Consider the following 57,671-nt stretch of genomic DNA (forward strand, 5'->3'; position numbering starts at 1 on the left):
CAACCGGTAACAGCGTGAGTATCACGGCGGAAAACCAAACCGACATCACGGCATTAAAAAACATCACGGTATCTTCGGGAGAAGCAATAGGGTTATTTGCCCACAAATCAGGGATGAAGGTTTTTGCCAATCAAGGGGATATCAACCTGCAAGCCCAAAATGCCAACCTGAATATGGCCGCAAAACAAGATATCCACATTGACAGTGTTGACGGCAAACTGACCATTACTGCCAGCAAAGAGCTAACCCTAATCTGTGGCGGCTCGTATATCAAAATCAGCAGTAAAGGCATAGAGCTAGGTACACCAGATAACGTTAAGCTTAAATGTAATGTGATGCAGAAGATGGGGCCGAAAAATATGGCCCGTAATCAATTAGCATTACCGTATATTATTGGTGATTATGCGGTTAAATTTATCTGTAAAGATGAGACCGGAAAAATCTATGCCAATGAGCGTTATATTGCTACGTTACCCGATGGTAGGAAGATACAAGGGCAAACCGATAAAAATGGATATACCCAATCATTTCATTCTACAAATGAAAATGAAACAATTACACTGGAATTAATTAGTAGGTAAGTTAATCAATATGCCAAATGAGAACACTCAAAAATGTAAAGTTTTTACAGCCCAAACAAGTAAACTTGAAAATGGAGAGGTTGCTGTTGAAGAAATTATATTAGAAAACGTACCGATACCTCTATTTGTGCTATTTGCTTATGGAGGAGGGGGTGCTGAGGAATTTTTAAGAGCTGCCGAATTTAAAAAACAACGATTAGAGTTTAAATACCCGGATGCGGAAGTGAGAATCATAAAAGGTTTTGAGCATCCACCACAATTTAAAGCTGAATGGACAAAACTATATAATGAATTAACTAACTCAGAAACAGCTTGTAAATATGCTTTGTGGCAAGTTCATTATTTTGGGCATGGTAAAGAGGAACATTTGATTTTTAGGAATGAGGCAACAATTTGTTTTGACGAAAATGATAATATGGAGCGTTTACCCTGGCACCCAAATGAGGGTATTTTTGTCTTACACTCTTGTCGGGGTGCCGCTTATGAAGATACGCTAAATAAAGAAAAAATAAATAATCAAATTTGTTTAGCGAAAACCATATCACAAAAACAAGAAACTCGTTGTTTAGGGCAAGTGACTTATGCTAGTTTTACTCGAATTGAGTTGCCTTCTTATTGTGGTAGTGATGTTTATTATGATGTACATGACGATGGTGTCATTTCAGAAATGTCAAAAAAAGAAGTTTATGATTCAATTAATGAACAAATAAAATATAAATCTAATCCTGTTAAAAATTGGGTTGATGATTTTAAACATAAACCGTCGGTGTTATGGGGTTATGCTTCTCTAGGATTGTGGGTTGGAGGTAGAATTGTAAAATTAAAAGACGACTATGAAAAGTATGTCAAAGAAAATAAGTTAGATTTACCAAGGTCATATCCAATTTATGAAGAAATACAAAAACTTGGAAATAAAAATCAAATTCTACCATGCCGAGTATTTAATAAGGGGAAGTTAGAAGATCGTATTGTCGAAGTAGATGTCTTTAATCAAAATGATTTGGAGTATAATTAATGAGTAGTTTGAATCAAATAGCAAAAATGGTATCGAAAAAGTTAATATCCATTGAAATTATTTTTTGTTTTGCTATTGGTCTAGCTTATTTTTATGCCGATAATTTACATCGTGAACTTATTCACCAGCAAGATTTATCTATGGACTTTACAATTTACCCTTCAACCATTCCTGAAAATCAATTATTACGTATAGACGAAGCTAAAAAGCTGTATGAATCAGCATTTGATGATGGCGTATATTACGGAGTAATTTATCCAGAAAAGTTAATAAAATTTCTAAAGCATGCCTGGCAATGGGATAAAAATGCCATGCCATATTACTATAAACTTCTTGGTTGGAAAGACTTTTATGATGAAAGAGGAAAAGAGGACGGTATTATGATGTCCTTTGATGAGTTTATGCGCAAATATCGGGATCAGATAGTTGATAGTGCAGGTAATCCATTAGTAGAGCCAATAGTGTTTAAAAATGTTGAAATGAGAGGTTATTTATGGGATAAGTTTGCTGATTTAAAATATCCTTATTTTGCTTATCGTAAGTCTTATAGTTATGCGCCTCGTTGGTTTGATGAACAAGGAATGATGCCACCAAGTACCGATGAGCAATTAGAAAAAAGTATTGAGTATTTAAACTATGCGATTGAAGGTGGCTATCATTGTTACGAAGCTTTGACTGCTCGAATATTATTTCAAGAAGGGGAACACTATAAAGATCAGAAATATGAACAGCTGAATAAATTAACCGAATACCGCAGTACATTAAAAGTAGAAGATTTAAAACAGGCAATAGATTATGCACAGCTAATGGCAGAGCATAGCTCAATTATAGGCATATTGCGCATGACTGAAGCGTATTTCTATGGATTAGGGCGGGAGCAAGATCCGGTTAAAGCCTATGCCTGGTCGCTGTTAAGTGATTATGCAAAACAAAAAATTATCGAGATAGGTAACAATTTCGCGTGGGATGCAGAGCAACTCCCACCGGTTTGGGAATATAACAAAGAAATCCAAAATCGTTTGGAACAAATGCTTACCTTAACCGAAAAACAAGCGGCATTAGACTATTTGGAAACACTGAAAACCAAAGTGGTCACTTGGAATTATAATAAATGGCGCAAACAAATAGATGATTTTCACCCTAAACCGTAATTTATTTGACTATATTGCAGTGAGTAAAATTTGAGGTTGAATAATAGAGATTAATCTGGATAGAGTGAGTTTTAGTGCAGGGAATAGCGTGTGAAGAATAGCAAATTGAAACGTTCAACGTTCAAAATAGTCATGTTAGCCATGAGTGTGATAATGGTTATTAGCCTTTATCAATTCTATTTTAATCAATCATCCGATAGACAAGTCAATTTTGGTTTTGTCGAATCCGAAAACTTACCTATGGACTTTACAATTTACCCTTCAACCATTCCTGAAAATCAATTATTACGCATAGATGAGGCTAAAAAGCTTTATCATTCAGCATTTGACGATCAAGTATTTCATGCGGTAGTTAGTCCGGACAACTTAGTCAAGTTTTTAAAACATGCCTGGCAATGGGATAAAAATGCCATGCCGTATTATTACTCTCTCCTTACTTGGCATAAATTCTTTGATGAAGATTATAAAGAAGAAGGGATGATCTCATTTATAGAATTTATGGATAAGTATCGGGATCAGTTAGTGGATAGTGCAGGTAAACCGTTAGTTGAACCAGCGGTGTTTAAAAGTTCTCAAATAAAATGGTATTTAATGGATCGGTTTGCCGATTTAAAATATCCCTATTTTGCCTACGAAAAAGGTTGGGGAATGGGTTTTTGTGGGTATGATGAACAAGGTATGGCACGCCCCTGTCCAGATGAGCGATTAGAAAAAAGTATTGAGTATTTTAATTACGCCATTGAAGGTGGCTATCATTGTTATGAAGATTTGATTGCGCGAATGTTATTTCAACAAGCAGCTCACTATAAAGATCAAAAATATGAACAGCTGAATAAATTAACCGAATACCGCAGTACATTAAAAGTAGAAGATTTAAAACAGGCAATAGATTATGCGCAGCTAATGGCAGAGCATAGCTCAATTATAGGCATATTGCGCATGACTGAAGCGTATTTCTATGGATTAGGACGGGAGCAAGATTTGATTAAAGCCTATGCCTGGTCGCTGTTAAGTGATTATGCAAAACAAAAAATTATCGAGATAGGCAATAATTTCGCGTGGGATGCAGAGCAACTACCACCGGTTTGGGAATATAACAAAGAAATCCAAAATCGTTTGGAGCAAATGCTTACCTTAACCGAAAAACAAGCGGCTTTAGACTATTTGGAAACACTGAAAACCAAAGTGGTCACTTGGAATTATAATAAATGGTGCGATCAGATAGATGATTTTCATCCTAAACCGTAATTTATTTGACTATATTGCAGTGAGTAAAATTTAAGGTTGAATAATAGAGATTAATCTGGATAGAGTGAGTTTTAGTGCAGGGAATAGCGTGTGAAGAATAGCAAATTGAAACGTTCAACGTTCAAAATAGTCATGTTAGCCATGAGCGTGATAATGGTTATTAGCCTTTATCAATTCTATTTTAATCAATCATCCGATAGACAAGTCGATTTTGGTTTTGTTGAATCCGAAAACTTACCTATGGACTTTACAATTTACCCTTCAACCATTCCTGAAAATCAATTATTACGTATAGACGAAGCTAAAAAGCTGTATGAATCAGCATTTGACGATCAAGTATTTTATGCGGTAGTTAGTCCGGACAACTTAGTCAAGTTTTTAAAACATGCCTGGCAATGGGATAAAAATGCCATGCCGTATTATTACTCTCTCCTTAATTGGCATAAATTCTATGATGAAGATTACAAAGAAGAAGGGATGATCTCATTTATAGAATTTATGGATAAGTATCGGGATCAGTTAGTGGATAGTGCAGGTAAACCGTTAGTTGAACCAGCGGTGTTTAAAAGTTCTCAAATAAAATGGTATTTAATGGATCGGTTTGCCGATTTAAAATATCCCTATTTCGCCTTTAAAAAAGGTTGGCAAATGGGTTTTTGTGGGTATGATGAACAAGGTATGGCACGCCCCTGTCCAGATGAGCGATTAGAAAAAAGTATTGAGTATTTTAATTACGCCATTGAAGGTGGCTATCATTGCTACGAAAATTTGATAGGCAGTATGTTATTTCAACAAGCAGCTCACTATAAAGATCAAAAATATGAACAGCTGAATAAATTAACCGAATACCGCAGCACATTAAAAGTAGAAGATTTAAAACAGGCAATAGATTATGCGCAGCTAATGGCAGCGCATAGCTCAATTATAGGCATATTGCGCATGACTGAAGCGTATTTCTATGGATTAGGGCGGGAGCAAGATTTGATTAAAGCCTATGCCTGGTCGCTGTTAAGTGATTATGCAAAACAAAAAATTATCGAGATAGACAATAATTTAGCGTGGCATGCTTATCAACTCCCACCGGTTTGGGAATATAACAAAGAAATCCAAAATCGTTTAGAACAAATGCTTACCCCAACCGAAAAACAAGCGGCTTTAGACTATTTGGAAACGCTGAAAACCAAAATTGTAACTTGGGATTACAATGAATGGCGAGATCAGATAGATGATTTTCACCCTAAACCCTAGTTTGATTAAAAATCTTGATAAACCTGCTTTAATCAATGATGAAAGCTAATTATGATTCATTGATGTTTAATCGGACAGAATTTGAAGATATAGCTAAATATAAAGACGATAAACAGCTAGGAACAGTGATTGTATCGCTTGATCATATGCCAAGTATTGAAAACACCGAAGATGTGAAAACAATCAATCGTATTGATTTAAGATTGCGTGATGCTGATTTATTACCAATAAGAAGTTATTTATAGTAAGCCAATATGAAAAAACAATTAACTATTGAGATGTATTTTAAACCTGAAGCCTATTTACCACTCTCTGTGTGTATTGCGCAAATTGAACAGATATTAAAAATCCAGCATTACTATCTTCATAAAAGTGAAAATTGGTACTTATGTGGTGTTTCTAAGAAAAAAGTCATCTATTTACCAGCTATTTGATAAAAATGGCGTAACTAAAGTTGGATTGGAAAAAATAACTCAAAAATATAAGAAAAATAAGAATTCTTTTAGTGGATCTATTTGGGATAAAAATACTGAAGAGGCAGCTCTATGTTATTTTATATATGAGAAACTTTTAGAGAAAAGATTTTTCCTTAAAATTGAATTAGATTTCAAAATAGATATTAGGATTACTAAATCTCAAACAGTCACTGAGTTCATTTTAGCCTTAGTTCAGAAATTTAATAGTGCCTATATTATAGTTAATGGAAATTATTTACCCCGAAAAGCTGTTTTTCCCGACAGACTATCAGCAGGCTGGATGATATATCTACCCAAGGCTCAATTAACGCACGAAATAGTACCCGAATCGTCGGATGTGGTAAGTGTCAAAAACGAGGAAGGACTGGTAACCGGAACGCTAGTGGTAACGTTGCCCCATTTTTTTGATAAAGAAAATGCAGATGATATTAAAGCGGTGAATCGGGTTGATATTCGGCTACGTGAGTTGGATCTATTGCCATTGTATACAGACATGTAAACTATTTTATGGAGGATTGGTATTTAAAAAAATACCATAATTACAATGAGAAAATTAATATTTAAAAGATTATGCATCGTTTTTTCAGTCTGTTTTTTATTGATAGGTTGTGTTATCACCCCTGTCATTATAACACCGAATGAATTACCAAAAGGAATTAGAGGTAAAAATTATTATGCGCCGATTAATGTTGAAGGAGGCTCTGGACCACTTTCATTTTGGACGAGAATTTATCCCGAAAACTCTGGATTAGAAATAATATTACGTGAAATAGAAGGTAGGGTTGAAAGACGTAATTATATAGCAGTGACAGGAATCCCAAAAATCACAGGTGATATTGAGGTTGTTATTGAAGGGGATATGACTCCGACTTACTGGAATATCACGCCTGGTCATTTTAAAAAAATTTATATTATTCATGTAGCAGATTCAGAAGAATAATATTTCATCAATGATATTTTTTAAATATTGTTGAATAGGGAACCACTTTAGGTATCATTTTTGTAATGATAATATTTGTTATCTGTTTCGATAAAATGCTGTTGTCATTTTTTCATCGGCAATAAGGTTGCGATAAAGAAAATAACAAAATAGTTAACATTATTTTGGTAAAGTTATTTTTTTGAGCAGATAGATATGACATTAACATTGAGTAGGTTTTTGAACCATAATTTTGCAGGAATGGTATTTAAAAAGATACCATAATAACAATGAGAAAATTAAAATTTAAAAGATTATGTATCGTTTTTTCAGTCTGTTTTTTATTGATAGGTTGTATCGTCGCCCCGAAAGTAATGATAACGCCTCATGAGCTACCGAAAGCTGTTATAGGTAAAAATTATTATACTACGATTAACATTCGAGGCGGTTCTGGACCAATTTTAGAAAGAGGATTTTTGAGGGAAATTTATCCAAAAAATTCTGGTTTAGAAATTATATTCCCTGAAATAAATGGTTATGTTGAATATAATTATTTAGCAGTGAAAGGCATTCCCAAAATAACAGGTGATATTAAAGTTGTTATTAAAGGAAAGATGTCTTCTGCTTTCTGGTATGTGCCAGCCTCTTATTTTGAAGAAAGTTACACTATTCAAGTCTCAGAGGCAGAAGAATAATATTTCATCGATTATGATAGTAAATGTGATTAGCATAACCTATATTAAACCGTTTGATATGCGGTACGGGTCGAATTGAGCCAATTTAAAAAAAAACGATTTAATTAAATCATTTTTTAATAAAAATAGTGTAATAAAAAATGTGGATTATGTATTTTTATGAAATGAAATTGATGGTATCTAAAAATTAAATTTAAGGTATTAATCGATAACTTAAACCCCATTTATTATGACTGTAAATCTTTTTTTGCCAATAAAAATCACATCGATATAAATAAAACTAGTAATAGTTAGCTAAATATGGTATAAAGCCTGCGCTACTTTCCAGATTATTTTTTAGCAAAATGATTATGGATTATAAGCACAAATTTTAAAATTTAATTAACGTTATAACACACACATATCATTACTCTTTTCCGGGGTGCCTTGTACTTTAAGTAATAAGGTCGGATAAAGCGGATATGTGGAGGCATAACCCCAACGTCAAAATGAGGAAATCATGACTACAGTATCAATGCGCGATATGTTACAAGCGGGTGTACACTTTGGACACCAAACTCGTTATTGGAACCCAAAAATGAAACCATTTATTTTTGGTGCACGCAACAAAGTTCACATCATCAATCTTGAAAAAACAGTTCCTTTATTTAATGAAGCTTTAGCTGAATTAAACAAGATTGCAGCGCGTAAAGGTAAAATTTTATTTGTTGGTACAAAACGTGCAGCTAGCGAAGCGATTAAGCAAGCGGCTGAAAGTTGTGGCCAATACTATGTTAATCACCGCTGGTTAGGTGGTATGTTGACTAACTGGAAAACAGTTCGTCAATCAATCAAACGTCTAAAAGATTTAGAAACACAAGCTAGTGATGGTACATTTGACAAATTAACCAAAAAAGAAGCACTAATGCGTGCTCGTGAAATGGCGAAATTAGAAAATAGCTTGGGTGGAATTAAAAACATGGGTGGCTTGCCCGATGTGATTTTTGTAATTGGTGCAGACCATGAACATATCGCAATCAAAGAAGCTAACAATCTAGGTATTCCAGTCATTGCTGTTGTTGATACTAACTCAGATCCAGATGGTATTGATTATATCGTTCCTGGTAATGATGATGCTATTCGTGCAATTCAATTATATGCAAATGCAGTTGCTGAAGCTGTTCGTTCTGGTCGTGAGCAAAACCAATCTCCAGTATCAGAAGAAAGCTTCGTTGAAGAAGTACCAGCAGCTGAGTAATAAACTCAAATATTTTCAGGGTCGATAATAAAATCAATCGACCCATTCTAATGAAAATCATCATAACGGTTAAATAGAGGATTAAAAAATGGCTGAAGTTACCGCTTCTATGGTAAAAGAACTGCGTGAAAGAACAGGCGCAGGCATGATGGAATGTAAAAAAGCATTAGTTGAAGCTAATGGCGATATCGATCTTGCTATCGATAATATGCGTAAATCAGGTCAAGCAAAAGCAGCTAAAAAAGCTGGTCGTGTTGCTGCTGAAGGTGTGATTATTTCTAAAATTTCTGCTGATAAAAAATCAGGTGTTATTCTAGAAATCAACTGTGAAACTGACTTTGTTGCTAAAGATGCAGGTTTTATCGCATTTAGTGAAAAAGTAGCAACTGCGGCATTAAATGATCACATTACTGATCTTGCTGCTTTACAAGCAAAATTTGAAGAAGAGCGTACTGCTTTAGTTGCTAAAATTGGTGAAAATATCGGTATTCGTCGTGTTCAAGAGATCACTGGTGATGTTGTTGGTAGTTACCAACACGGTGCACGTATCGGTGTATTAGTTGCGGCAAACAGTGGCTGTGATGAAGAATTAGTGAAACATATTGCAATGCACATCGCTGCAAGCAAACCAGAATATGTTGATCCAAGTGATGTTCCGGCTGATGTTGTTGAACATGAACGTAATATTCAAATCGATATTGCAATGCAGTCAGGTAAACCACGTGAAATCGCAGAAAAAATGGTTGAAGGTCGTATGCGTAAATTCACTGGTGAAGTATCACTTACTGGTCAACCATTTGTTATGGATCCAAGCAAAACTGTTGGTGATTTACTTGCAGAGAAAAAAGCGACAATTGCTACATTTATCCGCTTTGAAGTGGGTGAAGGCATCGAAAAAGTCGAAGTTGATTTTGCAGCTGAAGTTGCTGCGATGTCGAAACAATCTTAATTGTTTTATCTAAGCCGCCGTAAGGCGGTTTTGTTTATCTACAAAATATTTTAAAATAGTTACCCGCTAGTTATTCTAGCTAATTAGGTAATTAAATAACGAAATAGTGAGACTTCATATGGTAACCCCTTTCTATAAACGTATTCTTCTTAAACTCAGTGGCGAAGCACTACAAGGCGATGAAGGTTTTGGTATTGATCCAACCGTTCTTGACCGCATGGCGCAAGAAATCAAAGAACTTATCGAAATGAATGTTCAAGTTGCTGTTGTTATTGGGGGCGGTAATCTATTTCGTGGTGCAGGCCTTGCTAAAGCGGGTATGAATCGTGTCGTTGGTGATCACATGGGAATGTTAGCAACGGTGATGAATGGACTTGCCATGCGTGATGCGCTGCATCGAATTGAAGTTAATGCACGTTTAATGTCGGCAATTCCATTAAATGGTGTGTGTGATGACTACCGTTGGACTGAAGCAATTAGCTTACTTCGCCATGGTAAAGTCGTTATTCTTTCTGCCGGGACAGGTAACCCATTTTTTACAACTGATTCTGCCGCTTGCTTACGTGGTATCGAGATTGAAGCAGATGTTGTTTTAAAAGCAACCAAAGTTGATGGGGTATATTCAGCCGATCCTGTTAAAGATCCTAATGCAACACTATATAAAACATTAAATTATGAAAAAGTGTTAGATGATGAATTAAAAGTCATGGATTTAGCAGCGTTTACTTTAGCTCGTGATCATAACCTGCCTATTTGTGTATTTAATATGAATAAACCAGGAGCATTACGCCGAGTCATCTTAGGTGAACAAGAAGGAACATTAATTAATAATCAGGCTACAGTTAGCTGTTAGTCATCTTTATTTTAAATAAGGTTTTTATTATGTTAAACGAGATTCAAAAAGAAGCGCAAGCGCGCATGGAAAAAAGTATTGAGGCGTTTCAAAATCATATTTCTAAAGTTAGAACCGGGCGTGCTTCACCAAGCTTATTAGACGGAATTATGGTTGAATACTATGGTAGCCCAACACCACTACGTCAATTAGCTAATGTTGTTGCTGAAGATGCAAGAACGCTGGCTATTACGGTGTTTGATAAATCATTAACGCCAATGATTGAAAAAGCAATTTTAACTTCTGATTTAGGGCTTAACCCTGCTTCAGCCGGGACAGTTATTCGAGTACCTCTTCCACCGTTAACTGAAGAACGTCGCCGTGATTTAACTAAAATAGTTCGTAATGAAGCAGAACAAGGTCGTGTGTCAATTCGTAATATTCGTCGTGATGCCAACGATCAAATCAAAGCTTTGTTAAAAGATAAAGAAATCTCAGAAGATGATGAACGTAAATCACAAGATTTAATTCAAAAAGCAACAGATGCAGCTATCAAAAAATTAGATGCAGTGCTTGCAGATAAAGAAAAAGAGTTAATGGAATTTTAATCTCTTGTCTAAAAAGCCTAGTTGATAAAACTAGGCTTTTTGATTTTTTACCTATCAATTATCAATCATTTCATTATCGCTAAAAAATACAAAATATTAGTTTTATCCGTTAGCGAGTAGATCAAAAATAAAAAATCACTCAATAAACAGCTATCCTTCTATTTAAGCGGTATAAAGTCTAACTGAGTTTATCTATAGTTGATCAATACAAATAATGCGCTTGTGCACAATTAAAAGGTAAAAGATTCTATTTGTATTAGTGCATTATTTGCCACTAAAGTTAATCAAGTTTGTCAAAATCATGGTTTCCAAGTTGATTTAGTGAATCACGTATCATAACTTCAATTAATAGGTAATGTTAAATTGCGCATTGCTTAGCTTTTTCATACCAATCACTTCAATTTGATTTAATTGTTTAAGTTTATTAAATAGTTTATTAAATAGTTTATTAAATAGTTTAGTAAATAGTTTAGTAAATAGTTTAGTAAATAGTTTAGTAAATAGTTTAGTTTTTAATTATCAAAATTTAAGTATATAATGTTACGGAAATAACATTATAGGGCTATATATGTTATTTTTATAACATTACTAACATTTACTAAAGACTATTATTTACTAGACATTACTAAACACAATTAAAGGACATCATTATGGATTATGCAAAGTATATTGATCATACTTTACTGGCGATGAATGCCACAGAAGATCAAATACGTAAACTTTGTGAAGAAGCAAAGCAGTATCATTTCTATTCTGTATGTGTTAATTCAGGCTATGTGCCTTTAGTCGCTAGCTTGCTTAAAGGTAGCGATGTAAAGGTTTGTTCAGTCGTTGGCTTTCCTTTAGGTGCTATGCTGACTTCTGCTAAAGCATTTGAGACTGAAATGGCAGTCAAAGCTGGCGCAGAAGAGATCGATATGGTTATCAATGTCGGCTGGCTAAAAAGCAATGATTTAACGGCGGTTAAAGAAGATATTCAAGCAGTATTTAATGCTTGTGGTTCAGTGCCGTTAAAAGTTATTTTAGAAACTTGCTTATTAACTAAAGAAGAAATCGTTACAGTTTGTACAATTTGTAAAGAAATTGGCGTTGCTTTTGTTAAAACTTCAACCGGTTTTAGCTTATCAGGGGCAACAGTTGAAGATGTTAAATTGATGCGCGAAACAGTCGGTGATAAAATGGGTGTTAAAGCATCAGGTGGCATTAGAGATCGTCAAACTGCTGAAAAAATGGTTCAAGCTGGTGCAACACGGTTAGGCGCTAGTGCTGGTATTGCAATTGTATCAGGCGATAAAGCATCATCTAGCGGCTATTAATTTATCCTTTTATAAGCTACTGTATAGTAGCTTATTGCTATTTATGGAATGGCAATGGAAACGCAACCGCAAAAAAGAGTTAATGCACTTATTGAGCAATTAAAAACTACCGATAAAATTCATTTAAAGCAAGCAGCGCAAATGCTTGCTGTTTCTGAAATGACGATTCGTCGAGATCTTAGCAATCAATCATCATGTTTAGCTGTTTTAGGCGGTTATGTTGTTAACCAAGCACGCCATACCATATCGCAATATTTTGTTTCAGATCAAAAAGATAAACATGTAGATGAAAAGCGTTATATTGGCAAACTAGTTAGTCAATTTGTTGATGAGAACGATACTATTTTTTTTGATTGCGGTACAACCATGCAATTTATCATTGATGAAATTAGTGATGATATTGCCTTTACTGCAATCTGCTATTCACTCAATGCCTTTCTAGCGTTACAAAACAAACCAAAATGTAAAATCATTTTATGCGGTGGGCAGTATCAGCTTAATAATGCAATTTTTACCAATATTAGTTCCCATAATCCGCTCGATTTCATCTGTCCAAATAAAGCTTTTATTTCGGCAGCGGGTATTGATCTCACTCAAGGTGCAACTTGTTACCATTTTGATGAACTGAATATGAAGCATCAGGCGATGAAAAAATCTAATCAAAATATTTTAATTGCCGATCATACTAAGTTTAATCAAGTTAAACCGGCTTTTATTTGTAACCTTGATCAGTTTAATTTGGTGATGACCGATAGAGCACCGGATTTAGGCTACGTCGCTTACTTTGAAGAAAATAACATTGGTTTAATTTATTAATTATGAAAAATATCGCAATTTTAGGTTCAACAGGATCGATCGGCTGTAGCACGTTAGCCGTCATTCGGCAAAATCCAACTTTATATAAAGCTTATGTGCTAGTAGGTGGCGCTAATGTTGCAAAAATGACAGAGCAGTGTCAGGAGTTTAAACCAAAATATGTTGCTATGGCGAGCAAACAAGCAGCGCAGCAGCTTAAAGCAAATTTAGCTAACCTAAAATTGAATATAGAAGTACTGAGTGGTGAGCAAGCTATGTGTGATTTAGCACAGCTTCCCGAAGTTAACCAGGTTATGGCTGCAATTGTTGGTGCTGCGGGATTAAGGCCGACTCTTGCTGCAATTAAAAAAGGTAAACGCATTTTACTCGCTAATAAAGAGTCATTAGTCACTTGTGGGCATTTATTTATGCAAGCGGTGAAACAATATGGCGCCGAGCTACTGCCGGTCGATAGTGAACATAATGCGATCTTTCAAAGTTTACCTACCGCAGTGCAGCATGATCTAGGGTTTGCTAATCTGACTGATCATGGTATCGCCAAAATTGTGTTAACCGGATCTGGCGGACCTTTTCGTGAGCTACCGTTAAATCAATTAACTTCAGTCACACCTGCGCAAGCGACTTTACATCCTAACTGGTCAATGGGTAGAAAGATTTCAGTTGATTCGGCAACGATGATGAATAAAGGCTTGGAATATATTGAAGCTCGTTGGTTGTTTAATGCTAGTTTTGAGCAAATGGAGATTATTGTACATCCTCAATCGATTATTCACTCAATGGTTCGTTATCTAGATGGCAGTATTATTGCAGAATTAGGCGTACCAGATATGTGTACGCCAATTGCTTATTCAATGTCTTATCCATTACGTATTTCATCCGGTGTACCTGCTTTAGATTTTACTCAAATCTCATCATTAACCTTCAATCAACCCGATTTTATTCGCTATCCATGCTTAAAATTAGCCATTGAGGCTTGTGGTGAAGGGCAAGCGGCAACAACAGCGCTTAACGCTGCCAATGAAGTGGCGGTTGAAGCATTTTTACAGCATAAAATTGGTTTTATGGATATTGCCAAACAGGTTGCAACCACGTTAGATCAACTTAATTTTCCGGAACCTGCCACTATTGATGATGTGTTCATTATTGATGCATGGGCTAGAGCACAATGTAGCAAACAGATAGTTTAAATGGCATTAAAGCGTTTTATACACTCGGCATGGCGTGCCCATGGCAACGACATTTGAAGGAATATCTCGATCCACAATACTGCCAGCTGCAATAACCGTATTATCGCCGATAGTCACATTGGGTAGTACAATTACGTTACCACCAATCCAAACGTTATTACCGATCGTAATCGGTTTGGCAAACTCAAGCCCACTGTTGCGTATTTGGCTATCAAGTGGGTGACCTGAGGTATAAAAACCGCAATTGGGTGCGACAAGGACATTATCTCCGAATGTAATTTTGGCCGCATCAAGCATGATGCAGTTAAAATTAGCAAAAAAATTCTCTCCAATTTCAATATTGTAGCCATAATCACATTGAAAACCGGGCATAATTGTAAATAGCTTTCCTGTTTTTCCTAACAGGGTTTGAAATAATCGTTGTCGCTGCTCTTCAACCAGTGGTGATAGTTGATTAATTTGAAAGCAGAGATCTTGCGCATAAAGCCGTTCTTTATCCAGTAAATTGATACAGGGATCGTATAACAAACCGGCGAGCATCTTTTCTTTTTCTGTCATTAAATTATGCCATTTGTTTAGCGGTTAAGGCTGGATTGTCGCCAATAAATGATTGTAAAAATGCGCTATCGGGTAGCGCCGTCAACGCCCCTTTTTTGGTTGTTGCTAATGCACCACAGGCACTGGCGATAGTCATCATGCTTTCTAGCATTAATTTATCTTCGGGCATTCCTGATGAAGCTATGCTACTTAACAATCCTGACACAAAAGCATCCCCAGCCCCCGTTGTATCAATACTATTGACATGATAGGAATCAAAAGAAAATCGTTTACCTTGCCATATAACAATACTGCCATCTTTTCCTTTAGTTATTAACTTAAGCGGAGCATTATAATGCTGTGTTAATTTATTTAAGGCATGATGCCAATCATCACTTTCTGTTAACCAAAATAGCTCTTCATCAGACAGTTTAAGGATATCGGCATCATGGCAAAATTGCGTAATAACCGTGCGCATTTCGTCTTTATCTTGCCACATCTGTTCGCGCAAATTAATATCAAAGCTAATCAACCCATTTTTGGCCGTCAGATCTTCAATTGCAGTTTTTAGCGTTTGCCGGCAGGTATGCCCCACCAGTGCAAGAGAACAAAAATGTAAGATATCTTGATTAAAATTAGGCAATGCTTGTTTTGATAAAAATTGATCGGCCGAAGGAGAGACTAAAAAAGTAAAGCTACGTTCGCCATTATCACCCAAATCTACAACAACAGTACTAGTTCTATGATTATCGTCTTTTTCAAGGCTTTGACAGTCAACATGGTATTGTTTGAATGTCTTTTCCATAAAATGACCAAATGGATCGTTACCGACTCGGCCAATAAACGCTGAAGGAAGTCCCAATTTAGCAACACCAATAGCAACATTAGCCGGCGCACCACCAGCGCAAGCTTGATAATTCATATCGCCAAATGGCAATAAATCTATAACGGCATCCCCAAGCGACCAGACTTTTGTGTTATTCATTTAATTACTCTATATAATATATGGTTAATTTGGTTGAAAATTTATTACTGTGTTGGCAATTTGTTGTTTAATTTAGCCAATTAGGTATAGATTAGACTTTGTTTAACAATTAGTCATTAACAATAGACTAAATGATTTCTAAAAAAATTCATTGTTAACGTTAAAAATATGTGATTAACATCACATATTTTACTGTTTATTTTGCCTATAGTTAACGTTAACAATTAAATTGATGTACCATGTTATTATATTAATCATATATAGGATGAACAAAGGGGATTTTATGTCTACTGCTATTGATAAAGCTAATCAAGCTATTAAAAAATTAGAAAGTAAAATGAACAAACAGTATTATCCGCATTTTCATTTGGCGCCACAAGCGGGTTGGATGAATGATCCTAATGGTTTGATTTACTTTAAAGGGCAGTATCACGCCTTTTATCAACATCATCCTTATGATGAAAATTGGGGGCCAATGCATTGGGGGCATGCAGTTAGTGATGATTTAGTAACATGGCGAAGATTACCGATTGCTATTGCTCCGGGTAATGAATATGACAAAAGTGGATGTTTTTCGGGTTCTGCTGTCGATAAAAATGGTGAACTGTGTTTGATTTATACCGGCCATATTTGGTTAAAAGGTGAAGGTAATGATGAACAAATCCGCCAAACCCAATGTCTTGCTACCAGTAAAGACGGTATTCATTTTGAAAAACAGGGCACAATTTTGACGCCAGAAGACGGCATTATGCATTTTCGAGATCCAAAAGTCTGGCAACAAGATGATCTATGGTGGATGGTCGTTGGCCAACGTGATAACAATGATGTGGGGCAAATTTTACTTTTTCGATCTCAGGATCTTAAAAAATGGCAATTCGATCATGTGCTGATCAGCGATATTGATCCCAATGTATATATGCTTGAATGCCCTGACTTTTTCCCTCTCGGCGATAAATGGATATTGATGTTTTCTCCGCAAGGTATGAAAGCTAAAGGTTATCAATATCGTAATCGATTCCAATCCGGCTATATTGTGGGTAACTGGCAACCGGGAAAAACATTCTCCGTAATTAAACCATTTCAAGAAATGGATTTTGGCCATGATTTTTATGCCCCGCAGTCGTTTCTTGCCGCTGACGGTCGCCGCATTGTTTTTGCCTGGATGGACATGTGGGAATCTGTCATGCCTAGTAAAATGGATAAATGGATGGGCGCTTTTACCCTGCCTCGTGAACTGATTTTAGATCGTCATAATAATGTTCGTAACAGACCAATTAAAGAGCTTGAAGCATTGCGTGAAAAACCGCAATCATTATCCAATATTGTATTAAATAATGAACTTAAAAATACTCGCATAAAATCAATTAGTTGTGAGTTAAAAGTTGAAATCGATTTAACGCAAAGTAATGCTGAACGTTTTGGCTTACAACTTGCGGCAACCGAAGATGGTAAGCAGGCGACGCTTTTATATGTTGATTTACAATCAAACCGTATTGTACTTGATCGCAGTCTTTCCGGGCTTGAATTAAAAGGTTATCGTAGCGTTCGTTTACCTAAAACGAAAAAATTAACTCTGCATGTGTTTGTAGATGCTTCCTCGGTTGAGGTCTTTGTTAATGGCGATCTATATAGCTTTTCAAGCCGTATTTATCCAAAATTACCGGCTCAAAGAATGATTAATCTATTTGCCGAAAATGGTCAGGCGGTAGTGACGCAATTAGATAGTTGGCAATTAAAATCGATTTATGCCTAACCAATCTTAAATCCACCACAAAAAAGTGGTGGATTTAAGATCCTGCTTATAATGACTCTCGTTGTAAAAAGGGAGATGCCACTAAGGTGGTTTTTTTCTGTGTGTTACCACCAATAATATGTAAAGCCGCTTGCTCGCCGATTTCGTAATGTGGAAGCTGTACCGTTGTTAGTGGTGGGTAGAACAATTCGCCAGTACCAACCATATTATCATAACCTAACACTGCAATATCGTTTGGAATATTAAAGCCCTGACTAAGTAAGAATTGATAGGCAACAAAAGCAATTCGATCATTGCCACAAATCAATACATCAAATTCCGGTTTATTTTTACAATGCTGTTTTAGTATTTCCACCGTCATCATATACTCTTGTGCAAGGTCATGTTGTAATAATGTGTGATAGCTAAGCATATCATCTAAATTTCGACCCGCATCTAACCATGCTTGCTCTGCTGCTTTGCGCCGAATATTGCCAGCTAATGTGTTTTCAGATAGATAGATACAAAGTGGTTTTTGATAACCTTTTTTAATAACCTGTTGCATTGCCAGATATTGACCGTTGTAATCATCAGGAATATAACAGGCAAGCTGCTCGGAATCACTGATACAGTTAGCTAATACAACATCTTTGCCCAGGAGTTTTTCAGGTAATTCTACTTTTCTAAGCCCCATTGTCGTGTAGATAATTCCGTCAGGGCGATAAGATAATAAGGTGTTAATTGCATGATCGGGCTGTTTATCATCAAACAAATTAACAATAAAGGTGTTCCAGCCATGTTGTTGAGCAGTTTTTTCAATGGCTTGTAAAAGCTCGACAGAAAATGGTGTCATTGCCGTTTCTAATGCCAAAACACCAATAGCGTGTGGGGCGGTATGATCACCGCGTATTTTACGGGCGGATAAATCCGGAACATAGTTAAGTTGCTCAATCGCCTTTTTGACTCGTTTATAAGTCTCTTTATTCAGTTTTTCCGGATTATTAATTGCACGTGATACCGTCATCAATGATACCGATGCCAACTTTGCAACATCCTTAAGTGAAACCATAGTTAAACCCTTTTTGCTCAGCATTAAAAGATTAATTATTTAAATTTATTATTTTGATGATACCACAAATAAAAATGATAAAAAGTGTGAGGTAAGTAACAATTATGATAATCGATACTATCTATTTCATATTAATTATGACAATAATGTTAACCTTAACATGTTAACGTTAAACTTCAACAACATAAGAGTAATGAATATGAATATGAATATAATATATAATAGAAACTATTGGTTCTCATCAGGTTACCTTATTACTTTTTATGCAGCTTGGTCGCTTTGGTGGTCTTTTTATGCCATTTGGCTAAAAAGTAATATAGGATTATCCGGCGAACAATTGGGAATTGTTTATTCCGCTAACTCAGCTGCTGCCATGTTTTTTATGATCTTCTACGGTGTTATTCAAGATAAATTACAAATCGGAAAGGCGATAATTACCTTCCAAAGTATTGTAATGATTCTTATTGGACCATTTTTAATTTATGTGTATGAACCTTTACTCAAAAACGATTTTATTTTGGGAGCTTGCATTGGAGCACCAGTGTTAAGTGCTGGCTTTATTTCGGGTTGTGCATTAATTGATTCGTTTATCGAGCGTATTAGTCGATTATTTGGTTTTGAATTTGGACCCGCTCGATTTTGGGGATCGTTTGGTTATGCGATTGCTACATTTATTGCAGGTATCTTATTTGGTATTAATCCGCATATTAACTTCTGGATGGCATCGGTTATTGCTACAACCTATTTTGTCATTAACCTTGCTTTTAAACCTAAACACGATCCAGCATCAAAAACCGATAACAGTAGTGAAGTTTTAGCTAAAACAAAATCAACGATACCAACCATGAGCGAAATTTTTTCACTATTTGGTATAAAGAAGTTTTGGTTATTTGTCTTTTTTATCATTGGTACCAATAGTTTCTATACTATTTATGATCAGCAGTTATTTCCTAATTTCTATACCAGTTTTTTTGAAATACCCGAAGATAGTTATGAAACCTATGGTTATTTAAATTCCTTCCAAGTCTTTTTAGAAGCGGGCTTTATGATTTTGGCTCCTTATTTTATTAATAAAATGGGCGCTAAACGATCGCTATTAATTGCCGTATTAGTGATGATTTGTCGCATTGCGTTATCAGCCACATTGGATAATGTTTATTTAATTTCATTTGTTAAACTCTTTCATGCTATCGAAACACCGTTATTTATTTTAGCGGTATTTAAATATGTAGTTGCGAATTTTGATGCAAGGTTGTCTTCTACTCTTTATTTAGTCGGATTTAATATTTCATCAAATATTGGTGTTATTGTGCTGTCATGGATAGTCGGTAAGTTATTTGACAATAACGGGTTTACAACCACGTTTTATATTCTTGCCAGTATTGTTCTTACAATTTTACTCATTGGTATATTTACTCTATGTGATGATAAAAAAGCTAAGCTTCAATCCCATCAATCATGAAATATATAGATAAAATGGAAACAAATTGTTTCCATTTTTCTGTTTTTGATATCGGTTAATGCAGACAATGCTTGCTTACTTGTTAAGTTTGAGAAACAATGTTCACTATATTGATTAATATCTATAGGTAGTTGTTGTGAACAATATAAAAACGGTTGTTAAACCCGATATGCTATGGCAAGCCATTCGGCAAGAAGCGACAGAATTAGTTGAAAGTGAACCCATGTTAGCCAGTTATTTCCATGCAACGCTATTAAATCATGAAAATTTAGGCAGTGCATTAAGTTATATTTTGGCAAATAAACTGGCAACGCAAGTTATGCCAGCTATTGAAATTCGAGAGATAGCCCGTCAAACGTATGAGGCTGATAAGGGGATTATCAAGGCTGCTATTACCGATATTTTGGCCGTTTATATTCGCGATCCGGCAACCAACTACTACACAACGCCATTACTCTATTATAAAGGTTTTTTATCTTTACAAGCATACCGAATAGCACATTGGCTTTGGATGCAAAATCGTAAATCTTTAGCCACATTCTTACAAAGTCAGATTGCTATTGTTTTTGGCGTGGATATTCACCCTGCGGCAAAAATTGGTTGTGGTGTGATGTTTGATCATGCAACAGGCATTGTAATTGGTGAAACGGTTGTGATTGAAAATGATGTTTCTATTTTACAATCAGTAACACTAGGCGGTACAGGTAAAGAAAACGGTGATCGTCATCCTAAAATTCGAGAGGGAGTAATGATTGGTGCACACTCTACTATTTTAGGAAATATTGAAATTGGCAAAGGGGCTAAAATCGGTGCCGGTTCAGTGGTATTAGAGCCAGTGTCTGCGCACACAACTGTCGCTGGCGTGCCGGCAAAAGTGGTTGGTTGCCCCGACTGTGACAAACCAGCGCTAAATATGGATCAAGACTATTTAATTTAGTGAGGTGGGTAAAATAACCTATCCGTTATTGGTTAGCAGATAGGTTATTAATCTATTTAATGGTTTGGATTAACATTGACATCCATAGTTGGATAAGGAATGTTGATGCCATTTTCAGTTAAGCTGTTTTTAATATTTTCAAGTAACTCGGCCTTGACCGATCCATAATTGGCATTAAGCGTCCAAACTAAGACATTAAAGTTCATCGACGAAGCATCTAAAAGATCCAAACGAATGATGGCTTCTTTACTTGTCAAAATATTCTGAGTTTGGTTAACTGCGTGTGTTAACACTTGATAAACTTTTTGAATATCAGAATCATAACCGACATTAATTACTAAGTCTAAGCGTCTTTCCGGTAAACGAGTATAATTGATAATATTGGCACTCACTACCTGACTATTAGGTATCACCACCAATTCATTGGTTGGTGTAATAATTGTGGTAGAGAAGATTTGAATTGAGTCTATTACACCTCGTTGATTATTAATAATGACTGTTTCACCCACTTTAAATGGGCGAAAAATTATTAAAATTACCCCTGCGGCAAAGTTAGATAGTGACCCTTGTAAGGCTAAACCGACGGCTAAACCGGCTGCACCGATTACAGCGACAATTGAAGCGGTTTGTACACCTAATTGGCCTAATACGGCAACCAGCGATACAATAATAATGGCATAATAAGATAAAGCACTCACAAACTTAACCACTGTCGGATCGACCTCACGACTGGTTAAAATGCGTCTAAATTGACGACTAATAAATCTGGCAATCATCCGCCCAAGGATGAAAATAATAATGGCAAAACAAAAATGGGCGATATAATTTAGAACAACACTATCATATTTTTCAATAAATAAGATGATTTGTTCCATAGTATTTTCGAAATTCATAATGGAATCCTTGATAGTTGATCACGTAATTGATACATAAAAGTAGCTAGTTATTTTTTACACTAATTGTTTAGCTAATAATGCCCAACGTGTCTCAAAATTTATCGTCGGTAGATACTCGAATCCTGAACGAGAATAACGGGACATCATACCTTCACAGAAAGCTAATAATTGGCTCGATAAAATTCGTTCGTCGGTGGTAAATCCAACTCCTTCACGGATTTTACGCTCTCGTAAAACTTGCTTAATTTGTGTTTCTATTCGTTCAAATAGTTGGCTGATGCGTTCTTGTAATTGATCTTGTTCAAACATTAAGGCATGCCCGGTCATAATTCGGGTTAAGCCAGGATTTTTTTCTGAAAAGCCTAATATCAACGCTAAAATTAACTTCAAACGAATCATTGTGTTAGGCTCGTCTTGTAAAATAACATTGATACGAGAAAGTAAAATATCCTCAATATAGACAATTAAACTTTCAAACATTTTGGTTTTACTTGGAAAATGACGATAGAGCGCCGCCTCAGACACCCCAACGGTCGCGGCTAGTTTAGCAGTAGTAATTCGCTGTGTCCCTTCATTGGATTGAAGCATTGTTGCCAACGCTTGTAATATATCCTCTTTGCGATTTTTATTTTTATTACTCACAATCATTTTTTACCCGAATGTCCAAATCCACCTTCACCGCGCACTGACTCGGTAAATTCATCTACAATATTAAATTCAGCTTGAACAACTGGCACAATAATTAATTGCGCAATTCGATCGCCTTGTTCAATCACAAAAGGCGTTTGGCTTCTGTTCCAAATTGGTACAAACAGTTGCCCTTGATAATCAGAATCGATTAAACCGACTAAATTACCTAATACAATCCCATTTTTAGAGCCTAAACCGGAGCGAGGTAGAACTAATGCGGCTAAATTTGGATCAGCAATATGCATTGATAAACCCGTCGGGGTTAAAATGGTTTCACCTGGCTTGATTTCGGTTGTTTTGTCAAACATTGCACGCAAATCAATACCCGCTGATCCTTCAGTGGCATAGGTTGGTAGTGGAAATGTCTCACCTAAACGTTTATCTAATATTTTAATATCGATTTTTCTTTTCATCATGACTCGCTTTATATCGTATTATCAATGCTTCAAGTAAGTGTTTGGCTAATTGCTGTTTATTATCTAATGGTAATTTTTGCTCACCATTTTGCCAGTAAAGGGTTAATGCATTTTGATCTGAATTAAAACCAATACTTTTATCGGAAACATCATTAGCACAAATTAAATCTAAATTTTTGTCAGTTAGTTTTTTAAGGGCATAAGCCTTAACATTGTTGGTTTCGGCAGCAAAACCTACTACAAAAGGGCGCTGTCTTTTTAATGCAGCAACAGTGGCAACAATATCTGGATTTTTGACTAATTTGATAATTAGCTCATTGTTGTCATCTGTTTTTTTTATTTTTTTCTTGGCGATTGTTTCAGCACGGTAATCGGCTACGGCAGCACAAGAAATAAAAATAGACGATTTTTTGGCAAACTTGATAGCTTCATTATACATTTGATTTGCACTTTTAACATCAATTCGATTGACATTATTCGGTGTATCTAAATTGACCGGTCCACTAATAAGAGTGACCGTTCCCCCCATTTCAGCCGCAGCTTTTGCAATAGCAAAGCCCATTTTACCTGAACTGTAATTGCTGATATAGCGGACTGGATCGATTTCTTCAATCGTTGGTCCGGCGGTAATAGTAATTGATGTTCCGGCAAGTAAAGATGAATCAGCGAAGTAACTATCGAGTTGGTTTATTATCGTTTGTGGCTCGAGCATTCTACCCGGACCACAATCACCGCACGCCTGAAAACCTGTATCCGGCCCTAAAATTAGGCAATTTCTGGCACTTAAAATGGAAAGGTTATGTTGCGTTGCTGCTGCTTTATACATTTGTTGATTCATCGCCGGCGCAATAGCTATTTGCGCCGGTGTAGCTAAACAAACAGTCGATAACAGATCATCAGCAATACCATTGGCTATTTTGGCAATGATATTTGCAGTGGCGGGTGCGATTAAAACTAAATCAGCCCACTTTGCCAGCTCAATATGGCTCATTGATAATTCAGCTGACGGATCAAACAGGTCGCTTGATACAGGGTTTGCGGATACTGCCTGTAGTGTTAGTGGTGTGACAAAGTGGCTCGCTGATTCAGTGAGTACCACATGTACCTGCGCCCCGGCTTTTTTTAATTGGCGAACAAGATCAGGGCATTTATAAGCTGCAATGCCTCCGGCAATCCCTAATAGAATATGTTTACCCGCTAGATTCATGATCGCGTTTCCTTTATAGCCAAATCGAAAGCGTTATATTACCACAATTCAATTAGATAATAAGTAGCTCTTTCGCATTGGCTAATGTTGCATTAGTAATTTTATCCCCGCCTAAAAGCCGTGCCAGTTCGTTTATACGACCCTTTTCATCCAATTTTTGCATATCGGTTGATGTCTGTTTACCGTTGGTTTCTTTACTGACAAAATAGTGTTGATTGGCTTGACCAGCTACTTGTGGTAAATGCGTGACTGTAATAACTTGTGTTGATTGACCTAATTGTCTTAACAGTTGCCCTACCTTTGCCGCTGTAGAGCCACTGATACCGACATCGATTTCGTCAAATATTAATGCAGGTGTATCCATTTTTTGCGCAGTTAAAACTTGAATGGCAAGGGCAATACGAGATAACTCCCCGCCCGATGCAACTTTAGCCAGTGGTTGTGCGAGTTGGCCGGCATTGGTTGTTACTAAAAACGTGACTTGATCGGCACCATCTTCATTTAACCGATTTTCATCATAGGCAATTTCAATACTAAATTGCCCATTTGGCATCGATAACTCATGCATAATAGCAGTCACTTTTTTCGCTAAGGTTTTACTGACGGCTAAACGTTTTTGATGTAATTTACTGGCAAGTTCTAATGTGACTTGGTGGTATTTATTAATGTCAGCTTTCAGTTGTTCGCTTTGTTCGTCTTGTTGATTAATTTGCTTAAACTCAGCTAAAAGATTTTGGTGTAATTCCGGTAAAGCTTCAGGAGCCACATGGTGTTTACGAGCTAAGGCAATTTGTTTTGAAAGTCGCTGTTCAAGTTGCATCACACGGGCAGGGTCAAGCTCTAAACTCTCACTATAATGGCGTAGTTCGTAGCTGGCTTCTTTAATTTGAATGGAAGCATCTTCAAGCAAATTACAAATATCGCTTAGTGTTGGATCTAAAGCCGATAATTCCTGTACGGTATGTTTCACGCTATTGAGTAAGTTACTGACATTATATTCTTCGGCCTCGTCCAACAGCATCACTGATTGTTGGCTAAGCTGAATTAACTGTTCACTGTTGGAAAGGCGTTTATATTCTTCATCAATTTGCTGATATTCACCTTCTATAGGGGAAAACTCATTAAGCTCTTTAAGTTGATATTGTAAAAGTTGAATATGTGCTTCACGCTCTTGTCTGGAGGTTTGATATTGCTGATAAGTTTGACAAGCTGTTTTCCACTGTTTATATGCTTGATTCATTTGACTAAGCAACGATCGCTCATTCATATAATGGTTAAGTAAAAGCTGTTGATAGTCACTACGTAAAAGTCGCTGAGGCTCATGTTGACCATGAATTTGAATCAATAGTTGTCCTAAATCTTTCAGTTGTGATATTGGTACTGCCCGACCATTAATAAAGGCTTTAGAACGTCCATCTTGGTTAATAACTCGTCGTAAAATACACTCATTACCTTCATCTAGCTGATTCTCAGTTAGCCAAGAAAAGGCAGCGGGGGTGTCATCAAGCACAAAGCAAGCTGAAATATCGACACGATCAGCGCCGGATCGGATAGATGAAGCATCGGAACGATTCCCTAAACAAAGCCCTAATGCATCGATCGCAATCGATTTACCTGCACCTGTTTCACCCGTAATTGCGGTCATCCCTGTTGTAAAATCCACTAACAACTGATCGACGATAGCAAAATTATTGATAGTAAGTTGAGTTATCATAATATTTTTAATAAACAGTACTATTGATGATAAAAACAGTATAGCAATAAAAACACTGTAAATAAATACAGTTTTTTATATTTTATGAGTAATTTGTAATGTGTTAACTAATTGAGTATCCATTATTATTTATTTTTGCTAACAGTTAAATAATAAAGGCTTCATTGGTTTTTGATAATATATAAATGGATTGAGTGTTTTTATTTGGCTTGTTCATATTAAAACAAGTTTTATCGATTATTATAATAGATTTTTTTGTTCATTTATCTTATTTTTCCTCTTTTAACACCCATTAATATGCAATATAATTCGAAGAATTTTAACAATAATTAGGAAATTTTAAATGTTTGGAAATAAAATAAATCGTCAAATTATTATTTGGACTACTCTGATTGGTGGATTCATTAGCGCACTGGTTAAATGGGGTTCTGAAGTTAATATGCCTCCTCGTGTTCCCGGGGAAATTTCACCGCCAGCAGCACACATTGATGCATGGCTTGGTTGGTTAGGCATTAATTCTCATTCACTTGATTATGTTTACCAAACGGCAATCGTTTCGGGCGCAGTAACACTTTATCACTGGTTATTTAGTTTTGCCTTTGCCTTCGTTTATGTATTTATTGCCTACTTTTGGAATAATATTCGATTATGGTATGGTGCATTTTATGGCATTATCATTACCGTTATGATGCATGGTTTTTTAATTCCACTATTAGGTTTTCGTCATCCTGCTTATGATCCGGAAGGCACGGTAGGTTGGTTATGGAACCTAAATGGTTATGAACTTTGGAGTGAAATTTTAGGGCATATCTATTGGGGCGTGTCGATTGAAATCTGTATGATTGCTGTCCTTGCTCACTTTTCAAGACCAATCCGTGGCGAATGGCGCCAGTAGTTAATTTATTAATTTTCATATATTTCAATCCTTCTGTTGAAAAACAGAGGGATTTTTTTATACCTTTAGATATAGTTAAAAACTATATCTTTTGATAAAAAACTAGAATTATTCAATAACATTTTTTTTTGCTATCTTTTTAACCACTAAAGAAAAGTGCTAAATAAGGAAAAGAAAATGAATACTGCAGTTATTGGATATCCTCGTGTTGGTAAACTTCGTGAACTTAAATTTGCAACCGAAGCTTATTTTAAAGGTAATAAAACCCAAGCTGAGTTATTAAACGAAGCAAAAGCCCTACGTGCTGAACATCTACAACAACAAGCATCACATAAGATTGCTTTAATCTCATCTAATGACTTTTCATTTTATGATGCGGTATTAGATACGGCCTGTTTACTGAATGTTATCCCAAAACGTTATCAAGATTTAGGCTTACCTGAACTCGATCGTTATTTTGCCATGGCGCGTGGTTATCAAGGTGAAAAAGGTGATGTGCGAGCGCTGGCAATGAAAAAATGGTTTAATACCAACTATCACTACTTAGTGCCGGAAATTGAAGATTCACTACAAATAAAACTAGCCAGCACCAAACCTTTTGACGAATATCAAGAAGCCAAAGCATTAGGTATTCAAACCAAACCGGTTGTGATTGGGGCATTAACCTTTTTCAAATTAGCACAGTATTTAGGTAATAAACAGCTAGTTGATTTTAAAGCCGATATTATTAAAGCCTATCAAGAAATTATTCAGAAATTTACTGCACTTGGTGCGCAGTGGATACAAATTGATGAGCCAATTTTAGTGACTGATTTAACTAATGAAGATATTGCTCTATTCAATGAGCTTTATCAGTCAATTTTATCCGTTAAAGGTACAACCAAAGTGGTTTTACAAACTTACTTTGGCGATGTGCGTGATTGTTACCAACAATTAGTGGCGTTACCATTTGACGGTATCGGACTTGATTTTGTTGAAGGTAAACAATCCTTAGCATTACTTGAAAGTCATGGTTTCCCGGCTGATAAAGTGTTATTTGCCGGTGTGGTAAATGGTAAAAATATTTGGAAAAATAATTATAAAAAAACATTGGAATTAGTCGCAAAAATTAAGCAAAAAGCGGCAAACATTGTGATTAATACTTCGTGTTCTTTACTCCACGTACCTTATACATTACAAAACGAAACTAAATTAACGATTCAACAACGAGCTTATTTTGCTTTTGCTCAAGAAAAACTACAAGAGTTAGCAGAACTTGGTGAATTAGTCAAAGACTCGAATTTTGAAAATAGTCCGGCTTACAAAGCAAATCAAACCCTATTTACGCGTGAGCGTGAAGGAGCAAATCAAGCGGTACGTCAAAAAGTTTCGGCTTTAAAAGCGTCTGATTTTACTCGTCTACCGGAATTTTCAGTACGTGAAGCAGCACAGAAAAAAGCCTTTAATTTGCCATTATTACCTACAACAACGATTGGTTCATTTCCGCAAACACCTGATGTACGTTTAAACCGTGCAAAATTCAAGAAAGGTGAAATTTGTTTAAATGAATATACCGAGTTTAACAAACAAAAAATTGCAGAATGTATCAAGCTTCAAGAACAGATTGGTATTGATGTGTTAGTTCACGGCGAATTTGAACGTAATGACATGGTTGAGTATTTTGGTGAAAGCTTAAATGGTTTTGTCTTTACTGAAAAAGCATGGGTGCAATCTTATGGTACTCGTTGTGTTAAGCCACCAATTGTATGGGGTGATATTTCACGCTCTAAACCAATTACCGTTGAATATTCACAATATGCACAAAGCCTAACTGACAAACCCGTTAAAGGCATGTTAACTGGCCCAGTGACGATCCTTAACTGGTCGTTCCCTCGTGAAGATATTTCACAAAAAGAGTCTGTATTCCAAATTGGTTTAGCAATCAGTGATGAAGTGTTAGATCTTGAAGCGGCCGGCATTAAAGTCATCCAAATTGATGAAGCAGCGTTAAAAGAGAAATTACCATTACGTAAAGCTGATTGGAATAGTGAATATCTGGATTGGGCTATTCCGGCATTTAGATTAGTACACAGCAAAGTACAAGCTGATACACAAATTCATACACATATGTGTTATAGCGAATTTGCTGACATTATCAAAGATATCGATGCCATGGATGCTGATGTGATTTCATTTGAAGCATCACGTTCTAATCTACAATTGATTGATGTACTTAAAGCCAATAACTTTAAAACTGAAGTTGGACCGGGTGTTTATGATATCCATTCACCACGTGTACCACCGGTTGCTGAAATCAAAGCAACAATTGAGAAGTTACTGGCAAAAATTGACAAGCAAAAACTTTGGATTAATCCGGATTGTGGTTTAAAAACTCGAGGTGAGAAAGAAGTTGTTGCAAGTTTAGAACATTTAGTTCAAGCAACATTAGAAGTTCGAAAAACGCTTAATTAACACTGTTGCGTTAATTAATTTGCTTTACCTTAATTTCCGCCGCCTATTTTGGCGGCGGAAATGTCAGTAAGGATAATAGTAATCACACCAATGGATGATACAGATGAAAACAAATTTACTCTTTAATAAAAAAACCGTGTTCTCTTTTGAAGTTTTTCCCCCTAAAAAAACGTCACCTTTAGAGACAATCTATAGCACATTGCGTGAACTTGGTTACTTCAAACCTGATTTTATCAGTGTTACTTATGGCGCTGGTGGTAGTTTGAATGGTCAAACAACAATTGATATCGCCCACTCTGTCAAACATACTTATGGTATTGAAAGTGTTGCTCATTTGCCGGGAATTAATTTCGATAAAGCAGAAATGCAAAAAATTCTTCATGATCTTAAATGTGCCGGTATCGATAATGTGCTTGCATTGCGAGGCGATATTAGCCCGACAGTTACACCTAAAGATGATTTTCGCTATGCCAGCGAGCTGGTTTCATTTATTAAAGAAAATGGTGATTTTAATGTGATTGGGGCATGTTATCCTGAAGGACATCTTGAAGCATCAACGCTAAAACAAGATTTAATACATTTAAAAGAAAAGGTGAGTGCCGGAACAGATCAACTCATATCACAGCTATTTTTTGATAATGACTATTTTTATACTTTCTTAGACAAAGCTCGTGATATGGGAATTAATGTACCAATTGAAGCAGGGATTATGCCGGTAACGAACAAAAACCAAATTGAACGTATGGTATCGATGTGTGGCGTAAATCTACCGAAGAAATTCAAACAGATGATGGAGAAATACGAGCATCACCCTGATGCGTTCCGTGACGCCGGTATTGCTTATGCTATCGATCAGATTGTTGATTTAGTTTCACAAAATGTTGACGGTATCCATTTGTACACCATGAATTATAGCTATATTGCTAGAAGAATTAGTGAAGCTGTATCAACGCTACTGGCTGTACCGAAATCAGAATAGTTTATGATTAAGAATAATTTAGAATAGATTTTTGAGGAATTGGTTGCGGGGGCTGGATTTGAACCAACGACCTTCGGGTTATGAGCCCGACGAGCTACCAAGCTGCTCCACCCCGCGTCAAAGAGGTGGCTATATTATAGTAATAAAATAATAAAGCAATACCTTTTTGCTTAAGCGAGCTAATTTTAAACATTTTTAAACAAATAAATACGGTTTTTTTACTAAAACGTAGGGTATTTCTGAAACTTCTTGGCAAGATTTACTTGTTTTTTTAGTTATAATGATTTAGGTTTGAGTAAAAATTATTCATTTCAATCAAAAAGGAGTATTTATGTCAACTGAGTATCATGGGACATGTTTATGTGGCAAAGTTAAGTTGGTTGTCCCTTTCAAAAACTTACATTTAAGTGCCTGTCACTGTGAAACCTGTCGGAAGTGGAGTGCCGGACCTTTTATGTCATTAATGTATAACGGTGAGCTTACCGTAGAAGGTCAAGACAATATACGTCATTATCCTTCATCACAATGGGCTGAAAGAGCATTTTGTCAGCAGTGCGGATCTCACCTTTATTATCATTTAACCGGCACACAAAATTATTATCTTGCTGCCTGGATTTTTAATGATATTAAGAATTTGGATTTTACATCAGAGGTCTTTATTGACAAAAAACCAACTTGTTACGCTTTTGCTAATCCGACGCAGAAACTGACAGAGGCCGATATTTTAGCTATAGTTAATCAAAATTCTAAATAAATACAATTAATTAAATCGTCAACAATTTAAATAAGAAATTTACTTATAATTTGGATATAGCAAATAAATAAGATGCAACATTAGTCAATGGCAAGTAGTGATTAAGGTTTATTTAGCGTAAAGTTAATACAAGTGCGAAAAGCCTGCAAATTATCACCATTTTTAAATCAACCTTAGTACTATATTTTAATCGTACTAAGGTTCTTGTTTTGCGCAAATCTGTCAGCCGCTATGTATTTTACAGGCTTACTTTTTAGTCAATATTTATGCATAAAGTGTTTGCAATGAAACAACATATTGTGCTGGATCGCAGTCTAATGCGGCAGTTGTGGCATAGGCCGCATTCATCGTGGTATCGTAATACACTTTATATTGGATTGCGCTACGGCGTAAAATTTTCGACGCCTCAATAGCAGCCCGCCCAGATGTGGTATTAAGAATGTAGCTATATTCGCCATTTTTAATATGGTCATGAATATTGGGGCGCCCTTCGTTCTCTTTTTTGACCATTTGGCAGGGTATGCCAGCTTGTTGTAATGCCTTAGCAGTCCCAAAAGTAGCATCAATACTAAAGCCATGCGCAATTAATCGTTTAGCGATCGCTAACAAGCGAGTTTTGTCTTGATCACGAACAGATAGCAAAGCTTTTCCCGATTTTTTCATACTTGATAAGCTTCCAAGTTGTGCTTTGGCAAAGGCTTCGGCAAAGGTTTTACCAATTCCCATCACTTCACCGGTTGAACGCATTTCAGGCCCCAAAATTGGGTCAACGCCACTAAATTTATTAAACGGTAATACCACCTCTTTCACTGAGTAATAAGGCGGTATGACTTCTTTGGTGATATTTTGTTTAGCCAATGATTGCCCGGTCATAACTCGTGCAGCGATTTTCGCTAATGGCAAACCGGTAGCTTTCGACACAAATGGCACGGTGCGAGCGGCTCGAGGGTTGATTTCAATCAAATAAATTTGGTTATCTTTGACGGCAAATTGCCCATTCATAAGCCCTTTTACATTAAGTTCTAACGCTAACTGTTTAGCTTGCTTGCGCAGTTGATCTAAAATTTCCGGGCTTAAAGTATATGTTGGTAATGAACAAGCTGAGTCACCCGAGTGAATACCCGCTTGTTCAATATGCTCCATAATGCCGCCAATTACGATTTGCTCGCCGTCGGCAATGACATCAATATCAACTTCAATAGCATCATCTAAAAAGTGATCAAGTAGTACGGGAGCATTATTCGATTCACTGACTGCGGTTTTAAAATAACGTCTTAAATCTTGCTCGTTATACACAATTTCCATTGCTCGACCACCAAGCACATAAGACGGTCTGACCACTAATGGATAGCCAATTTGTTCGGCTTTAATCACCGCATCTTCAATATCGGTAACCGTTGCATTAACTGGCTGTTTTAACTTTAACTTATCGACAATCGACTGAAAACGTTTGCGATCTTCAGCTTGATCTATCGCATCTGGCGAGGTACCAATAATCGGTAGCCCAGCGACTTCAAGCGCTCTGGCTAATTTTAATGGTGTTTGCCCGCCGTATTGTACAATTACGCCATTTGGTTTTTCCACATGAGCAATTTCAAGCACATCTTCCAGTGTGACTGGCTCAAAGTAGAGTCGATCTGAGGTATCATAATCGGTAGATACCGTTTCCGGATTACAGTTAACCATAATTGTTTCATAACCGTCTTCACGGAGCGCCAGCGCTGCATGTACACAACAGTAATCAAACTCAATACCTTGCCCAATCCGATTAGGTCCACCGCCTAATATCATAATCTTCGGGCGAATGAATTGTGGTTTAGCTTCGCACTCTTGTTCATAGGTTGAGTAAAGATAAGCTGTATCGGTCGAGAACTCTGCTGCGCAGGTATCAACTCGTTTATATACAGGATGGATATCGTATTGGTTTCGTCGATCACGAACGTCTTGTTCTTCAACATTAAGCAGTATAGCAATACGTAAATCTGAAAAACCTTTACGCTTAAGTTGCCATAATGATTCTGAATTCAGGCTAGCTAATGATTGCGATTTTAGTTGGTTTTCAAGGCTGATAAGTTCTTCAATTTGCACTAAAAACCAGCGATCGATATTCGTTAATATGAAAATTTCATCTAAACTAAAGCCGGCTCGAAAAGCGTCAGCAATATACCAAATTCGTTCAGCGCCCGCTTCTTGCAGTTCATAACGTATTTTGCTGAGATTTTTTTCATCATAATTGTCAATTTTCGGATCAAAACCACAGGCACCGACTTCAAGCCCTCGTAGCGCTTTTTGTAATGATTCTTGAAAAGTCCGCCCAATAGCCATCACTTCACCCACTGATTTCATTTGAGTTGTTAGACGATCATTACACCCGGCAAACTTTTCGAAATTAAAGCGGGGTATTTTTGTCACCACATAGTCGATCGAAGGCTCAAATGACGCTGGCGTTTTACCTCCGGTAATATCATTAGATAGCTCATCAAGGGTAAAGCCGACCGCAAGTTTGGCCGCAATTTTGGCGATTGGAAAACCGGTTGCTTTAGATGCTAATGCTGATGAACGTGATACCCTTGGATTCATTTCAATCACAATTAAGCGTCCGGTTTTAGGATCAACCGAAAATTGTACATTCGAACCACCTGTTTCAACGCCAATTTCACGAAGTACCGCTATCGATGCGTTACGCATGATTTGATACTCTTTATCCGTTAGTGTTTGAGCTGGCGCAACGGTAATGGAATCCCCGGTATGAATGCCCATAGGGTCAACATTTTCAATCGAACAGACGATGATACAGTTATCATTTTTATCTCGTACCACTTCCATTTCGTACTCTTTCCAACCAATTAATGACTCATCAATGAGGAGTTCATTGGTGGGCGACAGATCAAGTCCTCGGGTACAAATTTCATCAAATTCTTGAGTGTTATAAGCAATCCCGCCACCGGTTCCCCCCATAGTAAAAGAAGGGCGGATAATGCAAGGAAAGCCAACTTGTTCAAGTACGGCATAAGCCTCTTTTAATGAGTGAGCAATGCCGGAACGGGCAGTATCAAGACCAATTTTTTTCATGGCTTGATCAAAACGTTTGCGATCTTCAGCTTTATCAATTGCATCAGCGGTAGCGCCGATCATCTCGACATTAAATTGTTTTAAAATGCCTCTTTTATCCAGTTCTAACGCACAATTGAGCGCTGTTTGTCCGCCCATGGTGGGCAAAATGGCATCGGGTCTTTCTTGTTCAATAATTTTACTCACCGTTGTCCAATCAATCGGCTCAATATAGGTTGCATCCGCCATTTCCGGATCGGTCATAATGGTGGCAGGATTAGAATTGACTAAAATAACCCGATAACCTTCTTCACGCAGAGCCTTACAAGCTTGAGCGCCGGAATAATCAAATTCACAAGCTTGACCAATAACAATTGGGCCAGCGCCAATAATGAGAATGCTATTAATATCTGTTCGCTTAGGCATGTTATTGCTCCTGCTTATAAATTTTAATTAATTCGATAAAGTGATCAAATAGTGGGGCGGCATCGTGAGGCCCGGGACTCGCTTCGGGGTGACCTTGAAAGCTAAAAGCGGATTTTTGATTATGATGAATACCTTGTAGCGAACCGTCGAACAGTGATTTATGCGTCACACGTAAGTGAGTCGGTAAACTCATTTCATCAACGGCAAAACCATGATTTTGGGCGGTAATCATAACTCGATTATTTTCAAGATCTTTAACCGGATGATTGCCACCATGATGTCCAAATTTCATTTTTATGGTTTTTGCACCACAAGCCAACGCTAACAGTTGATGCCCTAAACAGATACCAAATATCGGTATGTTAGTGGCTAAAAACTGTTTAATGGCATCAATGGCATAAGTACAAGGTGCCGGATCACCGGGACCATTTGATAGGAATATACCGTCAGGATTTAATGCTAATACCTCCTGCGCAGAGGTTTTTGCCGGAACTATGGTCAATTTACAACCCCGTTTAACTAACATCCGTAAGATATTACGTTTTACGCCAAAATCATAAGCCACAACATGATAAGGCAAGGCGCTTTCCGGTTTTGCCGCGGGGTGTTCTTGCTCTCTTGTCCATACACCTTGTGTCCACAAATAGCTTTTTGTACAGGTGACTTTTTGGGCTAAATCCAGTCCGGATAATCCTTTAAAATCAATCGCCATTTGTTTAGCGGTATCGGCTTTTTCAAGTAAAGTTTCTTTATCGTTTGCCGTGATAATCACGCCATGCTGAGCCCCTTTTTCACGCAAGATTCGAGTTAAACGGCGAGTATCGATATCGGCAATGGCAATAACATTATGCTGTTTTAAATAACTCGAAAGATCGAGCTCATTGCGATAATTGCTGGCTAATAGTGGTAAATCACGAATAATCAGCCCTTTTGCATAAACTTGATTAGATTCAGCATCGGCATTGTTAGTACCGACATTACCTATATGGGGATAAGTTAACGTGACTAATTGCTCGCAATATGAAGGGTCGGTGAGTATTTCTTGATAACCGGTCATTGAGGTATTAAAAACGACCTCACCAACAGTTTGTCCGTCGGCACCGATTGATTTACCGATAAATTGTGAACCGTCTTGTAATATAAGGAGGGCATAAGTTTGCATGGTTAAAAAGACCTTTTGAATAAAGAATTACTATTTATGAATAAAAATTCAAAACCACTTATCTTTCAGGATTCAATGAATGGTCATTTTATTACACTTTTTTGTACAAAAAAAGCGATATTATTAAAATTATTTCAATAATCATGTCTCATTTTTGAGACTTATTGCAAGTTACTGTAGATTATCGACGATATTATCAGGTTTAACTTGAAAATGCATAATTATTCAAATAGAATGACTTGAATTATCACATCTATCAGGAGCTTGTTATGCACGGTTTTTATCAGCGCCATTTTTTACGTTTACTGGATTTTACGCCAAATGAAATCAATCAATTAATCGATCTTTCCATTCAATTAAAGCAGGCTAAACAACAAGGCACTGAGAAAAAACATTTGGTTGGCAAAAATATTGCCTTAATTTTTGAAAAAGACTCAACCCGTACTCGTTGTGCTTTTGAAGTCGGTGCATATGATCAAGGTGCTCAAGTCACCTATTTAGGGCCAAGTGGTAGCCAAATTGGGCATAAAGAGTCGATAGCCGATACAGCTCGAGTACTCGGACGCATGTATGACGGTATTGAGTATCGAGGTTATGGGCAAGATATTGTTGAAACTTTAGCAAAATATGCTGGTGTGCCGGTTTGGAATGGTTTAACGACTGAAGCGCATCCAACGCAAATTTTAGCAGATTTTATGACCATGAAAGAGCATATCGGTGAGCGCCCACTTAATAGCGTTAAATTTGCTTATTTAGGCGATGCTCGTAATAACATGGGCAATTCGTTAATGGAAGGTGCTGCCTTAATGGGTATGGAGATCCGACTAGTGGCGCCTAAAGCGTGCCAACCTGAATCAGAGCTTGTTCAAAAGTGCCAAGAGATAGCTAAAACAACAGGCGCTAAAATCGTTTTAATTGAAGATGTCGCTGAAGGTGTGAAAGGCGTTGATTTTCTTTATACCGATGTATGGGTTTCCATGGGCGAACCAAAAGAAGTGTGGGATGAGCGAGTAAAATTATTAACCCCATACCAAGTCAATCAAAATGTAATCAAATTAACCGAGAATCCAAATGTTAAATTTATGCATTGCTTACCGGCTTTCCATGATATGAATACCACAGTAGGTCAACAAATGGCTGCCCAGTATGGTTTGAAAAATGGTTTAGAAGTGACAAATGAAGTCTTTGAATCTAAACATAGTATCGTTTTTGATGAAGCCGAAAATCGCCTGCACACGATCAAAGCAGTAATGGTTGCAACCTTAGCTAAAGACTAATAATATAGCTAAATATTATTAGTGCTGGCTAAAGTTAGCTAAGCAAATTTTTTGCCGACCTCAAGTCGGCATAATTTTATCAACCGATTATCATCAGAATGACGAAACAAGCGCGCAATAAAGATTTTAAAAAATACCTAAAACTCACTAATCCAATTCATTTTTTAGCGGTCGGATTGGGTAGTGGGCTATCACCCATTATGCCTGGTACTATGGGATCATTAATGGCGATACCACTGTGGCTTTTATTTTGGGGGTTACAACCTGCTTTATATTGGGTTTTTATTTTAGTGGCGTTTGTGTTTGGTTGTTATCTTTGCCAAAAAACGTCGGATGATACCCATACTCATGATTCGGGTCATATTGTTTGGGATGAATTTGTCGGTATGTGGATAACGCTGTATTTCATTCCTCAATTTTCAATACTATGGGTGACGATTGCTTTTGTCGCATTTAGATTGTTTGATATGGCCAAACCTTGGCCTATTCGTTGGTTTGATAAGCGTGTACCGGGCGGTTTTGGTATTATGGTTGATGATGTTATTGCAGCTATTTTTTCATCAATTACGGTATGGGTATTGGCTTATTTGCTAGCAAGCTAAATATTGCGAATATTTCATCTTTTATTTTAAACTAGCATGCTTTTCAAGACTTCCACAAACTGTTGCAAAGCTTTGTTATTATCGCTTTACAACAGTTTATCTAAGCAGTTCAAAACCTTTTTTGAGACCAGCCCAATTTACTTGAAAGATTATTAAAATAGTCATAATCTTTTGAATGAATTAAATTAAATTCATATGATGAACGGCGAATAATGACATCTTGTGTCGGTTTTACCGGTAAAATGATTTGGCTATCACAGGCAATATTAAGATCAAGCGCCGTTGTTGGAAATTTAAGTCGGATAGGATTATCACTTTTAATCACCAGCGGTCTAATAGCTAATGAGTGTGGAAACATTGGTGTAATAATCAGAGCATCTAAATGCGGTGCTAAAATCGGGCCTCCGGCCGATAATGAATAGGCGGTCGATCCGGTTGGTGTGGCAATAATTAAGCCGTCGGCTCGTTGTGAAAAAGCATTACGTTCATTGATATACACATCATAGTCAATCATATGGGCAACGGTATTGGGAGTGACAACAATTTCGTTAACCGCAAAACCGGAATTAATTAAGTGACCATTATCATAAATAGAGACTTCAAGTAAAAAACGTGGATCATCATCATACTTGCCTGCAATGACAGGTGTTAACTGTTCAATCACTTGATCATGTAAAATATCAGTCAAAAAGCCAAGATTACCACGGTTAACACCAATCACTTTAATTTTATAGTGTGATAAATAACGAGCTGAGCGTAGCATATTTCCATCACCACCAACCACAATGGCTAAATCAGCTAACTGACCAATGGTATCGAGCGAAGCATATTCGTTGGCGGGAAACTGGCAATATTCCGCTAAGCGGTCTTCGACTAAAACACGAATACCAAGCTCAACTAGCCAATCATGCAACACTTGATGGGTTTGCATTGCTTCTATTTTACGTGGAAGCCCAATCAGACCTATACATTTAAATGGTGTATCCATAAAATATCCTAGTAATTAATGATATAAATTTTTATATTTTTTAATCGAGGGTTAAAAAAATAGTTATCAGCCGATCGATAAACTTGTAATAATAAAATTTGCCCCCATAATAACCGTAATTAACTAAGTTTTCGACTACATTTGGAGTACAGTATGACAGAACAAGATAACAATATGTCAGAAAATGAGACAAATATTGAAGCCACAACGGAAGAATCAACCAAGCAAAAAACTGAATCACAAGCGAATGTTGAAGAGCAATTAAAAGCCAAAGATGCCCGAATTGCTGAGCTTGAACAAGCGCTACAACTAGCGAAAAAGAACGAAAGCGAGGCAATGATTCGTGCCCGTGCTGAAATCGATAATGTTCGCAAACGTGTTGAACAGGATGTTGATAAAGCCCGTAAATTTGCGCTGGAAAAATTCTCAAATGAGCTTTTACCGGTAATAGATAATTTAGAGCGTGCATTAGAATCGACCGATAAAAACAATCCGGAACATCAAGCAACCGTTGAAGGTTTAGAACTTACTTTAAAATCTTTTTTAGATACTGTTAAAAAGTTTGGAATAGAAGTGATTAATACTCAAGATTCTCAACTAAATCCAGATGTGCATCAAGCGATTAGTATGGTTGAATCGCCGGAACATCAATCGGGTCAAATTGTTAACACAATCCAAAAAGGCTATACCTTAAATGGTCGTTTAATTCGCCCGGCAATGGTTATTGTTGCAAAATAAAAGTATATAAAAAACCGCCAGTAATTATGGCGGTTTTTTTATTTGTTTCTTTGTTCTTCGCGGGTTAATTTTTTCATTTTTTGCTCAATTCGTTGACGTTTTAAAGGTGAAAGATAGTCGACAAAGAGCTTCCCTTTTAAGTGATCCATCTCATGTTGAATACAGATAGCTAATAGCTCATCAGCATCAATTTCATAAGGATTGCCATGCCGATCAAGCGCTTTAATTTTTATTTTTTCAGATCTCGGGACAAATCCACGGCAATCGGGTATCGATAAGCAACCTTCTTCAATGCCTGTTTCACCTTCTTGACTAATCACCTCAGGATTAATAATCACATAGACTTGACTCTTATCTTCAGATACATCGATCACAATAATTTGCTCATGCACATCAACTTGAGTCGACGCTAAACCTATGCCATTTTCGGCATACATGGTTTCAATCATATTATCAATGATTGTTTGTAGTTCTGGGGTAAAATTAGTAACGGGCTTAGCAACTTTGCGAAGTCGTTCATCAGGAAAACGTAATACCGGTAAAATAGCCATAAATTGTTCGATCTACTCCTCAATTATCAATATTTTTTAGATTCTCACACATTGTAAACATTTATTATCACAATGAACAGTCCTTACAGGCTATTGGTAAGATATATCTTATCAATCCATATCAGGACACTGGTTTTTAACTGTTTCATAAAGGTTTATAATGACTAAATATGAATTCTTCTTAAGAATTTCAATGCTTGGGTATGGAAAACAAGCAATTTTTGACAGAATAGGACAGCTTTTTGCGTGTGGTTTACCCAACATTATACAAGATGTCTCTTTTTTGTTAGATAAATTAAGATTAAATGACGCTCAACTAGTACAGTTTTATCAAACCTCGTATCTCCATTTTGAACCCATACTTGAATGGTTAAATTCTCCAACGCCACAAAAGCATCTTATTGCTTATTGCGATAGTGACTATCCATTACTATTAAAACAAATTTGTTCCCCACCTTTATTGTTATTTGTGTTAGGTAACCGGCAATTATTAAACTCTCCCCAACTGGCAATGGTCGGTAGCCGTGAGTATAGTGACTATGGCGCTCAATGGGGAAGATACTTTGCGGGTGAATTGGCAATTAATGGTTTAACAATAACCAGTGGTTTAGCGTTGGGGATAGATGCGATATGTCATCGAGGTGCGCTGGATGTATCGGGCTATACTATTGCTGTATTGGGAAGTGGCTTAGCGCAAATAGCACCAAGAACAAATTTAAATTTGGCTAATGAAATTTTAATGAAAGACGGCGCAATTGTGTCGGAATTCTTACCTTTTGAGAAAGCAAGATCGGTCTATTTTCCTCGCCGTAATCGAATTATTAGCGGATTAAGTTTAGGGACATTTGTGATAGAAGCCTCCGAAAAAAGTGGCTCATTAATTACTGCACGCTATGCACTTGAGCAAAATCGTGATGTCTTTGCCTTACCGGGCGATATCGATAATCAGAATTGCTCAGGAACCCATGCTTTAATTAAACAAGGCGCTTATTTAGTTAGTCAGCCAACCGATATTTTAGAGCATTATAGTGGTTATTTATCAACGATTAATCGACAAGCGAGCAGAAGCAATGTCGATAGTCACAATATTTTATATCCGGATATCTTTGCGGTGATTCGTCATCAACCTACACCGGTTGATATTATTGCCTTACTTGTTGATATACCTATTCCGGAATTAACCAGTAAATTATTAGAAATGGAATTAGCCGGCTTAATTATCACCGTTACAGGCGGATACATACGAAACCGTACAATTTAAGGCATCTCAATGCTGACAAAAGTTTTCAGAATTATCCTGTGTTTGAATATAAAAACCGCCGATTGTGATCGGCGGTATAATCAATTCTATTTTTCTTCAATTTCCAGTGCAATTTCAGAAAGGATAATACCGGTATTATCTGCATAAACAAAATCACCGGAAAAGAAGGTGACGCCACCAAAATTGACACGAATATCAATTTCGCCTACGCCCTGATCGTCCGATCCGACTGGAATTGCTGCTAGTGCTTGAATACCAATTTCAGCGTCAGCTAAATAATCGACCTGCCGTACCGCACCATAAACGATAATGCCTTCCCACTGGTTTTGGATAGCAATATCAATAAGTTCAGCATCTATTAATGCTCTACGAACTGAACCACCGCCATCAATCACCAAAACTTTGCCAGCACCATTTGATTGTAAAACTTCGTATAACAAGCCGTTATCTTCAAAACATTTGACTGTTACAGCTTGACCTGAAAATGATGTTACCCCACCAAAATTACTGAAAATTGGTTCAACGACGTTAACATCTTCTGGGTAGTAATCGCAAAGAATAGAAGTATCAAACTCCATTATCGAGTCTCCTTTTGCTGTAATAATGAATTGTTTCTAGTATAACGCTAATATTGAGTGACACGATATTAAATTTCATAAACGTGAGCTAGCTCAAAATAATACCCAAACAATAAAGTAAATTTGTCAATAAAGCAAGTTTGACCATTTGAATTAATAACGGTGTAGCATCTTTTGCTTGATTAAACTTAAATACTGCATAGATATGTTGGATGTATAAAGGAAAAGTTAAGATAAATAAACTGCTCCAGATTGTCTTTAAATACAGATAAGCAAATAGACCGAGTAGACTTAATGCGCTAAGGATTAAACTTAAGTGATAGTATTTACCAAATGTTTTACCCCATAACACAATCAGCGTGCGTTTATGGTGAATGCGGTCGTTATCGGCATCGCGCAAATTATTGATATTAAGTACTGCAACCGCCAGCAAACCGCTACTTATGGCAGGTAAAATAATGGATAGTGATACTATTTTGGTTTGCAAATAGTCACTCCCCATTACACCGATTATTCCAAAGAAGATAAAAACCGACAGATCGCCAAGCCCAATATACCCATAAGGTTTTTTACCTATGGTATAAGTTATCGCCGCAACGATAGATAACAGCCCTAAAAGTATAAAAATTAATAATTGGTAAATATCATTGCACGCCAGCAAAAGTAAGCAAAGGCCAGAAACAACACACAGCAAAATGTTAATCGATAAACCAACTTTTAATTGCCGAAGGCTAATTAAACCTAATTGAATTCCACGTTGATGACCAATTAGATTATCTTTGTCAGTGCCTTTAATGGCATCACCGTAATCATTGGCAAGATTGGATAATATCTGTAGCAATGCAGCTGTTATGATAGTGAAAATCGTAACAGGCAAGTTGAACGATTGTTGCCAAAAAGCCAGTGCATTGCCTAATAAAACAGTTGATAATGAAAGCGCTAACGTCTTAGGGCGTAAACTAATAATCCACGGATTATATTTAATGTGCATACAACATGATATTTAAATCGATAAAAATAAGCAGTCATCATAACAATAATTGATATTAAATTCACGTTATAACAACTGCCGAATTAGCTCTCTATTACTTGCTTAAGCGTTTTGATGCGTTTGGCGACATTTTGGCTTTTTTGAAAAATCGTCTCACTTTTCCGGTACGTAATGCCGCAATGAAATAACCAAGTGAACCATAAATTACACCTAGCATTAAGATCATAAAGATATTAAACCAATTATCCGATAAGCTAAGCCCCATTTGATTGACGCCAGCAATCATGTTGGTTGCCCAAGTTGAAGGTAGCATTTTCGATACAAATTGTACCCAAAGTGGCATTGCATCGAGCGGCCAGATAGTGCCGGAGAGATAAAACACCGGTGTTGTCAAAAATGCTAAGGTAAGATAAATCATCTCTGAACGGCGCAAGCATTCAGTAAGTAACTTACTTAAACCTAAAACCGCAAGCAGCAGCGGAAATGTCATTATCAAAATTTCCAATATATTCGCCAGCTGCCTATAGCCCAGTACCCAAGGCCACAAACCGAATAGCACAATGGATAAAAATAACCAGATAGGTATCAAACCACATAGCGCACCAAAAATAGCAATGAAAGGCGGTTTACCTTGAGGTAAAGAGTGCAATGTAATATTGGTACGGGTTGAAGCAATTAAAAATGAGTGTTGCAATAACATCACTAGCAATCCCGGAAATGTAATGGCGGCAAAACTGATACCGGCATTATAAAGGGGCTGAGTTTGCCCTTTTATGGGCGATAAAATAATATCGATTTGTTTATCCGAAAATCCATTGGTGCGCATGATACGGGTATTAAAATCGGTTAAAATTTGCTGATAAATACCTCTAATATCAACTTGTATTAAACCATTCGCTAAACGGCTCGAAGCATCGCCATAAGCCGGTATTGTGACCTCTTGACCATTTAAGATGTTTTTTTCAAAATCTCTTGGAATGGTAAAGACGGCAAAAAGTTTACGATTATTGATATCATCATAAGCTTGCAATGAGTTCTCATAAGTCAATACCTCGATTTTAGAACTGGTGTTTAATGAACGAATCAAACTACGACTGGTTGTACTATGATCTTGATCCACAATGGCTACCGGTAAATTAGTAATGGTGCCATTAATGTATACTAAACTCATCAATGAAACGGATATAAGTAGTAGCAACCACACAGGTCGCACTAACATATACATAAACGTTTTTAAAAATGAAGAAAAAAATATTTTAAGCATCTATCTTTTTCTCCTTACTGTGCGTGTAAACGCTTAACTAAGCGTTTTCTGACTAACACGGTAATTATTATTGGATAGATCATCATAATCCCACAAGTTTTAAATATAGAGAGATAAGTCGAGTGCCGTAAGAAAAGATCGAACAGTTTATTAAGGGCATAAGTTAACGGTTCAAGTGATGAGATAAACCTCGCTATCCACGGCATTGATAATTCGGGCACAACAACACCGGAATAGGTTAAGGCTAGTCCTACCAGTAAGCCGATAAAGGTGTAAGCATCAAGTGATGTTTTTGTGAAAGTAAAAAGTAAAATGCCAATACTTTGTGCTGCAATGACATAAAAAAATACCACAATCATCATCGCAAATGGAGAGCCAGATACTCGTGCATCTGAAAACAGCACCAACATTGCGATTTCGAATATAAGTAGCATGGTATACCAAATGGTATAAGGTGCTAATTTGCCAAGTACAAATGGATAACTAAGACGAGTTCGCTTATGCAGTTGCGATAAAATATGAATGGTTGTTGTCACAACAAAAAGTTGTAACAGATGTACGACTGCGGAAAATTGCTGGAAGTACATTGAGTTACCGCTGGCGTTAAATAGCCCGTCATAATTAAAATTCACTTTAGCAAGCGTAGGTACCGGTAAACCGATGCTGGTTGCCATCGTGGTTCGATATTGGGTATTTAATTGCGCAATTAAGCCCGAATAATCCATAATCGAATATAACCCGGCACTATAATATAACGCATTGTAATAGAGCATAGGCGTAGGTTGGCGACCAGCTAAAACATCTGCTTCAAAATTAGAAGGGATATATAAAATGGCGTAAATTTTGGCTTTTTGTAAATCTCGCTCAGCATCAGTAAGCGCACTATCATAATTGACTAGATCGGCATGGGCACCGGCATTGAGATTACGAACTATTTCTCGCGATAATGCACTTTTATCTAGATCAACATAGCCGACAGGCAGATCATACAGTACCCCACGATAAAAGATACTGCTGATTAAAACAAAGATAATCAGTGGCAAAATCCACATTAACCAGTGAAAGGTAAAACGCCTAAATATAACCGGTATCTCATCGTTAAAGGCGTCTTTAAAGCGGTGCCAAAAGTCAAAGGTTAGTTGTCTAATTTCCATAATGTGCTCATACCTGCACGCAAACCTTTGACAGGTGTTAATGGATAAAGTCTAACTTCGAATGTTTTCAGATCAAAGTCACCGGTGGCACGAGTTGCCCGTTTAGTTGCATAATCACCCATTGGCGCAATATAACGAATCTCAGCTTCGATTTCTTCATTACCTAGCGCAGGTACCTCGAGTTTAATTCGATCACCTTTATGGATATTTGGCATAATGTTTTCACGAAGGTTGAAAACAAAGTAGGCTTGCGGTAATCGAATCAATGTCAGTAAAGGGCTATTAGCATTAAAAAGTTCACCAACTTCAGCAGGAATTGATCCCACCTCACCATCGACAGGCGCTTTAACGATTAAATCGTCATACTGAATTTGTAATTGCTTGAGCTGCTCTTGTGCTTCTTTTAATTTAGCATCATAAATTTGCCGTTGTTCAATACGGTCGCCGTTTTTAGCTTGATCTAAATTAGCTTGTGCTGATTGGACTTGTTGAAAGGCAGCATCGCGGGTTTTTAATGCACTATCTAACACCGACTGTGACACAAATCCCTTAGTAGAAAGGGCTTTATTACGGTTATACTCTCGATTTGCATTATCATAAACAACTTTAGCCTGTTCAACTAAAGCCTCATAATAGCGCATACTTTCTTCACGGGTACCATGCTTGGAAAGTTCTACCTGCGCTTGTGCTTGATCCCGGGCTGCTTCAGCGGCTCTAACTTGCGCTAAAAGTTCGGGACTATCGAGTGTAATTAAAATATCGTTTTGCTTAACATCATCACCACGATTAACATGGATCAGTTGTACTCGCCCTTTAGCTTTTGAGGCAATGCTAACATTAGGCGCATCAACTTCGCCTTGCAATATAAGCTGGCTGTTGTGAGCACGTATTAAAATTGTCATCGAAATCAGAATAACAATTAATGCAATTATAATAAAAGTTTTTTTATTCATAAATTTGTATAAGTGACAATAATTAGATAAGGCCTAAAGAACTAGGAAAATTGTATGTAAGATTGATTCAATATACGTCAGTTATGATTATTATACCATACGAATAGTGCTTTATTTAAACAATGAAAGCTACATTTATGTGGCAAAAAAGAATATATTGGTACTATTAACATCTAATACATTTTAGTTATTCTATGTGAGCATTAAATAAATTTCAATAATTGTAAACCAACATTTTAATAGATTTTATTTATGAATATTATCAGTCAAAAGAAATAGATAAAAACCTACTTATTTAGTATGATATTTTTTAATTGAAAATTATAGGGTTTGTAATATGGAAAAAATAGTTATTATTGGTGGCGGAGCAGGCGGTTTAGAGCTAGCCACAGACCTTGGTGATAGATTAGGTAAACACAATAAAGCGCAAATTACTTTAATTGATAAAAATAGTTATCATCTTTGGAAACCTTTGTTACATGAAGTGGCAACAGGGGTGCTTGATGAGCAAGTTGATAATATTTATTATGCATCCCAAGGGCAACAACACTATTTTCAATTCACTCAAGGTACCTTCACCGATCTTGATCGTGACCATAAACAGATCAAAATTACTGATATTAACAATCAAACCGATACTATCGATTATGATATTTTAGTAGTGGCTATTGGTAGTACGTCCAATGATTTTGGTACGCCGGGCGTGAAAGAGCACTGTATCTTTTTAGATGACCAAAATGCGGCAATCAAATTACGTGAAACCTTAGTATCAAAATTCACTCGTTTTTGTTCGATCATTGATGACAAAGATTCCACTGAGCAAGAAAAAATCCGTATTGCCATTGTTGGTGGTGGGGCAACCGGTGTTGAATTAGCCTCTGAATTACCACACATGGTTGAAACTTTTGGTGCTTGTGGTCGTAATAAGATGTGTTCAGATCTTTTGGATGTATCCGTCATTGAAGCTACCGATCGCATTTTACCAGCCCTACCTGAAACTACTGCATTAAGTATCACTAAAACTTTAGAAAGCCGTGGAATTCACGTGTTAACTAAAACGATGATTACGAAGGCTGAAAGTGATGGTTTTTATCCAAAAGACGGTCAAACGATAAAAGCCGATATTATGATTTGGACAGCCGGGGTTAAAGCGCCAGATTATTTAAAAGAGATTGCTGGCTTAGAATCGAGTCGCTCTAACCAATTAGTGGTTAAACCAACATTACAAACGACCCGCGATGATAGCATTTTTGTGATTGGTGATTGTGCTTATGCAATGCAGGAAAGCGGTCGTGCTTCACCACCTACTGCGCAAGCGGCACACCAAATGGCAAAAATTTGTTATGAAAACATCGTTAATCTACTGAATAATCAACCATTAAAATCATTTAAATATACTGATAATGGTACTATTATCTCGTTGCACGATACAGCGCAAGGCGTGATTAAGCTAGGTGGCAAGAGTGAAATGAGTGTAAAAGGGTGGTTTGCGCTAATTATTCATCGATTGTTATATCGAATGCATCAAGCAAGTTTACTCGGTATTTTCAAAACGATCCGTTTTGCTCGAGCGAGTAAATTTATGTACAAAACAAAATCGACATCGATTTTCAGCAATCGGGATTAGTTACTAAAACACGACTAAAAGCTACTTAAAATTTATTTAAGTAGCTTTTAGATAATAATTTTATAATATTACTCTGATTTATTTTTTTAAGTAAAGAATCATGCGTTCTATTTTAATTATTATATTACTTTTCGCTACCTACACCACGGCCACAGCAGATTACCAACCACTAGATGGCGATATTATTTTCCAATCTTCTCAATCAAACCAAAGCAAGGCGATTGAGCTAGCAACCAAGTCACCTTATAGTCACATGGGAATAATTTTTATTAAAAATGGAAAACCTTATGTCTTTGAAGCAGCATCTAAAGTGGTCTATACACCGTTTGATAAATGGGTAAATCGAGGAAAAAACAGAAAATATATAATTAAACGCCTGAAAGATCACGCTTTATCACAAAAAGAAATTGCTAATTTAAAACGAGTCGCTCATTCATTTGAAAATAAGCCTTACGATATTTGGTTTGGCTGGGATGATAAGTATATTTATTGCCCAGAACTCGTTTGGAAAATTTATAATAAAGCACTTAACTTGAAAATTGGACAACTACAAAGGATTAAAGATTTTAATCTGTCAGCACCAGCAGTTAAACAAAAACTAACTGAACGTTATGGAGATAAGATCCCTTATCAAGAAACCGTTATTTCGCCAATTGCTATATTTAATTCGCCATTATTAATAACAGTAGATCAACATTGATCGAATTAGATAAGTAACAATTTCTTAATTGGAGCAAAGCTTTTACGATACAAATGGTTGATACCGTGTAATTCTATAGCCATTAGGTGATCCTTGGTGGGATATCCTTTATGCTTTGCCAATCCATATTGCGGATACAATTTGTCTAATTCAACCATTTCACGATCACGAGTCACTTTCGCAAGAATCGACGCAGCGCTAATTTCAGCAACAAGTAAATCGCCTTTAACGACGGCTTGTGTTTGAATACCAAATTCAGGACAACGATTGCCATCCACTAAAACATAATTGGGTTTGATTTTTAAGCCAGACACCGCCCGTTGCATAGCCAGCATAGTGGCATGAAGAATATTAAGCTTATCAATCTCATCGACTGATGCCCGAGCAACACTCCACGCTAATGCATTTTGCTTGATAATATCAAATAAAGCTTCACGTTTTTTTTCTGTCAGCTTTTTAGAATCGGTTAATCCCTCTATCGGTTTATTTGGATCTAAAATCACAGCAGCAGTAACAACATCACCACAAAGTGGGCCTCGTCCAACTTCATCAACTCCGGCAATTAAAGTGGCATCAGGGTAGGTAAATTCTAACAACAAGGGGAATCCTCTAATACATCAAGTACAGCTTGTGCTGCTTGTTCATCAGCATTACAACGAATTTGCTTATGTAAAGATAAGAATGTATTTTTCAAATCGGCATTATCGCTTTCTAAATAAGGAATAATATGGTTGGCAATATTTTCCGGGGTACAATCATGTTGTAACAGTTCCGGCACAATCTGTTTACCCGCTAAAATATTGGGTAACGAAACATAAGGCGTTTTGATCAGTTTTTTAGCTAACCAAAAAGTGAAAGGTTTCATTTTATAACCCACCACCATTGGGCACTTAGCTAGCATACACTCTAAAGCCACCGTTCCGGAGGCTAATATGGCTGCATTACTGGCAATCATCGCTTCACGAGCATGACCATCGAGTAATTGTACTTCAAGTTGTGGCGCTATTTGGGCTTTTATCTGCTCAAACTCCTGTCGCCTTTTAGCATTCACTAACGGTACAACAATATGTAGATCAGGATAACGCTCACGCAATAGCTGGGCAGCTTGTAAAAATGGGGCTGACAATAAGGTCACTTCAGCATGGCGACTACCGGGTAGTAAAGCTAAACAGCGGCCAGTAGGGGCAATATCTAATTGCTGACGCATTGCGATTTGATCTGGCTCAAGCGGGATATCATCTGCCATTTTGTGACCAATAAAGCGACAAGGCACGTCAAACTTATCATAGAAAGCTTTTTCAAAGGGTAAAAATGCCAGTATTAAATTGGTATTACGTTTAATTTTAAAAACACGTTTTTGTTTCCAAGCCCAAACTGACGGACTAACGTAATGAATTGTTTTAATGCCAGCTTGTTTTAATTTTCCTTCTAAAGAAAGATTAAAATCAGGTGCATCAATACCGATAAAGATATCCGGCTTAAGCGTAATTAATCGTTTAGTGATATCCTTGCGAATAGCTAAAATACGGCGTAATCTCCCTAATACTTCAACAATACCCATTACCGATAATTCATCCATTTCATACCATGCTTGACAGCCTTGCGCTTGCATTAAAGGGCCGGCAATACCGACGAAATGAATATTAGGATGATGTTGTTTAAGAGAACGGATTAAACCTGCACCGAGGATATCGCCAGAGGTTTCTCCGGCGACTAAAGCGATAGTTAACGGTTTATTGGTCATTAACGAATAATGCCACGTGTTGAGCGGCTAAAAAAGTCGACAAAAAGTTGCGCTTCGGGATGATGTTTGGCAATTATCTCAATTTCAGCTTTGGCATCATCAAAACTTAATCCATTTCGATAAAGTGCCTTATAGCTGTTGCGTATTGCTTGCAACGCATCTTTACTAAAACCACGACGTTTTAGACCTTCGTAATTTACGCCATGTGGTGTTGCATGATTACCTTGTGCAATGACGTAAGGGGGAACATCTTGTGCAACGCCAGAACACCCACCCACCATAACATGTGATCCAATTACACAAAATTGATGTACAGCTGTCATACCACCAATAATCACATGATCATCTAAATGAACATGCCCACCAAGGGTGGCATTATTCGCTAAGATGCAATGATCACCAATAATACAATCGTGAGCAACATGGGCGTTAATCATCAGTAAATTATCGTTACCGATACGTGTTAATTCGCCACCTTGAACCGTGCCACGATGAATTGTCACACTTTCACGAATCAAATTACGATCGCCAATAATAGTCCGAGTTGGTTCGCCACGATATTTTAAGTCTTGGTTAACTTCGCCAATGGAAGCAAATTGATAGATTTGATTATCTTTACCAATTTGAGTATGACCATTAATAACCACATGCGATTTTAAAAAAGTCCCATCACCAATTTCAACATTTTCACCGATATAACAAAAAGGCCCAATTTTGACATTATTGCCAATTTTTGCCCCTTTTTCTATCACTGAACTTGGATGTATTTCTGCTGCCATAACCGTTCCTTAATACTGTTTTGGGATATCTTTAAATCGAAGTTATTTACGAGCACACATCATTTCGGCTTCACAAACTAACTTACCGTCAACAGTTGCAACTCCATGGAACAAGGCAATACCACGACGCTCTTTAATATATTCCACATCAAGCATAAGCTGATCACCTGGCACAACCGGGCGTTTAAAACGTGCTTTGTCAATTGAAGCAAAGTAATAAAGCTGGCCTGGTGAAAGCTCTTCAATACTTTTAAAGGCTAAAATTCCGGTTGCTTGAGCCATGGCTTCTAAAATTAAAACACCCGGGAAAATAGGTTTATTTGGGAAGTGACCCTGAAAGAATGGCTCATTAACCGTAACATTTTTAATGGCTTTTAATGTTTTACCTTTTTCATAACTAATAACACGATCAACCATTAAAAATGGATAACGGTGAGGTAATAAACTGATGATTTCTTCAATATCAAGGGTATTAAGTTCGGTAGTCAAAATAGCTATCCTTATATATTATTTTCAATAAATTTTGAACATTATAACTGAGGATCCCGCTATCACTCAAGGATGATTTCAACCACAAGGCTTTGATTGATTAAATCGCTGGAAATAATATTGGTATCTGGTATTTAAATAAATGATTTGTAAATATTATTTTATAAAGTTTTAATTCATATATAATGTTGTGAATAATAACAAAAAACCATTTAACTCGGAGAAGTAAAATGAAATCATTGATTAAAATGACTTTAATAAGTAGTGCAATGGTATTTGCATTAGCCGGCTGTAATGAAAACGAAAATGCATCTACTGGCAAACTTACCATTTCGACTGATGCACAAAAAGAGTCTTATGCGTTAGGCTCCTCTTTTGCAACCTATATGAAAGATAATTTAGACCAAAACGAAATTCAAACAGATTTAGAATATTTAATCGGTGGTTTTGAAGAAACCTATCGTGGCGCATCACAACTTTCAGAAGATGAGATTAAAAAAACATTAAACGCATTTCGTGAACGTGTTGAAAAAGAGAGCAAAGCACGTTTTGAAAAAGAAAAAACTGAAAATACTGCCGCTGGTGAAAAATTCCGTCAAGAATTTGCTAAACAAAAAGGTGTAAATCAAACTAAGTCTGGATTACTTTACCAAATTATTAAAGAAGGCAATGGGCGTCATCCAACCGCTGATGATAGCGTAATTGTTCACTATGTAGGAACATTAACCAACGGTCAGAAATTTGATAGTTCTTATGATCATGGCGAAACGGCAACATTCCCATTAAAAGCGGTAATTAGTGGTTGGACTGAAGGCATTCAATTAATTGGCGTTGGCGGTAAAATTAAGTTAGTTGTTCCACCTGAATTAGCTTATGGCGATCAAAAACGGGGTGGTCAAGGAGACAAACCGGGTATCGGACCAGCATCGACACTTGTATTTGAAGTTGAATTACTCGGCATTGATGGCGATGATTCTCAGCAAAGCATTCAACCGTTAGGGCATGAAGAAAAAGTAAAACCTTCAGCTGAACCACAACAATAACCCGTGGTTAACGAATTTGGTTAACGCTTTAAACTATACACTTGTCATTTTGGGTCCTGCTTATGGGACCCAATCAGCTTATTGTGCTTATCAATTTGCACAAGCTCTACTGGCTCATACTCCACACCGCATTGAAAATATCTTTTTTTATGCAGATGGTTGTTACAACGCAAACCGTTGTACCGATCCAGCTAGTGATGAGTTTGATTTAGTTAACGCATGGCAACAATTAGCAAAAAAATACGCTATTCGATTAACGGTTTGTGTTGCTGCTGCACAACGGCGAGGTATTACTGAAGATAATCTTGCTGACTATTTTGAATTAACCGGGCTTGGCGAACTGGGCGAATCAATAGCCGAATCAGATCGTGTGATTCAATTTTAGGTTAAGGTCATATTCAATGAAAAACGTTGCAATCATTATTAGCTCGCCACCTCATGGTAACGCTAAAGGCAGAGAAGCACTTGATGCCGCCTTAGCCCTGTCTGCAATTAACCATATATCGGTTATATTTATCGATAGTGGTATCTTTCATTTATTGGCAAATCAATCGCCTGAACAAATTTTGATGCGTGATTATATTGCGACATTTAATATGCTTGAACTTTATGATATTGAAGATGTTTATGTAGACCAATCTTCACTTAAAGCAGAGCATCTAACTGATATTACGTTAAATATTCCCACTCAAATTATTGATAGGTTAACGTTAAATCAACTACTTGCTAAGCAAGATATGATTTTACGTTTCTAATTGATATTGATATTTATATTGAAAACCGGATTTGATCTGCAACCTCTCTACTGACTAAATAAATTAAAACAGTCGCAAGCGATTTTACCAACGGTAAATATTTACAAAGGTACAATGAATTTTTGTGGGCTGGTTAGATAAAAAAGCCCACCCTATTTAAAGTTAAGCGAATAGAGTGGGCAAAATCAATCAAATGTTATAGTTATAATAAATTAAACTAGTTGTTTCATCTGATCGGCAATTTTCTCTGCTTGCTGACCAACAACGATTTGTACGCCGGTTTTACCTAGCTTAATCACCGCCATTGCACCAAGCGCTTTTGCCGCTTGTTCGTCGACTAAATCTGAGTCATTGACGTTTAATCGTAAACGGGTAATACATGAATCAATACCGGTGAGATTTTCTTTACCGCCGACAACAACTAAGTACTGTTGCGCAAGTTTTGATACATCACCAACTGTTTGTACTTGTTCTTGATTTTGTGTTTCTTCGGAAGAAACATCGCCATCTTCGCGGCCAGGTGTTTTAAGATTGAATTTAACGATCACAAAGCGGAACACAATGTAATATACAACGAAGAAAACGATACCTTGTAATATTAGCATATACCAATGTACAGCAAGTGGATTACGGCTTTGTAGTAACATATCAATCAAACCAGCACTGAATGCAAAACCAGAAATCCATTGCATGGTAGCGGCGATAAATAATGAGATACCGGTAAGCACAGCGTGGATAACATAAAGCACTGGTGCTACAAACATAAAGGCAAATTCAAGCGGTTCAGTAATCCCGGTAAAGAATGCCGCAAAAGACGCTGCGATCATGATTGACGCTGTTTTATCTTTATTAGCTTTTTTAGCCGTGTGATAAATGGCTAATGCCGCACCCGGTAAACCAAACATCATAATCGGGAAGAATCCAGCTTGATAACGACCTGTTTGACCTACAATAGCGTGGCCGTCCTTAATTGAGTCTTGCCCACCTAAGAAGTAAGGAATATCGTTAATGCCGGCAACGTCAAACCAGAATACTGAATTGAGTGCGTGATGCAAACCAACAGGAATAAGTAAACGGTTAAAGAAACCATAAATACCAGCACCTACCGAGCCTAAATTCTTAATCCATTCACCAAATACAACTAATGAGCTATATACGACAGGCCAGATGAAATATAAGATAGCAGAAACCAATAGCATGACGAAAGAGACAATGATTGGCACTAATCTTTTACCACTGAAAAATGCTAACGTTTTATGCAGTTCAACAGAACTAAAACGGTTGTATAATTCAGCTGAAATAATCCCAACTAAAATACCAATAAACTGGTTATTGATTTTTGCAAATGCTGGTGATATCTGACTTTCCCAGCCTTCTAGTTTGGTATTGACTCCTTGAAAGAGTGCCACAGTATTAGGCGATAATAAAGTCGTAATAATTAAAAAACCAACCAGACCGGAAAGCGCCGCAGCACCGTCTTTATCTTTAGACATACCATAAGCTACCCCAATTGCAAAAAGGATAGGCATATTATCAAGAACGGCACTTCCGGATTTAATTAAAAATGCAGCGACAATATTATTGGTACCCCAGCCATTTGGATCTGGATCAATCCAATATCCAATGCCTAATAGTATTGCAGCGGCAGGTAATACTGCGACAGGCACCATTAATGAGCGCCCGATACGTTGCAAATAAGCTAAAATTCCCATATTTTTACCTCATATATTTATTTGGGATTTACTTGAAAAATAATGAAATTTCACTTTTTTCAGTAATTGTAGTAAATCATTTACTATTTGACTCTATATTATTTTACTTCGCAAATTAATTATTCATTTTTTGTGATTTTTGTCACGATTTTTTTTGCTTAAATACATTAATATAGTAGAATACAGACAACATATTTTACATTAAAAAAAAAGAAGTTATTTAATTATATCAAAAGAGGTATTCCCCCATGAGACTCATTCCATTAGAAAATGCCCAAGAAGTAGGCGCTTGGGTTGCTCAGCGTATTGTTAATAAAATTAACCAATTCAACCCGACAGCAGATCGTCCGTTTTTGTTAGGTTTGCCAACCGGAAGCTCTCCTTTGGTCATGTATCAACAATTAATTAAACAGTATCAAGCGGGTAAAGTGAGTTTCAAACACGTTGTGACTTTTAATATGGATGAATATGTGGGCTTGCCAGAAGATCATCCACAAAGTTATCATACTTTTATGCATGAAAATTTCTTTGACCATATTGATATTGATAAAAACAACATTCATATATTAAACGGAAATGCACCAGATATCGATGCCGAATGTCGTCAATATGAAGAAAAAATTAAAGCCTATGGTAAAATTAATATCTTTGTTGGTGGTGTTGGTCAAGATGGGCATATTGCATTTAATGAACCCGGCTCTTCACTTTGCTCCCGTACCCGTATCAAAACCTTAACAGATGATACTCGCATTGCGAATTCGCGTTTCTTTGATAATGACAAAGATCAAGTGCCTAAACATGCGCTAACAATTGGTGTTGCAACGTTAATGGATGCGCAAGAGGTCATTTTATTAGTTTGTGGACATAATAAAAGCTTAGCTTTACAAGCGGGTGTTGAAGGATCAATTAATCACTTATGGACAGTCACCGCACTACAAATGCATCCTGCATCAATCATTGTTTGTGATGAGCCAAGCACTGATGATCTTAAAGTCAAGACACTAAAATATTTTAAACAAATGGAAGCTGATAATCTTAAAGTGACCGTTTTATAAAGGATAACTCAATGTACGCATTAACCAATTGTCGTATTTATACTGGTTATGAGATTCTTGAAAATCACGCCGTTGTTATCGACGGCGATAAGATTGCCAAAGTCTGTAAACAAAATGATCTACCTACCGATATTACTGTTGAAAATCTACAAGGCGCAATTGTTGCACCCGGTTTTATTGATATCCAAGTAAATGGTTGTGGGGGAGTCCAATTTAATGAAACGCTTGATGCCTTAAGCGTTGAAACATTAGAAGCGATGCAAGCGACCAACCTTGTTTATGGTTGCACAAGCTATTTACCGACACTTATCACTTCAACTGATGAGTTTATGATTAAAGCGGTTAAAGTTATGCGGGAATATTTAGCCACGCATCCGAATCAAGCGTTAGGATTACACCTTGAAGGTCCTTATATCAATCCTGAAAAGAAAGGGATTCATGACCAAAATATTATTCGTAAACCTTCACAGCAAATGATAGATTTTCTTTGTGAAAATGCCGATGTTATTAAAGTCATTACTTTAGCGCCGGAACGGGTTGAAAGTCATTTTATCAAGCAACTTGTTAAAGCTGGTATTCATGTATCGGTTGGGCACTCAAATGGACATTATGATGACTGTCGTCGTGGTTTTAATGACGGTATTCGTTTAGGCACCCATTTATTTAATGCTATGCCTTATATTACCGGGCGTGAACCGGGCGTTGTTGGTGCAATTTATGATGAACCTGAAGTGTATGTTGGGATTATCGCTGATGGTCAACATGTGAGTTGGGCAAACATTCGTAATAGCCATAAAATCAAACAAGATCACTTAATATTAATTACCGATGCGATGTTGCTTGCCGGTTCAAACTTAGAATCGGGCGTATTTGCCGGTAAAACAATTTATTACAAAGACGGTCGCTGTATTGATGAAAATGGTACGCTAGGTGGCTCGGCCTTAACCATGATTGAAGCGGTAAAAAATGCGGTGCAGTATGTCGGTATCGCATTGGATGAAGCATTAAGAATGGCAACCCTTTATCCTGCTAAAGCCATTGGTGTTGATAAACAACTCGGTACCATAACTGAAAGCAAAATTGCCAACTTAGTTATTTTTAATCCGGATTTTACTGTACTTAAAACGGTTGTTAATGGAGAGATGAGCCGTTAGAATATCAGATAATTAAGAAAATATTGAGATAATATATGACATTTAATTATCTGAACTTAGTGGGTAATGCTGAGCTAATCAAACAGTTAAATTATGCAATTATTTATCGTTTGATTGTTCAGCAAGCACCACTATCACGCATTCAATTAGCCGAAGTCAGTCAGCTGGCACCCGCAAGTATTACCAAAATTACTCGTCAACTTCTTAAAAATAAACTGATCAAAGAAGTTGATGCGCAACAATCAACTGGTGGACGCCCGGCTGTTTCGATACAGGCAAAATTTAGTTACTATCAAACAATCGGTGTGCAGTTAAGCCGTTCGCATATCACCATTGAACTTTATGACTTAGGTGGCCGCTCGTTGATGTCAGAAGTGCATCCGCTGACAATTTTCACAGAGCAAGAAGTACAACAATATTTAATTAGCTTACTTAAACAGTTTATAGAAAACCACAGTAAAAAAATTAAACGACTGGTTGCTATATCAGTTGTATTACCTGGCTTGATTGACTCACAGCGAGGCATCGTTCGTTATACCCCTCATATTCAAGTTAAAGCGTGGCCGCTAGCTGAAGTGTTGCGAAAAGAGTTTAATGTTACCATTTATTTAGGCA

At 36.8% G+C, this 57,671-nt stretch carries 58 protein-coding genes and 1 tRNA gene (1 of these 59 running past the window's edge); 36 read left to right on the forward strand and 23 right to left on the reverse strand.

Going from position 1 to position 57,671, the window contains the following annotated elements; translation table 11 throughout:
- The 17 genes from J3U42_RS05850 to ispC form a co-directional block, all read left to right on the forward strand.
- The coding region (locus tag J3U42_RS05850) for a DUF2345 domain-containing protein (protein WP_267335931.1) at nucleotides 1-581 on the forward strand (581 nt) is incomplete at its 5' end.
- 10 nt (nucleotides 582-591) lie between these two features.
- Entirely contained in the window at nucleotides 592-1,596 is a 1,005-nt protein-coding gene (locus J3U42_RS05855) for a hypothetical protein (protein WP_267335932.1), read from the forward strand.
- Nucleotides 1,596-2,747 (forward strand): hypothetical protein, encoded by a 1,152-nt coding sequence (locus J3U42_RS05860; protein WP_267335933.1) that lies wholly within the window; start codon nucleotides 1,596-1,598, stop codon nucleotides 2,745-2,747. The genes J3U42_RS05855 and J3U42_RS05860 overlap by 1 nt, the downstream gene beginning before the upstream one ends.
- A gap of 90 nt (nucleotides 2,748-2,837) precedes the next feature.
- Nucleotides 2,838-3,995 carry a hypothetical protein gene (locus J3U42_RS05865; protein ID WP_267335934.1) on the forward strand — a complete coding sequence of 386 codons (1,158 nt, stop codon included), beginning with the start codon at nucleotides 2,838-2,840 and terminating at the stop codon, nucleotides 3,993-3,995.
- 90 nt (nucleotides 3,996-4,085) lie between these two features.
- Nucleotides 4,086-5,243 (forward strand): hypothetical protein, encoded by a 1,158-nt coding sequence (locus tag J3U42_RS05870; protein WP_267335935.1) that lies wholly within the window; start codon nucleotides 4,086-4,088, stop codon nucleotides 5,241-5,243.
- A gap of 62 nt (nucleotides 5,244-5,305) precedes the next feature.
- Nucleotides 5,306-5,488, forward strand: coding sequence for an Imm52 family immunity protein (locus J3U42_RS05875; RefSeq protein WP_267335936.1), 183 nt, complete (start codon nucleotides 5,306-5,308; stop codon nucleotides 5,486-5,488).
- A 9-nt stretch (nucleotides 5,489-5,497) separates the two neighbouring features.
- Nucleotides 5,498-5,677, forward strand: a complete 180-nt coding sequence (locus J3U42_RS05880) for a hypothetical protein (RefSeq protein WP_220218464.1) — start codon at nucleotides 5,498-5,500, stop codon at nucleotides 5,675-5,677.
- On the forward strand, nucleotides 5,637-6,218 hold the full coding sequence (locus J3U42_RS05885) for an Imm52 family immunity protein (protein ID WP_267335937.1): 582 nt from the start codon (nucleotides 5,637-5,639) through the stop codon (nucleotides 6,216-6,218). Before J3U42_RS05880 ends, J3U42_RS05885 begins: the two co-directional genes overlap by 41 nt.
- Nucleotides 6,219-6,263: 45 nt before the next feature.
- Nucleotides 6,264-6,659 carry a hypothetical protein gene (locus J3U42_RS05890; protein WP_267335938.1) on the forward strand — a complete coding sequence of 132 codons (396 nt, stop codon included), beginning with the start codon at nucleotides 6,264-6,266 and terminating at the stop codon, nucleotides 6,657-6,659.
- Nucleotides 6,660-6,928: 269 nt separating this feature from the next.
- Complete coding sequence (locus J3U42_RS05895) at nucleotides 6,929-7,333, forward strand: hypothetical protein (protein ID WP_220218461.1); 405 nt, start codon at nucleotides 6,929-6,931, stop codon at nucleotides 7,331-7,333.
- A gap of 499 nt (nucleotides 7,334-7,832) precedes the next feature.
- Nucleotides 7,833-8,570 (forward strand): 30S ribosomal protein S2, encoded by a 738-nt coding sequence (gene rpsB, locus J3U42_RS05900; RefSeq protein WP_267335939.1) that lies wholly within the window; start codon nucleotides 7,833-7,835, stop codon nucleotides 8,568-8,570.
- An 88-nt stretch (nucleotides 8,571-8,658) separates the two neighbouring features.
- The gene (tsf, locus tag J3U42_RS05905) at nucleotides 8,659-9,519 is read left to right on the forward strand and encodes a translation elongation factor Ts (RefSeq protein WP_220218459.1); all 861 of its coding nucleotides are present in this window, start codon (nucleotides 8,659-8,661) and stop codon (nucleotides 9,517-9,519) included.
- A 118-nt stretch (nucleotides 9,520-9,637) separates the two neighbouring features.
- Entirely contained in the window at nucleotides 9,638-10,372 is a 735-nt protein-coding gene (pyrH, locus tag J3U42_RS05910; protein ID WP_267329434.1) for a UMP kinase, read from the forward strand.
- 29 nt (nucleotides 10,373-10,401) lie between these two features.
- Nucleotides 10,402-10,959: a ribosome recycling factor gene (frr, locus tag J3U42_RS05915; RefSeq protein ID WP_220218457.1), complete on the forward strand. Its 558-nt coding sequence runs from the start codon at nucleotides 10,402-10,404 to the stop codon at nucleotides 10,957-10,959.
- Between the two features lie 650 nt (nucleotides 10,960-11,609).
- Nucleotides 11,610-12,275, forward strand: coding sequence for a deoxyribose-phosphate aldolase (gene deoC / locus J3U42_RS05920; protein WP_065562697.1), 666 nt, complete (start codon nucleotides 11,610-11,612; stop codon nucleotides 12,273-12,275).
- Between the two features lie 54 nt (nucleotides 12,276-12,329).
- The gene (gene deoR / locus J3U42_RS05925; RefSeq protein WP_267335940.1) at nucleotides 12,330-13,091 is read left to right on the forward strand and encodes a DNA-binding transcriptional repressor DeoR; all 762 of its coding nucleotides are present in this window, start codon (nucleotides 12,330-12,332) and stop codon (nucleotides 13,089-13,091) included.
- A 2-nt stretch (nucleotides 13,092-13,093) separates the two neighbouring features.
- Nucleotides 13,094-14,278 carry a 1-deoxy-D-xylulose-5-phosphate reductoisomerase gene (ispC, locus tag J3U42_RS05930; RefSeq protein ID WP_267335941.1) on the forward strand — a complete coding sequence of 395 codons (1,185 nt, stop codon included), beginning with the start codon at nucleotides 13,094-13,096 and terminating at the stop codon, nucleotides 14,276-14,278.
- 6 nt (nucleotides 14,279-14,284) lie between these two features.
- Here the strand turns inward: ispC and J3U42_RS05935 are convergent, their stop codons facing one another.
- Nucleotides 14,285-14,836, reverse strand: a complete 552-nt coding sequence (locus tag J3U42_RS05935; RefSeq protein WP_267335942.1) for a sugar O-acetyltransferase — start codon at nucleotides 14,834-14,836, stop codon at nucleotides 14,285-14,287.
- 4 nt (nucleotides 14,837-14,840) lie between these two features.
- The gene (locus J3U42_RS05940) at nucleotides 14,841-15,800 is read right to left on the reverse strand and encodes an aminoimidazole riboside kinase (protein ID WP_267335943.1); all 960 of its coding nucleotides are present in this window, start codon (nucleotides 15,798-15,800) and stop codon (nucleotides 14,841-14,843) included.
- Between the two features lie 283 nt (nucleotides 15,801-16,083).
- Between J3U42_RS05940 and J3U42_RS05945 the strand changes: the two genes are divergently transcribed.
- The gene (locus J3U42_RS05945; RefSeq protein ID WP_267335944.1) at nucleotides 16,084-17,553 is read left to right on the forward strand and encodes a glycoside hydrolase family 32 protein; all 1,470 of its coding nucleotides are present in this window, start codon (nucleotides 16,084-16,086) and stop codon (nucleotides 17,551-17,553) included.
- 46 nt (nucleotides 17,554-17,599) lie between these two features.
- Here the strand turns inward: J3U42_RS05945 and J3U42_RS05950 are convergent, their stop codons facing one another.
- Nucleotides 17,600-18,601, reverse strand: coding sequence for a LacI family DNA-binding transcriptional regulator (locus tag J3U42_RS05950; RefSeq protein WP_267335945.1), 1,002 nt, complete (start codon nucleotides 18,599-18,601; stop codon nucleotides 17,600-17,602).
- Between the two features lie 205 nt (nucleotides 18,602-18,806).
- On the opposite strand from J3U42_RS05950, the gene J3U42_RS05955 reads away from it, so the two are divergent.
- Together J3U42_RS05955 and cysE are read left to right on the forward strand one after the other, a co-directional pair.
- A complete protein-coding gene (locus J3U42_RS05955) occupies nucleotides 18,807-20,063 on the forward strand; it encodes an oligosaccharide MFS transporter (protein ID WP_267335946.1) in 1,257 nt (418 codons plus the stop codon).
- 169 nt (nucleotides 20,064-20,232) lie between these two features.
- Nucleotides 20,233-21,000, forward strand: a complete 768-nt coding sequence (gene cysE, locus J3U42_RS05960) for a serine O-acetyltransferase (protein WP_366915689.1) — start codon at nucleotides 20,233-20,235, stop codon at nucleotides 20,998-21,000.
- Between the two features lie 56 nt (nucleotides 21,001-21,056).
- On the opposite strand, the gene J3U42_RS05965 is transcribed toward cysE, so the two are convergent.
- Genes J3U42_RS05965 through recN form a run of 5 tightly spaced genes read right to left on the reverse strand, consistent with a single transcriptional unit; the run spans nucleotide 21,057 to nucleotide 25,923 of the window.
- A complete protein-coding gene (locus J3U42_RS05965) occupies nucleotides 21,057-21,893 on the reverse strand; it encodes a mechanosensitive ion channel domain-containing protein (RefSeq protein WP_267329441.1) in 837 nt (278 codons plus the stop codon).
- Nucleotides 21,894-21,950: 57 nt separating this feature from the next.
- On the reverse strand, nucleotides 21,951-22,544 hold the full coding sequence (gene slmA, locus J3U42_RS05970) for a nucleoid occlusion factor SlmA (RefSeq protein WP_220218447.1): 594 nt from the start codon (nucleotides 22,542-22,544) through the stop codon (nucleotides 21,951-21,953).
- Nucleotides 22,541-22,999 carry a dUTP diphosphatase gene (gene dut, locus J3U42_RS05975; RefSeq protein ID WP_220219673.1) on the reverse strand — a complete coding sequence of 153 codons (459 nt, stop codon included), beginning with the start codon at nucleotides 22,997-22,999 and terminating at the stop codon, nucleotides 22,541-22,543. Before dut ends, slmA begins: the two co-directional genes overlap by 4 nt.
- Complete coding sequence (gene coaBC, locus J3U42_RS05980; RefSeq protein WP_267335947.1) at nucleotides 22,977-24,209, reverse strand: bifunctional phosphopantothenoylcysteine decarboxylase/phosphopantothenate--cysteine ligase CoaBC; 1,233 nt, start codon at nucleotides 24,207-24,209, stop codon at nucleotides 22,977-22,979. The genes dut and coaBC overlap by 23 nt, the downstream gene beginning before the upstream one ends.
- A gap of 52 nt (nucleotides 24,210-24,261) precedes the next feature.
- Nucleotides 24,262-25,923, reverse strand: coding sequence for a DNA repair protein RecN (recN, locus tag J3U42_RS05985; RefSeq protein ID WP_267335948.1), 1,662 nt, complete (start codon nucleotides 25,921-25,923; stop codon nucleotides 24,262-24,264).
- 343 nt (nucleotides 25,924-26,266) lie between these two features.
- Between recN and J3U42_RS05990 the strand changes: the two genes are divergently transcribed.
- From J3U42_RS05990 to metF, 3 genes are all read left to right on the forward strand, one after another.
- A complete protein-coding gene (locus J3U42_RS05990) occupies nucleotides 26,267-26,818 on the forward strand; it encodes a YagU family protein (RefSeq protein WP_267329445.1) in 552 nt (183 codons plus the stop codon).
- 177 nt (nucleotides 26,819-26,995) lie between these two features.
- Complete coding sequence (gene metE / locus J3U42_RS05995) at nucleotides 26,996-29,269, forward strand: 5-methyltetrahydropteroyltriglutamate--homocysteine S-methyltransferase (protein WP_267335949.1); 2,274 nt, start codon at nucleotides 26,996-26,998, stop codon at nucleotides 29,267-29,269.
- A gap of 103 nt (nucleotides 29,270-29,372) precedes the next feature.
- Entirely contained in the window at nucleotides 29,373-30,248 is an 876-nt protein-coding gene (gene metF, locus J3U42_RS06000) for a methylenetetrahydrofolate reductase [NAD(P)H] (protein ID WP_267335950.1), read from the forward strand.
- A gap of 40 nt (nucleotides 30,249-30,288) precedes the next feature.
- Here the strand turns inward: metF and J3U42_RS06005 are convergent.
- Nucleotides 30,289-30,365, reverse strand: a tRNA-Met gene (locus tag J3U42_RS06005).
- Between the two features lie 214 nt (nucleotides 30,366-30,579).
- On the opposite strand from J3U42_RS06005, the gene J3U42_RS06010 reads away from it, so the two are divergent.
- Nucleotides 30,580-31,002: a GFA family protein gene (locus J3U42_RS06010; RefSeq protein WP_220218442.1), complete on the forward strand. Its 423-nt coding sequence runs from the start codon at nucleotides 30,580-30,582 to the stop codon at nucleotides 31,000-31,002.
- Between the two features lie 264 nt (nucleotides 31,003-31,266).
- Here J3U42_RS06010 and carB read toward each other — a convergent pair whose 3' ends face one another.
- Nucleotides 31,267-34,479 (reverse strand): carbamoyl-phosphate synthase large subunit, encoded by a 3,213-nt coding sequence (gene carB / locus J3U42_RS06015; protein WP_267335951.1) that lies wholly within the window; start codon nucleotides 34,477-34,479, stop codon nucleotides 31,267-31,269.
- Nucleotide 34,480: 1 nt separating this feature from the next.
- Nucleotides 34,481-35,641, reverse strand: coding sequence for a glutamine-hydrolyzing carbamoyl-phosphate synthase small subunit (carA, locus tag J3U42_RS06020; protein WP_267335952.1), 1,161 nt, complete (start codon nucleotides 35,639-35,641; stop codon nucleotides 34,481-34,483).
- A 269-nt stretch (nucleotides 35,642-35,910) separates the two neighbouring features.
- Here carA and argF point away from each other — a divergent pair, with 269 nt between their 5' ends.
- Together argF and J3U42_RS06030 are read left to right on the forward strand one after the other, a co-directional pair.
- The gene (gene argF, locus J3U42_RS06025) at nucleotides 35,911-36,918 is read left to right on the forward strand and encodes an ornithine carbamoyltransferase (protein ID WP_267335953.1); all 1,008 of its coding nucleotides are present in this window, start codon (nucleotides 35,911-35,913) and stop codon (nucleotides 36,916-36,918) included.
- A gap of 98 nt (nucleotides 36,919-37,016) precedes the next feature.
- The gene (locus J3U42_RS06030; protein WP_267335954.1) at nucleotides 37,017-37,520 is read left to right on the forward strand and encodes a phosphatidylglycerophosphatase A; all 504 of its coding nucleotides are present in this window, start codon (nucleotides 37,017-37,019) and stop codon (nucleotides 37,518-37,520) included.
- 109 nt (nucleotides 37,521-37,629) lie between these two features.
- Here the strand turns inward: J3U42_RS06030 and nadK are convergent, their stop codons facing one another.
- Nucleotides 37,630-38,508, reverse strand: coding sequence for an NAD(+) kinase (gene nadK / locus J3U42_RS06035; RefSeq protein WP_220218437.1), 879 nt, complete (start codon nucleotides 38,506-38,508; stop codon nucleotides 37,630-37,632).
- Between the two features lie 153 nt (nucleotides 38,509-38,661).
- Here nadK and grpE point away from each other — a divergent pair, with 153 nt between their 5' ends.
- Nucleotides 38,662-39,246, forward strand: a complete 585-nt coding sequence (gene grpE, locus J3U42_RS06040) for a nucleotide exchange factor GrpE (RefSeq protein WP_267335955.1) — start codon at nucleotides 38,662-38,664, stop codon at nucleotides 39,244-39,246.
- Between the two features lie 38 nt (nucleotides 39,247-39,284).
- On the opposite strand, the gene def is transcribed toward grpE, so the two are convergent.
- Entirely contained in the window at nucleotides 39,285-39,797 is a 513-nt protein-coding gene (gene def, locus J3U42_RS06045) for a peptide deformylase (RefSeq protein ID WP_220218435.1), read from the reverse strand.
- A gap of 160 nt (nucleotides 39,798-39,957) precedes the next feature.
- Between def and dprA the strand changes: the two genes are divergently transcribed.
- Nucleotides 39,958-41,058, forward strand: a complete 1,101-nt coding sequence (dprA, locus tag J3U42_RS06050) for a DNA-processing protein DprA (protein WP_267335956.1) — start codon at nucleotides 39,958-39,960, stop codon at nucleotides 41,056-41,058.
- 86 nt (nucleotides 41,059-41,144) lie between these two features.
- On the opposite strand, the gene rraA is transcribed toward dprA, so the two are convergent.
- The 5 genes from rraA to J3U42_RS06075 all read right to left on the reverse strand — a co-directional run bounded on the left by rraA (nucleotide 41,145) and on the right by J3U42_RS06075 (nucleotide 45,998).
- Nucleotides 41,145-41,636, reverse strand: coding sequence for a ribonuclease E activity regulator RraA (rraA, locus tag J3U42_RS06055; protein ID WP_220218433.1), 492 nt, complete (start codon nucleotides 41,634-41,636; stop codon nucleotides 41,145-41,147).
- A gap of 88 nt (nucleotides 41,637-41,724) precedes the next feature.
- Nucleotides 41,725-42,627, reverse strand: a complete 903-nt coding sequence (locus tag J3U42_RS06060) for a 1,4-dihydroxy-2-naphthoate polyprenyltransferase (RefSeq protein ID WP_267335957.1) — start codon at nucleotides 42,625-42,627, stop codon at nucleotides 41,725-41,727.
- Nucleotides 42,628-42,721: 94 nt separating this feature from the next.
- The gene (locus J3U42_RS06065; RefSeq protein ID WP_267335958.1) at nucleotides 42,722-43,891 is read right to left on the reverse strand and encodes an ABC transporter permease; all 1,170 of its coding nucleotides are present in this window, start codon (nucleotides 43,889-43,891) and stop codon (nucleotides 42,722-42,724) included.
- A 14-nt stretch (nucleotides 43,892-43,905) separates the two neighbouring features.
- Nucleotides 43,906-45,045 (reverse strand): ABC transporter permease, encoded by a 1,140-nt coding sequence (locus tag J3U42_RS06070; RefSeq protein ID WP_267335959.1) that lies wholly within the window; start codon nucleotides 45,043-45,045, stop codon nucleotides 43,906-43,908.
- The gene (locus tag J3U42_RS06075) at nucleotides 45,027-45,998 is read right to left on the reverse strand and encodes an HlyD family secretion protein (protein WP_416380446.1); all 972 of its coding nucleotides are present in this window, start codon (nucleotides 45,996-45,998) and stop codon (nucleotides 45,027-45,029) included. Before J3U42_RS06075 ends, J3U42_RS06070 begins: the two co-directional genes overlap by 19 nt.
- 337 nt (nucleotides 45,999-46,335) lie before the next feature.
- Here J3U42_RS06075 and J3U42_RS06080 point away from each other — a divergent pair, with 337 nt between their 5' ends.
- Together J3U42_RS06080 and J3U42_RS06085 are read left to right on the forward strand one after the other, a co-directional pair.
- A complete protein-coding gene (locus J3U42_RS06080; protein ID WP_267335961.1) occupies nucleotides 46,336-47,625 on the forward strand; it encodes an NAD(P)/FAD-dependent oxidoreductase in 1,290 nt (429 codons plus the stop codon).
- A gap of 100 nt (nucleotides 47,626-47,725) precedes the next feature.
- Nucleotides 47,726-48,325, forward strand: coding sequence for a YiiX family permuted papain-like enzyme (locus J3U42_RS06085; RefSeq protein ID WP_267335962.1), 600 nt, complete (start codon nucleotides 47,726-47,728; stop codon nucleotides 48,323-48,325).
- Nucleotides 48,326-48,330: 5 nt separating this feature from the next.
- Here the strand turns inward: J3U42_RS06085 and rnhB are convergent, their stop codons facing one another.
- From rnhB to fabZ, 4 genes are read right to left on the reverse strand one after another with little or no spacing between them, the layout of a single operon-like run.
- Entirely contained in the window at nucleotides 48,331-48,921 is a 591-nt protein-coding gene (gene rnhB / locus J3U42_RS06090) for a ribonuclease HII (protein ID WP_366939853.1), read from the reverse strand.
- Entirely contained in the window at nucleotides 48,915-50,069 is a 1,155-nt protein-coding gene (lpxB, locus tag J3U42_RS06095) for a lipid-A-disaccharide synthase (RefSeq protein WP_267335963.1), read from the reverse strand. Before lpxB ends, rnhB begins: the two co-directional genes overlap by 7 nt.
- Nucleotides 50,069-50,848: an acyl-ACP--UDP-N-acetylglucosamine O-acyltransferase gene (gene lpxA, locus J3U42_RS06100; RefSeq protein ID WP_220218425.1), complete on the reverse strand. Its 780-nt coding sequence runs from the start codon at nucleotides 50,846-50,848 to the stop codon at nucleotides 50,069-50,071. The genes lpxB and lpxA overlap by 1 nt, the downstream gene beginning before the upstream one ends.
- Nucleotides 50,849-50,890: 42 nt before the next feature.
- Nucleotides 50,891-51,337 carry a 3-hydroxyacyl-ACP dehydratase FabZ gene (fabZ, locus tag J3U42_RS06105; protein ID WP_220218424.1) on the reverse strand — a complete coding sequence of 149 codons (447 nt, stop codon included), beginning with the start codon at nucleotides 51,335-51,337 and terminating at the stop codon, nucleotides 50,891-50,893.
- A gap of 230 nt (nucleotides 51,338-51,567) precedes the next feature.
- Here fabZ and fkpA point away from each other — a divergent pair, with 230 nt between their 5' ends.
- Genes fkpA through tusC form a run of 3 tightly spaced genes read left to right on the forward strand, consistent with a single transcriptional unit; the run spans nucleotide 51,568 to nucleotide 53,135 of the window.
- On the forward strand, nucleotides 51,568-52,380 hold the full coding sequence (gene fkpA / locus J3U42_RS06110) for an FKBP-type peptidyl-prolyl cis-trans isomerase (RefSeq protein WP_267335964.1): 813 nt from the start codon (nucleotides 51,568-51,570) through the stop codon (nucleotides 52,378-52,380).
- A gap of 16 nt (nucleotides 52,381-52,396) precedes the next feature.
- Nucleotides 52,397-52,765 carry a sulfurtransferase complex subunit TusD gene (gene tusD / locus J3U42_RS06115; RefSeq protein WP_220218422.1) on the forward strand — a complete coding sequence of 123 codons (369 nt, stop codon included), beginning with the start codon at nucleotides 52,397-52,399 and terminating at the stop codon, nucleotides 52,763-52,765.
- A gap of 16 nt (nucleotides 52,766-52,781) precedes the next feature.
- A complete protein-coding gene (tusC, locus tag J3U42_RS06120; RefSeq protein WP_267335965.1) occupies nucleotides 52,782-53,135 on the forward strand; it encodes a sulfurtransferase complex subunit TusC in 354 nt (117 codons plus the stop codon).
- A gap of 212 nt (nucleotides 53,136-53,347) precedes the next feature.
- Here the strand turns inward: tusC and nagE are convergent, their stop codons facing one another.
- Nucleotides 53,348-54,847 carry an N-acetylglucosamine-specific PTS transporter subunit IIBC gene (gene nagE, locus J3U42_RS06125; protein WP_267335966.1) on the reverse strand — a complete coding sequence of 500 codons (1,500 nt, stop codon included), beginning with the start codon at nucleotides 54,845-54,847 and terminating at the stop codon, nucleotides 53,348-53,350.
- Nucleotides 54,848-55,095: 248 nt separating this feature from the next.
- Here nagE and nagB point away from each other — a divergent pair, with 248 nt between their 5' ends.
- The 3 genes in view from nagB to J3U42_RS06140 are tightly spaced (at most 35 nt apart) and all read left to right on the forward strand, a layout consistent with a single transcriptional unit that may run on beyond the window.
- Nucleotides 55,096-55,902 (forward strand): glucosamine-6-phosphate deaminase, encoded by an 807-nt coding sequence (gene nagB, locus J3U42_RS06130; protein WP_220218419.1) that lies wholly within the window; start codon nucleotides 55,096-55,098, stop codon nucleotides 55,900-55,902.
- 11 nt (nucleotides 55,903-55,913) lie between these two features.
- Nucleotides 55,914-57,056 (forward strand): N-acetylglucosamine-6-phosphate deacetylase, encoded by a 1,143-nt coding sequence (nagA, locus tag J3U42_RS06135; RefSeq protein WP_267335967.1) that lies wholly within the window; start codon nucleotides 55,914-55,916, stop codon nucleotides 57,054-57,056.
- A gap of 35 nt (nucleotides 57,057-57,091) precedes the next feature.
- Nucleotides 57,092-57,671 carry the start of an ROK family protein gene (locus J3U42_RS06140; protein ID WP_220218417.1) on the forward strand. The gene runs 647 nt beyond the window's last position, so only the first 580 of its 1,227 coding nucleotides appear in the window; it begins with the start codon at nucleotides 57,092-57,094; its stop codon lies off the right edge, out of view.

Source organism: Gilliamella sp. B2923 (assembly GCF_026536565.1).
Taxonomy (GTDB): domain Bacteria; phylum Pseudomonadota; class Gammaproteobacteria; order Enterobacterales; family Orbaceae; genus Gilliamella.

Excerpts from the sequence above, each read along its gene's own strand:
- rraA (WP_220218433.1), bottom strand. The coding sequence starts at position 41,636 with ATGGAGTTTGATACTTCTATTCTTTGCGATTACTACCCAGAAGATGTT.
- fkpA (WP_267335964.1), top strand. The coding sequence starts at position 51,568 with ATGAAATCATTGATTAAAATGACTTTAATAAGTAGTGCAATGGTATTT.
- carA (WP_267335952.1), bottom strand. The coding sequence starts at position 35,641 with ATGCAAACTTATGCCCTCCTTATATTACAAGACGGTTCACAATTTATC.
- recN (WP_267335948.1), bottom strand. The coding sequence starts at position 25,923 with ATGATAACTCAACTTACTATCAATAATTTTGCTATCGTCGATCAGTTG.
- carB (WP_267335951.1), bottom strand. The coding sequence starts at position 34,479 with ATGCCTAAGCGAACAGATATTAATAGCATTCTCATTATTGGCGCTGGC.
- deoR (WP_267335940.1), top strand. The coding sequence starts at position 12,330 with ATGGAAACGCAACCGCAAAAAAGAGTTAATGCACTTATTGAGCAATTA.
- J3U42_RS05940 (WP_267335943.1), bottom strand. The coding sequence starts at position 15,800 with ATGAATAACACAAAAGTCTGGTCGCTTGGGGATGCCGTTATAGATTTA.
- J3U42_RS05880 (WP_220218464.1), top strand. The coding sequence starts at position 5,498 with ATGAAAAAACAATTAACTATTGAGATGTATTTTAAACCTGAAGCCTAT.
- J3U42_RS05890 (WP_267335938.1), top strand. The coding sequence starts at position 6,264 with ATGAGAAAATTAATATTTAAAAGATTATGCATCGTTTTTTCAGTCTGT.
- metF (WP_267335950.1), top strand. The coding sequence starts at position 29,373 with ATGAAAACAAATTTACTCTTTAATAAAAAAACCGTGTTCTCTTTTGAA.
- ispC (WP_267335941.1), top strand. The coding sequence starts at position 13,094 with ATGAAAAATATCGCAATTTTAGGTTCAACAGGATCGATCGGCTGTAGC.
- J3U42_RS06030 (WP_267335954.1), top strand. The coding sequence starts at position 37,017 with ATGACGAAACAAGCGCGCAATAAAGATTTTAAAAAATACCTAAAACTC.
- coaBC (WP_267335947.1), bottom strand. The coding sequence starts at position 24,209 with ATGAATCTAGCGGGTAAACATATTCTATTAGGGATTGCCGGAGGCATT.
- slmA (WP_220218447.1), bottom strand. The coding sequence starts at position 22,544 with ATGATTGTGAGTAATAAAAATAAAAATCGCAAAGAGGATATATTACAA.
- def (WP_220218435.1), bottom strand. The coding sequence starts at position 39,797 with ATGGCTATTTTACCGGTATTACGTTTTCCTGATGAACGACTTCGCAAA.
- dprA (WP_267335956.1), top strand. The coding sequence starts at position 39,958 with ATGACTAAATATGAATTCTTCTTAAGAATTTCAATGCTTGGGTATGGA.
- tusC (WP_267335965.1), top strand. The coding sequence starts at position 52,782 with ATGAAAAACGTTGCAATCATTATTAGCTCGCCACCTCATGGTAACGCT.
- nadK (WP_220218437.1), bottom strand. The coding sequence starts at position 38,508 with ATGGATACACCATTTAAATGTATAGGTCTGATTGGGCTTCCACGTAAA.
- lpxB (WP_267335963.1), bottom strand. The coding sequence starts at position 50,069 with ATGACCAATAAACCGTTAACTATCGCTTTAGTCGCCGGAGAAACCTCT.
- dut (WP_220219673.1), bottom strand. The coding sequence starts at position 22,999 with ATGAAAAGAAAAATCGATATTAAAATATTAGATAAACGTTTAGGTGAG.
- J3U42_RS05945 (WP_267335944.1), top strand. The coding sequence starts at position 16,084 with ATGTCTACTGCTATTGATAAAGCTAATCAAGCTATTAAAAAATTAGAA.
- J3U42_RS06070 (WP_267335959.1), bottom strand. The coding sequence starts at position 45,045 with ATGGAAATTAGACAACTAACCTTTGACTTTTGGCACCGCTTTAAAGAC.
- pyrH (WP_267329434.1), top strand. The coding sequence starts at position 9,638 with ATGGTAACCCCTTTCTATAAACGTATTCTTCTTAAACTCAGTGGCGAA.
- J3U42_RS06065 (WP_267335958.1), bottom strand. The coding sequence starts at position 43,891 with ATGCTTAAAATATTTTTTTCTTCATTTTTAAAAACGTTTATGTATATG.
- grpE (WP_267335955.1), top strand. The coding sequence starts at position 38,662 with ATGACAGAACAAGATAACAATATGTCAGAAAATGAGACAAATATTGAA.
- cysE (WP_366915689.1), top strand. The coding sequence starts at position 20,233 with ATGCTATGGCAAGCCATTCGGCAAGAAGCGACAGAATTAGTTGAAAGT.
- J3U42_RS05950 (WP_267335945.1), bottom strand. The coding sequence starts at position 18,601 with ATGGTTTCACTTAAGGATGTTGCAAAGTTGGCATCGGTATCATTGATG.
- nagE (WP_267335966.1), bottom strand. The coding sequence starts at position 54,847 with ATGGGAATTTTAGCTTATTTGCAACGTATCGGGCGCTCATTAATGGTG.
- J3U42_RS05875 (WP_267335936.1), top strand. The coding sequence starts at position 5,306 with ATGTTTAATCGGACAGAATTTGAAGATATAGCTAAATATAAAGACGAT.
- nagA (WP_267335967.1), top strand. The coding sequence starts at position 55,914 with ATGTACGCATTAACCAATTGTCGTATTTATACTGGTTATGAGATTCTT.
- J3U42_RS06010 (WP_220218442.1), top strand. The coding sequence starts at position 30,580 with ATGTCAACTGAGTATCATGGGACATGTTTATGTGGCAAAGTTAAGTTG.
- J3U42_RS06060 (WP_267335957.1), bottom strand. The coding sequence starts at position 42,627 with ATGCACATTAAATATAATCCGTGGATTATTAGTTTACGCCCTAAGACG.
- rpsB (WP_267335939.1), top strand. The coding sequence starts at position 7,833 with ATGACTACAGTATCAATGCGCGATATGTTACAAGCGGGTGTACACTTT.
- J3U42_RS06080 (WP_267335961.1), top strand. The coding sequence starts at position 46,336 with ATGGAAAAAATAGTTATTATTGGTGGCGGAGCAGGCGGTTTAGAGCTA.
- metE (WP_267335949.1), top strand. The coding sequence starts at position 26,996 with ATGAATACTGCAGTTATTGGATATCCTCGTGTTGGTAAACTTCGTGAA.
- tsf (WP_220218459.1), top strand. The coding sequence starts at position 8,659 with ATGGCTGAAGTTACCGCTTCTATGGTAAAAGAACTGCGTGAAAGAACA.
- J3U42_RS05955 (WP_267335946.1), top strand. The coding sequence starts at position 18,807 with ATGAATATAATATATAATAGAAACTATTGGTTCTCATCAGGTTACCTT.
- deoC (WP_065562697.1), top strand. The coding sequence starts at position 11,610 with ATGGATTATGCAAAGTATATTGATCATACTTTACTGGCGATGAATGCC.
- nagB (WP_220218419.1), top strand. The coding sequence starts at position 55,096 with ATGAGACTCATTCCATTAGAAAATGCCCAAGAAGTAGGCGCTTGGGTT.
- J3U42_RS05895 (WP_220218461.1), top strand. The coding sequence starts at position 6,929 with ATGAGAAAATTAAAATTTAAAAGATTATGTATCGTTTTTTCAGTCTGT.
- J3U42_RS05855 (WP_267335932.1), top strand. The coding sequence starts at position 592 with ATGCCAAATGAGAACACTCAAAAATGTAAAGTTTTTACAGCCCAAACA.
- argF (WP_267335953.1), top strand. The coding sequence starts at position 35,911 with ATGCACGGTTTTTATCAGCGCCATTTTTTACGTTTACTGGATTTTACG.
- J3U42_RS06075 (WP_416380446.1), bottom strand. The coding sequence starts at position 45,998 with ATGAATAAAAAAACTTTTATTATAATTGCATTAATTGTTATTCTGATT.
- J3U42_RS05860 (WP_267335933.1), top strand. The coding sequence starts at position 1,596 with ATGAGTAGTTTGAATCAAATAGCAAAAATGGTATCGAAAAAGTTAATA.
- J3U42_RS05990 (WP_267329445.1), top strand. The coding sequence starts at position 26,267 with ATGTTTGGAAATAAAATAAATCGTCAAATTATTATTTGGACTACTCTG.
- J3U42_RS05935 (WP_267335942.1), bottom strand. The coding sequence starts at position 14,836 with ATGACAGAAAAAGAAAAGATGCTCGCCGGTTTGTTATACGATCCCTGT.
- J3U42_RS05965 (WP_267329441.1), bottom strand. The coding sequence starts at position 21,893 with ATGAATTTCGAAAATACTATGGAACAAATCATCTTATTTATTGAAAAA.
- lpxA (WP_220218425.1), bottom strand. The coding sequence starts at position 50,848 with ATGGCAGCAGAAATACATCCAAGTTCAGTGATAGAAAAAGGGGCAAAA.
- J3U42_RS06085 (WP_267335962.1), top strand. The coding sequence starts at position 47,726 with ATGCGTTCTATTTTAATTATTATATTACTTTTCGCTACCTACACCACG.
- frr (WP_220218457.1), top strand. The coding sequence starts at position 10,402 with ATGTTAAACGAGATTCAAAAAGAAGCGCAAGCGCGCATGGAAAAAAGT.